This is a genomic window from Pseudomonas spirodelae (genome assembly GCF_034653255.1).
In the GTDB taxonomy this organism is placed as follows: domain Bacteria; phylum Pseudomonadota; class Gammaproteobacteria; order Pseudomonadales; family Pseudomonadaceae; genus Aquipseudomonas; species Aquipseudomonas spirodelae.
Map to the genome: position 1 here is coordinate 1 of NZ_JAYEET010000055.1, position 55,159 is coordinate 55,159.

A 55,159-nucleotide genomic window follows, 5' to 3' on the forward strand; every position below is an offset into this window, starting at 1 on the left:
TGACCCACTTGCGAATCGTGTTGCGCGCCAACCCGGTGCGCTTGGCTATCTCATGCAGCGACAGCTTGTCGCGGAAATACATCCGGCGAATTTTGCCCATCATTTCCATACTGATCACCCTGTGTTCTCCTGCTCAAAAATTGAGCAGAAGCAGTTGAACACCTGGGTCAGTTTTCAGTCGGCAGAACAGCCTCTACTGGGTCAGTTTTCGGTCAGCGGCAACAGTCGAAATCTGCAAACAGGCCTTTGATGTCCTGCTCGGAGGGGTAGCCGTTGGCGGAGTTTTCGATGGCGGCAAAGATGGCGGCCAGATCGGTGTTCAGGCTTTCGTTGCTGTTGGCGCTGGCAGCCACCTTGGCAAACAGTTGGCTGGGGTAGATGAAGTAGCCCTTGGTTTTGATGGCATCGTCTTTGATGTCTGCGGTGATGACGCTGTCGGGCAGTTCGGCATAGTTGACGCTGTCGTCACCGGCTTCGATGTAGTTGGCGAAGTTTTCGCTGATGAAGCGGTAGAACAGCGTGCCGAGCACATACTGCTTGAAGTCCCAGCCATCGACGGCACCTCGGACATCGTTGGCGATAGCCCAGATCTGTCGTTGCAGGGCGGCGCGTTGTTGGATGCTGGTCATGTTGTTGTACCTATTTATATTCGGTTTACTTGTTCTCCTGCTCAAAAATGAGCAAGGACAACACAGGGGGGCAGTTTTCAGTCGGCAGAACAGCCTATGCGGGGTCTGTTTTCATTCAGCGGCAACAGTCCTTGGCCTCAGTAACGGCAATGGGCAGGTTGGCATGGTGGTAAGAAATGAAGTCGACGCGACGGTGTTCGCCTCGGCTGTGCAGCGTGCCATGGACGATGATGCGGCACTTTGTAACGCTTACTTCGCGCACGTGTTTCCGGATATCCAAGCCAGGCTGCGGAATGGCTGGCACGATGGATTTTGTGTAGATATCCCGCTCGGTAAACGACTTCTTGTACATGTGCATCCATTCTCACTAACGAGCTGCCTAGCACCAGAGGGGCTTTAGTTGGAATGATCGCCAGTGCTTGGCTAACAAGCAAGAGTTTGCGGGCTTCAGCGAAACTAAGGTGATCCCGGCGTCCTCCTGCATTGGAGTCGCACGCCGTTTTCTATTCCAAATCCGGAACACCGCTTACGCATTTATGGGGGGGCGCGTAAGCGACCGGCGACCGGCGATGGGAGCGTGGGGTAGACTATATGGCGGGCACACAAATGTTGTCTGATGTCGGCTAATCGCTCAGCATGCTTATCTGGGTCCGAGTCGCGCCACTGCACTCCATTGGAGATGTAAAGTTTTTCAGTGAAATATGGTAAATTCTTTACGGTTTTCTTTACATGTATTTTTTTTAATCGGTGTCTGCGCATGAAAGCTATTGATTTTACTGGTTACTCACTTGCTCACTCGCTTGTAAGGATGCCTCTTTGGTATCCACAACCGTTCTGATTAGCTGAGTCAGCGCTCAATTATGCGTATGCGGCTGATGCTGCTAGGTGGCGGTAATGCGCTGGGGCAGGCGTTAATCCGTCTCGGCGCCGAAGAAGACATTAGTTTTCTCGCGCCCAAACCGCCTGAGTCAGGCTGGGATCCTGCCAGCCTGACTCAGTTGCTGGACGACACCCGGCCCGATGCCCTGATCAACCTTGCCTACTACTTCGACTGGTTCCAGGCCGAAGCCGTCAGCGAGGCGCAGTTTTCTGCCCAAGAGCGCTCCGTCGAGCGCCTTGCCGAGCTGTGTCAGCACCACCAGATCCGCTTGCTGCAACCGTCCAGTTACCGCGTTTTCGATGGTGTACGCGCGACTGCCTACAGCGAGAAGGAGGAGCCGCAGCCGCTTGGTGTGCGTGGGCAGGCGCTGTGGCGTTTCGAGCAGCACGTGCGCGCCATCTGTCCGCGCCATGTGTTGTTGCGTTTTGGCTGGCTGCTGGACGACAGCGCCAATGGTTTGCTGGGGCGCTTCTTGGTTCGTGCTGCCGAGGATTCGCCGCTGTTGTTGGCGGATGACCGGCGGGGCAATCCGACGCCGGTTGATGATGCCGCTCGCGTGATTATTGCCGTGCTCAAACAGTTGGATTGCCAAACGCCCTTGTGGGGGACTTACCACTACGGCGGGCATGAGGCGACGACATCGCTGGCGCTCGGGCAGGCGGTGCTCAGCGAGGCGCGTAACTTCCGTAGCAATCTCATCGAAGAGCTGAGCCCCCAGGCCCATAGCGCGCGTGTGGATGCGGCTGAAGAACCGCAACATGCGGTGCTGTCCTGCAAGAAAATCCTGCACACATTCGGTATTAAACCGCGCGCCTGGCGCTCGGGCTTGCCGAGCCTACTGGATCGTTATTATCGCCATGTCTGACTCTCGACCTATTTTGATTACAGGCGGGGCCGGCTTTATCGGTTCACACCTGGTTGATGCCTTGTTGGCGCAAGGACGCTGCGTGCGCGTGCTGGATAATCTGTCGATGGGCAGGCTGGCCAACCTGGCGCTGGATAATCCCCGGCTGCAGTTTATCCAGGGCGATGTAGCCGATGCGGCTACCGTGGCTCAGGCGGTGGCGGGTTGCGCGGCGGTGGCGCACTTAGCGGCAGTGGCTTCAGTGCAAGCCTCAGTGGACGACCCGGTGAGCACGCACCAGAGCAATTTTGTCGGCACCCTGAATGTCTGCGAGGCGATGCGCTTACATGGTGTTAAGCGCGTGTTGTTCGCCTCCAGTGCGGCGGTCTATGGCAATAATGGTGAAGGCCAGGCAATTGATGAAAATACGGCCAAGGCCCCGCTGACCCCCTATGCGGCGGATAAGTTAGCCAGTGAGCATTACTTGGATTTCTATCGTCGCCAGCACGGCTTTGAGCCGGCGATCTTTCGCTTCTTCAATATATTCGGGCCGCGCCAGGATCCGTCTTCGCCGTATTCTGGCGTTATCAGCATTTTCACTCAGCGTGCCCAGCAGGGATTGCCGATTAGTGTGTTTGGTGACGGCGAGCAGACCCGTGATTTCTTCTTTGTCGCCGATCTGGTGATGCTGCTGCTGCAGGCGCTGAATGCGCCGCAGGTGGTGGAGGGCGCGGTGAATGTCGGCTGGAACCAGGCGGTTAGCTTGAACCAGTTACTGGCCGAAATTGGTGAGCTGTGCGGTGGCTTGCCGGCCGTCAGTTATCAGGCATCGCGTGCGGGCGATATTCGCCATTCGCGGGCCGATAATCAGCGCCTGCAGGCGCATTATCAACTGCCGTCAGCGACTTCCATGCGCGAGGGTTTGCGTCGATTGCTGGCGCAGCCTTAACGCCTCGCTAAACGAAAAAACCGGCCATCAAGGCCGGTTTTTTTATGGTGCTCAGGCTTAGAACTTATAGCCCAGGCCGACCATATAGACGAGTGGATCTACATCTACGTCGACCTTGACCTTGGTGGTGCCAAGGTGAGTGGTGCCAGTAGTTTCGATATCGATATAGCGCACTTGGGCGTTAAACATGATGTTGTCGGTCAGCATATAGTCCATACCCACTTGTGCTGCCAGCCCCCAGGAATCTTTCATATCCAAGCCGTTGAAGCCGTTGTTTTTGGCTTGGCTGCTTAGTTCGGTATCAAAGAACCATGTGTAGTTGATGCCGGCACCGACATAGGGTTGGAATGCCGAGCTCTTGTCCAGAGGGTAATAAACAACACTCAGGGTCGGCGGCAGGTGCTTGAGCTGACCCAGCTTGCCGTCAATTGGCGCACCAAAGCCTTTCACGCCTACGTTGTGACTGAATGGAGTCGCAGCGAGCAATTCAATGCCGATATTGTCGGTTGTCATGTATAGAAAATTGAGGCCCAGCTGAGTGTCGCTGTCGAGAGTCGCTTTGGTGCCCGCAACATCTACGCCTGCCAGTGAAACATTGCTGCTGCTTTCCTGCGGATCAACGGTAATCGCGCCGGCACGCACGATGATATCGCCAGCCTGGTGCGCATGCGCCAGTGGGGCGGCAATAGCCAGGGCCAGCAGTGAGGCGGTAAAGAGTGAAGTGCGCATGGTGTGCTCCCATAAAGCGTCGGTTCGTATTCGCTGGGTGTGATTTTAAGGCGCGAGAAAAAGCGGCTGTTGATCCAGCTCAATAAAGTACTTAGCTACCTAAATTTTCTGACTGATATTCAGATGCGTCGCTTACGCTTCGTAGGCGAACGCACGATTGGTCTCCGCGCGGCTTGCCTGGAGATGGAGATGCAGTTGATAATGCTTCTCTTTATGTTAAGTCTCTTCACAAGGAATGCCTTCATGATCCCTCTGCCGAAGCGCCTGCTGGCAGCCGCTCTGGTTCTGGCCAGTGCGCCACTTGCGGCGACACCTCTGGATGCCGCCTTGGATGAAAGCCAGCAGTTAGCTGTCGACGCCAAGGCCTCGCAGGCGCGAGTTGAGCAGCTTGATGACGCCAGTCGGGAAATGCTGACCGAGTACCGCAATGCCTTGCAGCAGGCTGAAGCCCTGCAAGGCTATAACGCTCAACTGCGTGAGTTAGTGGCGGCGCAGCGTAAAGAATTGGCGGGTTATCAGCAGCAGTTGGATGGCATTGAGCGCACTCAGGAGGCGGTAACGCCGCAGATGCGCCGTATGGTCGAGGTGCTGGAGGAGTTTATCGCCGCCGATCTGCCGTTCTTGCCGGACGAGCGCAGTGATCGCTTGGCGCAGTTACAAGACCTGTTGCCGCGGGCGGATGTCAGCTTGGCCGAGAAATACCGCCGTATTCTTGAGGCCTACCAAGTGGAAAGCGATTACGGTCGCACCCTCGAAGCCTGGCGCGGTGAGCTGCCAAGCGATGGCACCTCGCGCAGCGTTGAGTTCCTTCGCCTGGGCCGGGTGATGCTGTATTTCCAAACCCTTGATGGCCATGAAAGTGGCTGGTGGAACCCACAAACGCGCAGCTGGCAGATCCTCGACGGCAGCGCTCGTCGTCCATTGCGCCAGGCCATAGCGATTGCCCGCCAGGAGCAGGCGCCTGCCTTGCTTGACCTGCCCGTGAAGACCCTGGCGCTGGAGGTCAAGCCATGAATCGTCGTGTTCTCGCTTTCACTTTGGCTCTTTTGCCCGCCCTGGCAGGTGCGGCCGAGCCGTTGGGCCCTGACCAATTGTTGCAGCGCATCCGCAGTGAGCGTGCCGCTGAAGTCAGTGCCATGCACAGCCGCGAACAGGCGTTTATTGCTGAGCGCAGCGAGCGTGCCCAGTTGCTGGCCAGCGCGCGCCGTGCCCTGGCCACACAGAAAGCCGAAGCCGAACAGCTGAAAGCCGAGTTTGACCGCCAGGAGAGCCAGTTGGCCGAGCAGGAAAAACTGCTGACTCAGCGCGTCGGTCATCTTGGCGAGCTATTTGGCGTGGTGCGTCAGAGTGCTGGTGATGTCGCCGGCCAGTGGCAGGACAGCCTGCTCAATGCCCAATACCCCGAGCGGCTGGCGCGTCTCAAGACACTGGCGGAGAGCCGCACGCTGCCGTCTGCCGCTGACCTCGATGGCTACTGGATGCTGTTGCTCGAAGACCTGGCCGCCAGTGGCCGTGTAGAGCAGCTGCAGCTACCTGTGGTGGCCGCCGACGGCACGCGCACGCCACAAAACGTGCTGCGTGTGGGGGCGTTCTCGGCCTATGGCGACGATGCCTTCCTGCGTTATGACGCTGACGCCGCTGAGCTGTTGGCGCCGCCGCGTCAGCCGTCCGGGCTTGGCCAGGTTGAGGATTATCTTGGCAGTGGCGATGCAGTGGCCAGCCTGCCGATCGACCCGAGCCGTGGCACCTTGCTGGCGCAGCTGCAGCGTCAGCCGGGGCTGTGGGATCGCGTACAGCAAGGTGGCCTGGTCGGCGGGGTGATTCTCGCCCTGGGTCTGTTTGGTCTGTTGCTGGCGATCTGGCGCATGGTTTATCTGACCCGTGTGGGCCGTGGCGTCAACGCGCAGATGCATGACCTCAGCGCGCCGCGGGCGGATAACCCACTGGGGCGGATTATCGGCGTGCTGGGGCCTAAGCCGCAGTTATCGGATCTGGAAACCCTGGAGCTGAAACTCGACGAGGCGATCCTGCAGGAAACCCCGCCGCTGGAAAAAGGCCAGGGCCTGCTCAAACTGCTGAGCGCCGTGGCACCGCTGCTCGGCCTGCTCGGAACCGTGACCGGGATGATCGTCACCTTCCAGGCCATCACCCAAGGCGGTGGCGGTGATTCGCGACTGATGGCCGATGGTATCTCGCAAGCGCTGGTGACCACGGTGTTGGGCCTGGTGGTGGCGATTCCGCTGCTGTTCCTGCACACCCTGCTGGCCAGCCGCAGCAAGGGCCTGATTCAGCTGCTGGAGCAGCAAAGCGCCGGGCTGATTGCCCTGCACCTGTCCGGGGCGCCGCGTCGTGACTGATTGGCTGGCGCTGTGGTTGCGCCTGGTGGATAGCGGCCACGCCTTGCTCGATTTCATGAGCGCCGGCGGCGTGGTGATGTGGGCGTTGGCCGGGCTGTGCGTGGTGTTCTGGACCCTGGTGTTTGAGCGCTTCTGGTACATGCGCCGGGTGTTTCCGGAGTGGGTGCGTGAACGCCGCCAAGCCTGGCAGCAGGTGATCGGTGATGACACCGGTAACTGGCAGCGCGCAGTGCGCAGTGCCTGGCTGGCGCAGGCGCAGCAGCATTTGCTCGGGCCACTGCGCCTGAGCAAGACCCTGGTGGCGATGTATCCGCTGCTGGGCTTGCTTGGTACGGTCAGCGGCATGGTCGCGGTGTTCGACGTGCTGGCCATCAATGGTACCGGCAACCCGCGCGGCATGGCGGCGGGCGTCTGGCAGGCGACCCTGCCGACCATGGCCGGCATGGTGCTGGCGATTACTGGATTGTTCAGCTTGGCGCGTCTCGAACGTGATGCGCGCCGGGCTTTAGAGCGGCTGGCTGACCAGCTGCGACACGACTGAGATTCAACACATGAGAATGCGCCGTCACCACCAGCAAGACGAAGACACTGGCATCGACCTGACGCCGATGCTCGACGTGGTTTTCATCATGCTGATCTTCTTTATCGTCACCAGCTCCTTTATCAAAGAGGCCGGCGTCGAAGTGCAGCGCCCGCAGGCGCAAACCGCCAGCCCACAGGACAAAGGCAATATCCTCATCGCTATCACCGCCGACGGGCAGGTGTGGATGGACAAAAAAGTGGTCGATGTACGCAGCGTGCGCGCCCATGTTGAGCGTATGCGCGTCGATCAGCCGGATGGCGCCGTGGTGGTGCAGGCCGATCAAGATGCACGTACCGGCCTGGTGGTGCAGGTGATGGACCAGGCGCGCCTGGCGGGCGTGCAGGATGTTGCCTTGGCCGCTACGGCGGGAGCGCGTTGATGCGTTTGCCACTGTCCTTTGCCGCCGCCTGTGTGATGGCGTTGGCGCTGTTCGGCCTGATGCTTTACATGGTCGCGCCGCCGGCGAGTAAGCCGAGTGACGAGCCGCTGACGGTGGCCAATTTTGTGCGTTTGGACGGTAAGGCGAGCGATGCAGCGACGCGCACCCGGCAACAGGCGCCGCAGCCCCCGCAAGCACAACCGCCGCAGCCGCCAACCCCCCCGGCGCCGATGACGGCCACCCCGAGTGCCAACCTGCCTGCCCTGGATTTGCCGGTGCCGAGCCTGAGCGCGGGGATTGCTGTGAACAGCGCGCCTACGCCGAGTTTGACTGGCCTGGCAGCAGGCGCGGCAGCGCCAAGCGTGGCGACACCCGGCGCGCCAGCCCCCAGCGATGCGGGCGGGCAGCCGGGCGGCCCGGAAAGTGAAGTCATGCCGCTTAACGACGTCAGCCCGAATTACCCGCGCTATGCCTTGCAGCGCGGCATCGAAGGCCACGTGAAACTGGCATTCACCATTAACCGTGCAGGCGCAGTGGAGAACCTGCGTGTTCTCGAAGCCAGTCCGCAGAATGTGTTCGAGCGTGAAGCGCGCCGCGCCGCGCTGCGCTGGCGTTTTGCGCCGCGCACCGAGGGTGGCCTAGCGGTGCCGCGCGAAGCGGTGAAAACCCTTTACTTCCGACTGGAAGGAGGTCGCTGATATGTATCGCTTACTGTTGCTGATCGCGCTGTGTGGTGCGGGTGTCGCGCAGGCGGCCGGGCAGAGCGTCGACCCAAGTGTGTTTCGCGCCCTGGATACGGCGCAGATGGCGCAGAAGAAAGGCGACTACGCCGCCGCGCGACGTGCTCTGGAGGCTGCCAGTGGTCAGGCGGGTAGTTTGGAGGAAGCACTGCTGTGGCGCAGTCGGGGTTACCTGGCTTGGGCCGAAGGCAATAATGCCCAGGCCATCGAGCTGCTCGATAAAGTGCTGAAAAGCGCCAAACTGGACACCGAGCTACAGGCCGCTGAAGTGCTCAATCTGGCCCGCCTCAATCTTGCGGAGCGGCGCTATGCCCAGGTTGTAAGCTTGCTTGCGCCAGGGCAGGCGAAGGCTGATGAAGAGGTGCTGCAGATGCTGGTGCAGGCCTATCAGGGGCTCGGCCAGCCGACTAAGGCGCTGCCCCTGGCCGAGCGTTACGTGCAGGCCAATCCGCAGGCGGCCGACAGCTGGTTGCAGTTTCTCGTGGCGATCAATGCCGACGTCAAACGTTACCCAGCCGCCGAGCGTTGGCAGCGTCAACTGCTGGCGCGCCAGCCGAATAATGCCCAGGGCTGGCGTCAGTTGGCGGCGTTGCAGCAGCTCAGCGGCAATCACGCTAAGTCCCTGGCGACCTTGCGCGCGGCCTACCAGAAGGGGCTGCGCTTCAATGAAAGTGAGTTGGATAACCTGGTGTTGCTGGCCGGCGCCGCCGAGCAACCCTGGCAAGGTGCCACGCTGCTGGCCGGCATGCTCGATCAAGGCTTACTGCCGCTTACCGCCGCCCGCGAAGAACGCCTGGCGCTGCTCTGGTGGCAGGCGCGCGAGCGCAGTCAGGCTGCGCAGATTTTTCGTGAGCTCGCCGAGCGTTCGGGCAGTGCCAAACACTGGATGAATCTGGCCCAGTTGGAGATGGAACAGGCACGCTGGCAGGCGGGGCTGGATGCCCTGGCCAAGGCCGAGCGAGCTGGCGCCGAGCGCAGCAAAGTGCGCAGCTGGCGGAACTGGGCGGAAAGTGAGTTGAGCTTCGAGCGGGAAAAGCGTGTGGCCAGCGCCGGCTAATCGACTGCCGGTTGTAGCAGCTAATAAAAAAGCCAGACCTAGGTCTGGCTTTTTTCTGGCTGGTCGCCGCGTAGAGCCTGGGTGCGTAGTGTGGGTTACGCGTCGCGCCATGATCGTGTTCGGTTGATCGGTCGGCGCACTGCGTAGCTAACCCACCCTTCGGGTCAGGCGCTTAGCTGTCCGGCAGCTCGTAGGCGTAAATCTTCTGGGCCTGCATCTGATAGCCCGCTTCGGCCAGCTCGCTGCTGGTCTGCTCGACTTTTAGCGGGCCTTCAATCCAGAACGGCTGGTACAGCGCATCGAGCAGCACGCCCAACTCACTGGTGACGTGAACGATCTGATTCGACGGCGGTGGCGGCACGTGGATGCACGCGCCGAAGTACGGCACTAAGAGAAACTCGGTTACCCGACCTTCTTCGGTGACATCCAGCGGCACGATATAGCCGGGCAGTTTTACCGCTTGGCCATCCAGCGCCTGCACTACTGGGGCTGCCGGCGATTGCTGCTGGCTGGCGGGGCCGGACTCGGCCAGGGCGTCTGCCAGCTGCGACAGGTCGTGGATCGGTGCCGGCTCAACGATTTGCGGCGGTGCATCGGCGGGGACCATTTCCGACCAGGTCAGCTCGCGCACCTCGGCAGCCGCCAGCGGCAGGGCCAGGGTGAGCAACAGAGTGGCGAGCAGGGAGCGGTGCATGCAAAGAAGCCTCATAAGCGGATCGATAAGCCATCGGCCAGGGATTGGCGGTACGCACGCCAGGCCGGTACACAGCCCATCAACAGGGCGGCGCTCAGGATAGCGCCGAGCAGCGTCCACTCATAGCGGGTTGGCAGATTCAGGGGCAGGTACAGGCCGTAATTCGCCTGCACATAGCCCTGCGCGCCGGCGATACCCAGGTACAGCAACAGCAAACCGAGCAGTACGCCAGCCAGAGCCAGGGCAAAGGCTTCAACAATCAGCAGGCTGGCGATATGCCAGGGCCGCGCTCCAACTGAGCGCAGAATCGCCATTTCCCGGCGGCGTTCGTTAAGGCTGGTCAGAATCGCCGTGAGCATGCCGATCAGCCCGGTCAGCACCACGAACAGTGAGACCACGAACAGCGCTTTCTCGGCGGTGCCCATCAGGCTCCACAGTTCCTGCAGCGCCACACCGGGCAAGATCGCCAGCAGTGGCTCGCCGCGAAACTCGTTGATCTCCCGTTGCAGGCTGAAGGTGGCGATCTTGCTGTTCAGGCCGAGCATAACGGCGGTGATCTGCTTGGGCTGTAGATTCATGGCCCGCGCTTGTTCCGCGCCGACCTTGGCCGCGCCGCGCGCCGGCATGCCGTTTTGCCAGTCGACATGCAGGGCTTCCATACCGGCCAGCGAAATGTGCAGGGTGCGGTCTACTGGCGTGCCGGTGCGGTTGAGTATGCCGACCACCTTGAACGGTTTGTCGTCATGTTTGACCAGGCTGATGGTGGCCACGCCGTGGGCCAGTACCAGCTCCTGATCGAGCTGGTAGTTGAGGGCCTGGGCCACTTCTGCGCCGAGCACCACTTCAAACGGGTCATCGGCAAAGGCGCGGCCGCTGCTCAGTTGCAGCGGCTGGCTACGGGCGTAACGGTAGTGCTCGAAATACGCAGGGCTGGTGCCCATCACCCGGTAGCCGCGGTGTGAGTCGCCGAGGGAGATCGGGATGGCCCACTTGACCTGACGATGGTCGGCGAAGTGCTCGAAGCTCTCCCAGCGGATGTTGTTGGTGGCGTTGCCGATGCGAAACACCGAGTACAGCAGCAGGTTCACGCTGCCCGAGCGTGCGCCGACAATCAGGTCGGTGCCGCTGATGGTATTGGCAAAGCTGGCGCGGGCTTCGGTGCGCACCCGCTCGACCGCGAGCAACAAACACACAGAAAGCGCGATGGCGAATACGGTGAGCAGTGCAGTAAAGCGGCGGTTGCCCAAGCTGGCCAGGGCGAGACGCAGTAGGTACATCGTTAAATCTCCGCCAGACGGGTGGCTTTGTTCAGTTCGGCCAACGACAAGCTGCGGTCGAACAATCGCGCCAGGCTTTGATCGTGACTGACAAACAGCAGGCTGGAACCGGCGGCACGGCACTCGGCGAACAGCAGTTCGAGGAAGGCTTCGCGGGCGTCGGCATCCAGTGCCGAGGTGGGCTCGTCGGCGATCACCAGCTCCGGCTGGCCGATCAGCGCGCGGGCGGCGGCGACGCGTTGTTGCTGGCCGATCGACAGGTCGCCGGCGCGGCGTTGCAGCAGTTCCGACTGGTGCAAACCGAGGTGGGCGAGCAGGGCGCTGGTGGCCTTGGTCACGCTGCCATGGCGCTGTACCGCGCGGCTGGCGCGCAGTTTGGAGAAGTGACAAGGCAGCTCGACGTTCTCGCGCACCGAGAGAAACGGCAGCAGGTTGAACTGCTGGAAGATATAGCCGGTGTGATCGACGCGGAAGCGGTCGCGGGCGCCGGCGGACAGTGTGCTCAAGTCCTGATCGAGCAGTTGGATGCTGCCGCGATTGGGCTTTTGCACACCGCCGAGCAGGCCCAGCAGGGTAGTCTTGCCGCTGCCGCTGGGGCCTTTGAGAAACAGGCTTTCGCCGCGTTGCAGGCTGAACGTCTCGATGTCCAGTAACTCAGGCTGGCCGGGCCATGCAAAGCCGAGGTTAGACAGTTGGATCAGGGCTGAACTCATGGGGGAACTCGTTTGGCGCGTAGGGTGGATCGGGGCGCGTAGCTGACACTCTTTTCATCCATCGCAAAATTGCAAGGGTGGATGGGTGAAGCGTCATCCACCCTACGTTAAATCGGCAAAAAATCAGAAACTCAGAGTCGGCTGCGCGGGGGTTAGTTCTAACCCTTGCTGACCATTTGGGCCGATCAGTTGTACCTGAATTTTCTCGGTGGCGGGGAAGCGCTTGAACAGCTCGGCCAGATCAAGTTGCTTGAGCTGGTCGGGTGCCTGGCAGTCGAGGGTGTAGTGCGCGTCGATGTCACTGTGAGCGCTCTCGTGTTCGTGGGATTCAGCATGTTCAGCAAACAGCGGGCTGTGTAATTCCGTCTGGCTGAGGCTGCAGTCGCCGGCATTCACGCCGAACAGCACTGTTGGCTGTTCCAGCTGGCTACGCGCTGCAGCGACCTTGGCTTTGTCCGCATCCGTCTCGGCGTTATGTTCGAAACCCACCAGGTTCATGGCTGGGCTCTCTAGTTGTAGCTCCAGCACATCTCCATCGAGCACCACGTTGAGTTGCGCGGCGCCGTGCGCGTGGGCATCCAGGCTGCCGTGCTCGGCATGCTGATGCTCATCGTGCTCATGGTTGTGTTCGGAAGCACTGGCGGCAAGCGGCAGTAGGGCAAAAGGCAGGGCAAGTAGCAGGCGGCGCATGGTGGTCTCCGGTTCGAAATAATTACTTGTTACGTTATAACAACTTTATGGGGCGCATGACCAGTCTTCCTTGGCGTCCTCGTTGTGGCGTGGGAGCATGGCGGCTGATCAGTAGAGGGACTGGGTGATGGTACGAATTCGTGGGCAGATCGGCGCCTGGCCGGTGGACCTGACGGTTGAGCTGGATGCGCAGGATTGGGCGCAACTGGCTCAACATGTGACCTTGGAAGTGCCTGCTGCGCCGGCAGCGGCTGCCGCACCCGTAGCCAACGATGCGCTGTGGCAGACCACGCTGGCGTTATTGCGTAAGGCCGGGCAGCTCGAAGGGCCGCACTTGCTTGGGCAACTGGCGGGGCTGGCAGGCGGGGAGGTGGCTGGCAAGCGCTTGTTGGTGCGCTTGCGTCATTGCGCGCAGGTACGAGTGGAGGTGGGCGCCGATGCGCCCATTTACCATTGGGTGGGTTGAAGGGCGACGCGCGAGCCTTGCTGCGCGCCGTCATCTTGCGATTAATTTGTCGCGGCTAAAGCCCCGGCTACGGAGTTCACTGTGCGCGTGGGAGGGGCTTTAGCCGTGAGATTCGCACCGAACGGCAGATAGGGTTTAGTAAATCGCTTGATACAGCTTGCGTCGGTAGGCCGTGACCAGTGGGTGGTCATTGCCGAGCAGGTCGAAGACTTGCAGCAGCGTCTTGTGCGGTAGGCCGTCGGCGTAGTTACGGTTGCGGATAAACAGCGCGAGCAGGGCGTCTAATGCGGGCTCGTAATGCTGGCGCGCCAACTGCTGCACCGCCAGTTGATAGCAGGCTTCATCATCTTCCGCGTTCTGCCCCAGGCGGGTTTTCAGGCTGGAAACGTCGGGCAATTCGCTGGCCTGGCGCAGAAAGGTCAGCTGCGCGCGGGCACCGGCCAGGGCTTGTTTGTGCTCATCGCCTTTGACGGCGCCTAACACGGCTTCGGCTTCGTCCAGTTCGCCGCGTTCGGCCAGGCAGCGCGCGTAGAGAATGAGCGCCGCAGCGTGTTCATTGTTCTCCGTCAGCAGCACGTTGAGTACGGCTTCGGCATCGGCAAAACGCCCTTCGCTGAACAGTGCTTGCGCGGCTTCCATCGGGTCGGATGCCGCGGGTGCAGGCTCGGCCACATGGGGCTTGAGCATCTCGCGGATCGCCGACTCAGGCTGCGCTCCGGTAAAACCATCGACCGGCTTACCCTCTTTGAACAACACCACGGTAGGCAGGCTGCGAATGCCAAAGCGGGCGACGATATCTTGCTCGATGTCGCAGTTGACCTTGGCCAGCAGCAACTCGCCCTGATACTCCTCGGTAATCTTCGCCAGCAGTGGCATCAATGCTTTGCAGGGCGCACACCATTCAGCCCAAAAATCCACCAGGACGGGTTGCTGGAAGGAGTTTTCGATGACCAGCTGTTCGAAGCTGGCGCTGCCTGCGATATCAAAAATATAAGGGGAGTCGCTCATGGTCGGTCTCGGCTGAAATGCAATGGGCTATAAATGCGGGCGCGGCGCGCTGGATGCAAGGGGCGATTTAATCGCGCTGCGCGTGGTACAGGCTGACGTGGCGAAACTCAGCCGGCTCGGCCAGGTCTGGCCAGGTGCACGCCTCAAGTATGCCAAGGCGCTGATACAGCGGGTGCTGGAAGTCGCGTACCCGTGAGTCGGCCACCAGCGCCTGGCGACCTCGACTGAGAAACTGGTCGAGCAGCGGCAGGTTGGCGCGGTCATACAACACGTCGGCGACGATGATCAGGTCGAAACGATCAGCCTCTTGAAAGAAATCCGCCGAGTAACTGAGCTCCACATCATTCAATGCCGCGTTGGCTCGGCAAGCGTCGATGGCCAATGGGTCGAGGTCGCAGGCCACCACTTCCAGTGCGCCAGCCTTGGCCGCGGCAATCGCCGCCACGCCGGAGCCCGTACCGAAATCCAGTACGCGCTTGCCGCGCACCCACTCGGGGTGTTCGGCCAGCCAGCGCGCCAGTACCAGGCCGCTGGCCCAGCAGAAGGACCAGTAGGGCGGTTCTTCGAGGATCAGGCGAGTCTCTTCCGGGCTAAAACAGCGGTCCATGTTCGCCGGGTTGATCAGCCATAGCTTGATCGTGGTGCCGGGCAGGGTTTGCGCGCTGAGCTGGGCGTCACCCAGTCGTTCGCTGAGCGCGGCTTGCAGGGCTGCTGGTGGAGTCATGGTGCGGGCGCCAGGCGGAGTTGGCCGAGGGTTTGGGTTTCGGCTTGGGTAATCGCCTGCGCGGGCAGGCGCAGAATCAGTCGGCCGGCCTGATTGGCGCGGCCGTGCAACTCGATGCGCGAGTGCTTGCTGAAGGTGTCTGGGTTGAACGGCAGGTGAAATGCCAACGGCTTACCGGTGCCGCGTAGCTGGATATTGCCCAGCAGCGCCTGCGGACGGCCGCGTTGATCGACGGCCAGCAGGGCGAGCTCGACATCTGCACCGCTTGGCACATTCAGCAGGCTGCCACTTAGCTCGCGCTGATAGGCGGGTAGCGGCGCTGTTGTTATCTGGGCTTGAGGCAGCGTGGTCGTCGCTGCGGGTGGGCCATCGTGGGTGCAGGCCGCCAGGAGCGCGATCAGGCTCAATAAGATCAGCGATTGCAGCGGCGTAGGGTTTTTCATCGAGGGCATCAACTCCGCTGGTATGGGTGGGCGCCTATATACCGCAAAGCCCTCGGTTTGTCTTGCCAGAGGGATGCGCTACCATGGTGCTTTCGTTCTAAGGCTGCTTTATTTATGCACTGCCCTTTTTGCGCTGCCAATGACACCAAGGTGATCGACTCACGGCTGGTTGCCGAGGGCGGGCAGGTACGTCGTCGGCGTGAATGCGTGGCCTGTGAAGAGCGCTTTACCACCTTTGAAACCGCCGAACTGGTGATGCCGCGCCTGATCAAACAGGACGGCAGTCGTCAGCCATTCGATGAGGACAAGCTGCGGGCTGGCATGCAGCGTGCGCTGGAAAAGCGTCCGGTGAGCATCGAGCGTTTGGAAGCGGCCATCGCCCACATCAAACACAAGCTGCGTGCTACCGGTGAGCGTGAGATCAAGTCGCTGGTGCTCGGTGAGTTGGTCATGGGCGAGCTGCAGAAGCTCGATGAAGTGGCCTACATCCGCTTCGCCTCGGTGTACAAACGCTTTCAAGACCTCAACGAGTTCCGCGAGGAAATCGACCGCCTATCCCGCGAGCCCATCAAAGGTTGATGATGAATTCCGATCACGCCTTTATGGCCCGTGCACTGGAGCTGGCCCGTAAAGGCCTGTACTCCACCCACCCCAATCCCCGTGTTGGCTGTGTAATCGTCCAGGATGGGCGCATCGTCGGTGAAGGTTGGCATGCCCGTGCGGGCGAGCCTCACGCTGAAGTGCATGCGCTGCGCCAGGCCGGTGACAAGGCCCGTGGTGCAACGGCCTACGTCACGCTGGAACCCTGCAGCCATCACGGGCGCACGCCGCCCTGTGCTGATGCGCTGGTCAGTGCCGGTATCGCTCGTGTAGTGACGGCCATGCAAGACCCCAATCCACAAGTCGGCGGCAATGGCCTGTTACGGCTGATGCATGCGGGTATCGCGGTGCAGAGCGGCGTGCTGGAGGTTGAGGCGCGCGCCCTGAATGCCGGCTTTATCAAGCGTATGGAGGCGGGCCTGCCGTTTGTGCGGGTCAAGCTGGCAATGAGCCTGGATGGGCGTACGGCCATGGCTAGCGGTGAGAGCCAGTGGATTACCGGCCCTGCGGCGCGGGCGGCAGTACAGCGATTGCGCGCCCGCTCCAGCGTGGTGCTGACGGGTGCCGACACGGTGGTGGCTGATGAGGCCCGCTTGACCGTACGCCCCGATGAGTTGGGCCTCGGCGCTGAGCTAAGCGCTTTGGCGCAGGCGCGGCCGCCGTTGCGCGTGCTGGTTGATGGCCGTTTGCGGGTTCCGCTGAGTGTGCCGTTCTTCCAGGCAGGCGCGGCCATGGTGGCGACCTGTGCGGCGGCGTCTGCGCGAGATCGCTATCTCGACGATGGACACGAACTATTGGCCGTGCCGGGCAGCAACGGGCATGTTGACCTGCGCAAGCTACTTGTTGAATTGGCTGCGCGTGGTGCTAACGAGGTGTTGGTTGAAGCCGGTCCGCGTTTGGCCGGGGCGTTTGCCCGCTTGGGGCTGGTGGATGAGTATCAACTGTTCGTCGCGCCCAAACTGCTCGGCTCCAGCGCGCGGCCGCTACTTGACCTGCCGTTAGCGCGGATGGCCGATGCGGCTGCGCTGAAAATTGTCGAGATGCGTGCCGTCGGTGATGACTGGCGAATTATCGCGGTGCCGCAGCCGGCAGCGTGATGAGTGGCCCTTGATGATGGCCCGTGATTAGCCATGGCACGCCATTCAGGCTGTCGCTTAGCCATGCAGGGTGGCGGCAATTGTGGTAAAACGCGTCTCGGCTACGCAGGTGGTCGTAACGTTCTCAGGGCGGGGTGTAATTCCCCACCGGCGGTAATGACGCGCAAAGTGTCTAGCCCGCGAGCGCTTGTCCAAGGCGGTATAAGCCCCGGGACAAGGTCAGCAGACCCGGTGTGATTCCGGGGCCGACGGTTAAAGTCCGGATAAAGAGAGAGCGGGATTGCCTCAATAAGGCGCATTTAGGTGCGCCTTGAAATCCCTATCGATCAAACACGCCCTGTTTTTTATAAAACAGGAGTTGGTCTAGATGTCTGATTTATTTTCCGTGCCACGCGCATCTGGCGTTTTCCGCCAGTGCTGTGCCGTGGGCGCTAAACAGGGGGTGGCATGTTTACCGGTATAATCGAAGCCATTGGTAGCATCCGTGCGTTGACGCCCAAGGGCGGCGATGTGCGGGTGTATGTGGAAACCGGCAAGCTGGACCTCGGCGACGTCAAGCTGGGCGACAGCATTGCGGTTAACGGCGTATGCCTGACCGCTGTTGAGTTGCCAGGCGATGGTTTCTGGGCTGATGTCAGCCGCGAAACCCTGGCGCGTACTGCATTTATCGACTTCAAGGCTGGCAGTAAGGTCAACCTGGAAAAGGCCCTGACACCCACCAGCCGCCTGGGTGGCCACCTGGTCAGCGGGCATATTGACGGCGTCGGCGAGATCGTCTCGATGGCGGAAAATGCCCGTGCTTGGCAGTTCACCATCCGCGCCCCGCGTGAGTTGGCCAAGTACATCGCCCACAAAGGCTCGATCACTGTTGATGGCACCAGCCTGACCGTTAACTCGGTTAACGGTGCTGAATTCGAGCTGACCATCGTGCCGCACACCCTGGCCGAAACCATCATGGTCGATTACCGCCCCGGCAAGCAGGTCAACCTTGAGGTGGATCTGCTGGCCCGTTACCTGGAGCGCTTACTGCTCGGTGACAAGGCTGCCGAGCCGAAAGCCTCCGGCATGACAGAAAGTTTTCTCGCCGAACACGGCTACCTGAACAAATAAGGAATCGCCCGCATGGCTCTTAACAGTATCGAAGAACTGGTCGAAGACATCCGCGCCGGCAAGATGGTCATTCTGATGGATGACGAGGACCGCGAGAACGAAGGCGACCTGATCATCGCCTCCGAGTGTGTCACCGCCGAGCACATCAACTTTATGGCGCGTTTCGCGCGTGGCCTGATCTGCATGCCGATGACCCGTGAGCGCTGCGAAACGCTCAAGTTGCCGCTGATGGCGCCGCGTAACGGTTCCGGTTTTGGCACCAAGTTCACCGTCTCCATCGAAGCCGCCGAGGGCGTCACGACCGGTATCTCCGCCGCCGACCGTGCGCGCACCGTGCAAGCGGCCGCCGCGAAGAACGCCCAGGCCGACGATATCGTCAGCCCAGGCCATATCTTCCCGCTGATGGCGCAAGCCGGCGGCGTGCTGGCACGTGCTGGCCATACCGAAGCCGCTTGCGACCTGGCGCGTATGGGCGGCTTCGAGCCGAGCGGGGTGATCTGCGAGATCATGAATGACGACGGCACCATGTCGCGTCGTCCGGAGCTGGAAGTGTTCGCCGCCGAGCACGGCATCAAGATCGGCACCATCGCTGACCTGATTCACTACCGTTTGATGCACGAGCGCACGGTTGAACGTGCCAGCGAGCAGGTGCTCGACACCGAACTGGGTCAGTTCAACCTGGTGACCTACCGTGATGGCGTGGAAGACACCGCGCACATGGCCCTGACACTGGGCACGGTGTGTGCTGAAGAACCGACCTTGGTGCGCGTGCACAACATGGACCCGCTGCGCGACCTGTTTCTGGTCAACCAGCCGGGCCGTTGGAGCCTGCGTGCGGCCATGGCCGAGGTGGCTAAGGCCGGTAGCGGCGTGGTGCTGCTGCTGGGCAATCCGCTGACTGGGCCAGAACTGCTGGCGCTGCTGGATCGTCAGCAACCGGCCAGCCCGGCCACGTACAGCACGGTCGGTGCAGGCTCGCAGATTTTGCGTGACCTCGGCGTGCGTAAGATGCGCCTGATGAGCTCACCAATGAAGTTCAATGCGATATCCGGCTTTGACCTAGAAGTTGTAGAATACCTGCCCGCTGAATAACGACTGCCGCGCTATGCGCTGTTTCGTTGGGCTATTCATTTTTTGCCCCTGGCTCTTTAACGCTATATGAGAATTGTTCCATGACCCTGAAGACCATCGAAGGTACTTTCATCGCCCCGCAAGGCAAATTCGCCCTGGTCGTCGGCCGCTTTAACAGCTTTGTTGTCGAAAGCCTGGTAAGTGGCGCCGTTGACGCCCTGGTTCGCCATGGCGTGAAGGAAGACGACATCACCATCATCCGTGCGCCGGGTGCCTTCGAGATCCCGCTGGTGGCACAGAAAGTCGCCCAGCGTGGTGACTTTGACGCGATCATCGCCCTCGGTGCAGTCATCCGTGGCGGCACCCCGCACTTCGAATACGTGGCGGGCGAATGCACCAAGGGCTTGGCCCAGGTGTCCATGGAGTTCGGTGTGCCGGTCGCCTTTGGCGTACTGACTGTCGATTCCATCGAGCAAGCCATTGAGCGCTCCGGCACCAAGGCCGGTAACAAAGGTGCAGAAGCTGCATTGTCTGCCCTGGAAATGGTTAGCCTGCTGGCGCAGTTGGAGGCCAAGTGAGCCAGACCGACGGTAACGGGCAGCCACCGCAAGCGCCGAAAAAAGGCCCTAGCACCAAGACCCTGGCACGCCGTCAGGCGCGCACGCTGGCCATGCAAGCACTGTATTCCTGGCACATGGCTGGGCAGCAGTTGAACGAAATCGAAGCGCAGTTCCGCGTCGATAACGACTTCACGGCAGTCGACGGTGCTTACTTTCACGAGATTCTGCACGGCGTGCCGCGGCAGAAGAGTGAGATCGACGGGGCTTTTGCGTCGTTGCTGGATCGCCCGCTGGATGAAATCGATCCGGTTGAGCTTTCGATCTTGCGTCTGTCGACCTTCGAGCTGAAAAACCGCATCGATATCCCTTATCGCGTGGTGATCAACGAAGGCATCGAGTTGGCCAAGGTGTTTGGTGCAACCGACGGGCACAAGTTCGTTAACGGCGTGCTGGACAAGCTGGCGCCGCGTTTGCGGGCCGATGAAGTTCGCGCCCACAAGCGCTGATCTGGCTTGAGTGCCTTGGGTGAGTTTGAGCTGATCCGTCACTACTTCGCCGCTGCGTCCTGTGCGCAGGCTGGCGAAGGCGTGGCTTTAGGTATTGGCGACGACTGTGCCCTGCTGGAGTTGCCAGCTGGCGAACAGCTGGCCATCTCCACTGACACCCTGGTTAGTGGGGTGCATTTTCCCCTATCACCTGACCCTTATCTGCTCGGCCAACGCGCGCTGGGTGTCTCGGTCAGTGATTTAGCAGCGATGGGCGCGACGCCTGTCGGCTTTACCCTCGCCTTAACCTTGCCTGGCGCCGAGCCCGATTGGTTGCAAGCCTTTGCTCGCGGTTTGGACCACATGGCGCAACGCTGTGCGATTCGACTGATTGGCGGCGACACGACTCGCGGTCCGCTGAGCCTCACCCTGACGGTTTTCGGCCGTGTGCCTACCAGTATGGCTCTGACGCGAAAGGGCGCCCAGGTTGGCGATCTACTCTGCGTGGGCGGCGAACTGGGCGATGCTGCGGGTGCGTTGCCGCTGGTGCTGGGGCAGCAGCAGGCTGAGCCAGCAGTGGCCGCTGCGCTGTTGGCGCGTTACTGGTCGCCCATGCCGCAGCTTGAATTGGGCCTGGCCCTGCGCGGCAAGGCCAGCGCCGCGCTGGATATCTCCGATGGTTTACTCGCTGATTGCGGGCATATTGCCGCCGCGTCTGGCGTGGGGCTGATTATCGAGCAGGCGCAGGTGCCGCTTTCCGCCGCCTTGCGGGCCTTTGCCGGAGAGTCGGTGGCGCGTCAGTGCGGTTTAAGCGGCGGCGATGATTATCGGCTGGCCTTTACCTTGCCGGCGCACTATCTCCCTGAGTTACAGCAGACCGGCTTGCCGGTGCAGGCGATTGGCCGGGTCGTGGCCGGCCAGGGCGTTACCCTGCTGGATCCACACGGTCAGCCCGTTCAGCTGCCCCGTAGCGGCTATCAACATTTTGGAAGTGTCCGTGACTGATCATCCCAAGCAAGTTCCTGCCGAGTTCGTACCGCCTTCGGTGTGGCGCAATCCCTGGCATTTCCTAGCCTTTGGTTTTGGCTCCGGCACCTTGCCGAAAGCGCCGGGTACCTGGGGTTCGCTGGTGGCGTTGCCGTTTATCCCGCTGTTTCAGTTGCTGCCGGATTGGGGCTATTGGCTGATGCTCGGCCTTACCATGCTGTTTGGCTTCTGGCTGTGCGGCAAGGTGGCCGATGACCTGCGGGTGCATGACCATGAAGGCATCGTCTGGGACGAAATGGTCGGCATGTGGATTACCCTTTGGCTGGTGCCGGACGGCTGGGGCTGGCTGCTGCTAGGCTTCCTATTGTTTCGCCTGTTCGACATTCTCAAACCATGGCCGATTCGCTGGATCGATCGGCATGTGCATGGTGGTGTTGGCATCATGCTCGATGACGTACTCGCGGGCGTATTCGCCTGGTTGGCGCTGCAACTGATTGTTTGGGGGTGGGCCAACGGGTTGGCTGCTGCGCTGGGTTGGTGACGCGTAAGAGGTAGGCAATGGAGCGCTGCATTTATTGGATGCTGTGGGCTGTAATGAGCGTTGCCAGTACCTTGGCCAGTGCTGTCGAGCTGGGTCAGGTACGCATCGCTGCCGAATCTTGGCCGCAGCACACTGATGCCGATGGTGGCGGGCTGGCTTGGGATATCCTCCGTGCGGTCTATGAGCCGGCAGGCGTAGAGCTGCAGATACACAGCGTGCCCTATACCCGCTCGATTGGTCTGGTGCAGCGTGGCGTAGCCGATGCCTGGGTAGGCGCCTACCTTAATGAAATCGCTGACCGTGTGATTTACCCGCGTTGGCACTATGACGCCGACAAGATTGTGGCGCTGGGGCTGGCCAGTACACCCGCACCGACCCTTGAAAGCATCGGCTCGTTTCGCCTGGCGTGGGTGCACGGCTATGAATACCAACGTTATCTGCCAAATTTGCACCAGTACCGCGAAGTGCTGCGCCGCAGCGGTATCCTCGGCATGCTGGATCAGGGGCGCACGGATTTCTATCTCGATGCTCAAGATGAAATTACATTTATTTTGCGTGATGCCCGCGTGCCGTCGCGTTACCGCGTTTCCCCGTTGATTGATCTGCCGCTGTATTTGGGCTTTGGCGATAACCCGCGTGGCCGTGCCCTGGCCGAGCTGTTCGATAAGCGCATGGACGAGTTGGTCGCAGATGGCCGTTTGCGGCCGATATTCATGCGCTGGAAGCAGCCTTACCCGTTTGATTAACCTGTGCGAGGCCGTCCATGTACGCCCTGAAATTAATCCTATTGAGCGCGCCGTTGCTATTGAGCAGCTGGGTAATGGCGGCCACTCAGGTGCGCGTCGTCGGCCTGTTCCCCGGCGCTGCAGTCTTGAATGTCGAAGGGCAGCGCAAGCTGGTCAAAGTCGGCCAGGTTGGCCCGCGTGGTGTCCAGGTGGTCAGCGCTGACAGTCGGGGCGCGGTGTTGCGTGTCGACGGTATTGAACGCAGCTACAGCCTCAGTCGCGAGTACAGCAATGGCTTTGCTGAAGCGCAGAAGAAGCAACTCAGCGTGGCCAAAGGTATCGGCGGGCATTACTGGGTCGCCGGCTCGGTGAACAGTCAGTCCATCCAGTTTCTGGTCGATACCGGCGCCACCTCGGTGGCACTTAATGATGAGCATGCCCGCCGGTTAGGTATCGACTACCGGGTTACCGGCTCGCCTTTGCAAGTGAGCACCGCCAGTGGCACGGCACGCGGCTGGCGGGTGACGCTGGATCGGGTCAAGGTCGGTGAGCTGGAAGTATTGGGCGTTGATGCCGTGGTGCTCGAAGGCAGTTCGCCTCGCGAAGCCTTGCTCGGCATGAGTTTTCTCAGCCGGGTTGGCTGGAAAGTGGAGCAGGATATGCTGGTGCTCGAGTCCAAGTACTAAGCGCTTGCTGGCAGCCTGCTACGCGTCGGCCCTACGACGTTAAAAACAGGACCCCAGCTTGTAAGAACAGAAACAAATGCTAGGCGGCTCGATCCTTATCATCAGTAATTCAGGCTGACCGGCTGCTGGGGCCTGCTGTTACAATGCCGGCTTGATTATTCCCTGCCCATTTCCTTTAGGAGTATCCGGTGTCCGTCGTGTTTGTCGCCGCCTCCCAGTTGCCTACGCCTTTTGGCCTCTTCACCATGCATGGCTTCCTCGAAGAGGCCACCGGCAAGGAACACGTTGCCCTGACCTTTGGCGATGTCGCCGATGGCGCCCCGGTTTTGGGCCGCTTGCACTCCGAGTGCCTGACCGGCGATGCGCTGTTCAGTCTGCGCTGCGACTGCGGCTTCCAGCTGGAAGCGGCGCTGCGCGCAATTGCGGATGAAGGCCGCGGTGTTTTGCTTTATCTGCGTCAGGAAGGCCGTGGTATTGGCCTGCTGAACAAAATTCGCGCCTATGAGCTGCAAGATGGTGGTGCTGATACGGTCGAGGCCAATGAGCGCCTGGGCTTCGGCGCCGATCAGCGTGACTACGCAATCTGCCTGCCGATGCTCGACCACCTGGGCATCAGCCAGCTCAAGCTGATGACCAACAACCCGCGCAAGGTTAAGGCGCTGGGCGATATGGGCATCAATGTGGCAACCCGTGTGCCGCTGCAGATCGGCCACAACCCGCACAACAAAAAGTACCTGGCGACCAAGGCTGGCAAACTCGGGCATATGCTCGGCAGCCTGCACCAGGGCGAGGTTGAGGAAAGCCTGTGACACGCAGCGAAGTGCGCCGGCGGCTGGCGCTGGAGTGGTGGCGACAGCTGGCCGTGACCCTGTTGCCGTTGTTCGTGCTCAACCTGCTATTTGGGGCTGAGCAGCAGACCGGCTTGCTGACTATGCCGCTGTTTATCGCCGGCCTGGCGTCAATGTTTGCCAGCTTGCCCCTGTTCAGTCGCTATAAACGCGCCTTGGTGGCCACTGAAAAAGCCCTCGATACAGCTGCCGAACACGATGCCTGGCTTGAGTTGGCGCGCGTCCGCCGTCTTGGGTTTCTGGGGGCGGCCGCGCCGGCCTGGATTGCCGCCGTTGCGGTGTTCGCCGGGCTGGAAGCGATTCCGCTGATCCTCCTGGCGATTTCCAGCGTCGTGATGCTCTACCTCTACCGCATCCCCCGCCAACTCGGCTAATGCGCGCGCTTGTTGTGGCCCTGCTGGCCCTGCTGGCCTGGCCGGCAGTGGGCGCCGAGCGGCTGATTAGTCTGGGCCCCTCTGTAACTGAAATCGTGCTTGAGCTCGGAGCTGTCGACCTGCTGGTTGGCGTGCTGGATGCGGGCCCGCGTCCGCCTGCGGCCGCGCATGTGCCTTCCGTCGGACGCTACGGGCAGCTGGAGATGGAGCGCGTTATCAGTCTGCAGCCTGACTTGGTGTTGCTCTTGCCTGAAAGCATTAGCCGGGCGCAGCGCCAGCAGTTGCAGGCCTTTGGCATCCCGATGTTGGTCGTTAAACCGCGCAAGCTAGCCGACCTGGCGCAGCAGTTTGTCGAGATCGGTACGCGTATCGGTCGTGCCGAACAAGGTTTGCGCCTGCAGCAGCAATTTCTGCAAGGGATGGCTGGTTTAGCTCAGCGCTATCAACGTCCACAGCCACTGCGGGTGTTTTATCAGGTTTGGGATGTACCGCTGTATACCCTTGGCGGCCAGCAGATTATTAGCGATGCCCTGCGTGTCTGTGGCGCCGAAAATATCTTTGCCGACCTGAGCCTGCCGGCTCCGCAAGTGAGTGTCGAGGCCGTCTTGCAGCGCAACCCCGAGGTGATTCTGGCCGGCACTCAGACGCAACTGGAGGCCTGGCGTAAGTGGCCAGTGGTGCGCGCTGTCGAGTTAAAGCAACTCTGGTTAGTGCCCGACGAGGGCATGGAGCGACCAAGCTTCCAGATGTTGGGGGCGATGGAGAAACTCTGTGAGCAGTTGGCAGCGGCCGAGTGAGTCGTGAAAGCAAGAAGGCCGCCCAATAGGCGGCCTTCTTGTAGGTGCTGCGTGGCTAGAAACGGTAGCCGACGCTTAGCTGTACCTGTTCTTCTGGAGCCGGGTAGCGGCTGTTGATAAAGCCAAAGGCATCATATTGCTTACCGGTGAGGTTATTAACCCGCAGCTTGCTATTGAATTGCCTGTAGTCGTAGCTGAGCGCGGCGTTGAGAAGGGTGTAACCACCGGCTTTTTGCTGGCTGTTGGCATCATCGCCTGAGTAGTAGCGATTCCCGGTGTATACCGCTTCCACATAGCTTTTCAGCCCTGGCAGGATTTCATAGCTCAGGTGAGCGCTAGCGCTATGCGGCGCAACCCAGGGCACGTCGTTACCTTTGAAACTGCCCGCGCGGTACTGCGCATCGGTAAAGCTGTATTGGCCGCCAATGCTCAAGCGCTTAGTTAGTTGGCGCTCTGATTCCAATAGCAGTCCGTCGCGGCGAGTCTTATCCAGATTAATGTTGGCACCCTTACCTTGGAAACCAAGCGGGTTAACGATCTCGGAGTCGTACATCAGCTCATCTTGTAGATCCATTCGATATAGCGTCGCTTGGTAGCGCTGGACGCCGTCTTGCCACTCGATGCCGCTTTCCCACGAGACGCCGGTTTGTGGTTTAAGAAAGACGACGTCAGGCAAGGTAAAGGCATTGTCGTTAACGTTGGCCCAGCGCAGTACATCCTCGCGCTTGATAAACACGCGGGTCTGTTGATTAGCTTGCCAGCTCAAGCCAATGCTGGTGCTGTCTTCGTTATCGCGATGTTTGAGTTGTTCCGATTTATTGTTGTCGTCGGCTTCGCTATTGCGATAGCCCAGGGTCAACGTCACGTCATTACCGAGGCTCTGGCTGAACTGCGTATACCAGTCACGCAGTGTTTGCTGAAATGCGGTGGCGTTGTACTCGTAATCGCTGCTGATGTGGTCGTGGCCCAGCAGCCATTCTGCATTGCCAAGGCTGTTGTCGAAGCGTGCGGTGATACGCGGGCTAAACGTTTCTATACGGGTGCCTTGGATGAACGGCGAAACGAATGACCCGTAGTTGAAGCTTCCGATACCGTCTTGATCGCTCTGGCTGTAATCGAAATGGGTGGTCCAAACATTGTCTAGCTGTTGTTCAAGCGCAAAGCGGTGAACTTGGGTTTTGCTGTTGTTGTAGCCATTGCTGTTTGCGTCATAGCTGGCTTTGCGGTCAGCCCTGCGTTCGGCAAGGCTCAAGCTTCCTGGATACAACAGCTCATCATTCACCGTCTGGTATTCGTATAACGCATGGCCGCTGTCATGGTCATAACGTAGGCGGGCAAAGGCGTTGCTGTAGTTGGCGTTGTTGTGGTCGCGGTAGTTATCGGTGTTGCGGGTTTCGCCGCTCGCATACAACGAGAAGCCGGCGCCCAGCTGTTGGCTGATATGGCCGCGGTAGGCTTCGAGGTCGTGACTGCCGATGCTGCTCTCGATATAGGCTTCATTGCTAGAGGGCGTGCGGGTAATGATGTTGATCACCCCGCCGACGGCTTGGTCACCATAAAGCACCGTCCCCGCCCCGCGAATGATCTCGATGCGCTCAATGTTGGCCAGTGGCACGCTGTTAAAGTCTGGCCCTGCCTGTGAGGGCTGGTTGAGGCGACGCCCATCAACCAGCACCAATGTGTTGTTCGCCGCGTTCTCGCCAAAGCCGCGCAAACTTAGAGCGGCTCGGTTGCCGTCGCCCATGGTGTCGCGTATCTGCAAGCCGGCTTGAGCCCGTAGCACATCAATAAGTGATGAAGCCGCAGTTTCTTCAATCTGCTTGCGATCAATGACCTTAACACTGGCCGGTGCCGGCGCTTTTAGCGCAGTGGCGCGGGTGATCACCAGCGGCGGTAATTCATAGCTGCTGGTATCGGTAGCAGCCAGGGCGAGATTCGGCGCTAGCACCACTGCCAGGGCAAGGCGGGACATTTTCATTTAGAGAATCCTCAAAAGGTCGAAAGACTTTTGAGGAGGGCAGGGGCAAGAACGGGCGCGCGGGCGCAGCCTGAGCTTGACGGTGATGCCCTCCGCAACACCCGTCACATCCAGCAAGGCCGGTCTCCGGACTCTCGACGTGCGTGGCCTCGTCCTTCCCAGATTGCTCCAGTGGCACGTGTGAGGCGACGTGCAGATTCGCTCTGCGGTCGATTACCGTTGCGGGGGCAGCGCCGGAATAGCTCTTTATGAGCGCACCGGCTTCCCGTTTAACGCCGCTTTACGGATAAAGGGCGCACCTTGGCGGAAGTAAAACGCCGCGCACCTTAATGCGCGGTTAAATCTATTACAAGCGAGCTAGGTTCAGCGCGGGATGAGCGGTACTCATACAGCCTGAAATGCGAGCCGGGCGCGTATGGCCGCTTCGATACCGGCGGCATCCAGCCCGCACTCGGCGAGCATCTGCGTGGGCTTGGCGTGCTCGACGTAGTAGTCAGGCAGGCCGAGGTGCAGCAGCGGTTTGAGGATGTTCTCGCGGGCAAGGAATTCGCTGGCCGCACTGCCGGCGCCGCCCATCACGCTGTTCTCTTCAATCGTCACCAGCAGTTCATGGCTGGCGGCCAGTTCACGTACCAGGGCTTCGTCCAGCGGTTTGACAAAGCGCATGTCGACCACAGTGGCATCCAGCGCTTCACCGACCTTGAACGCCTCACTCAGCTGTACGCCGAACACCAGCAGGGCGGTTTGCTTGCCCTGGCGGCGGATAATGCCTTTGCCGATTTCAAGGGGCTCAAGGCCTGGTTCGATGGTCGCATTAGGGCCTGTGCCGCGCGGGTAGCGCACGGCTGCCGGGCCATCGAACAGGTGGCCGGTGGTGAGCATGCGGCGCAGTTCGTTTTCATCACTCGGCGTCATCACCAGCATACCGGGGATGCAGCGCAGGTAGGAAATATCGAAGCTGCCGGCGTGGGTCGGGCCGTCTTCGCCAACCAGCCCGGCACGGTCGATGGCGAACAGCACGTCGAGGTGCTGTACGGCGACATCGTGAATCAGCTGGTCATAGGCACGCTGGAGGAAGGTCGAGTAAATCGCCACCACCGGCTTAACCCCGTCGCAGGCCATGCCGGCGGCCAGGGTGACCGCATGTTGTTCGGCGATGGCGACGTCGAAATAGCGCTCGGGGTAACGTTCGCTGAACGCCACCAAATCCGAGCCTTCTTTCATCGCCGGGGTGATGCCGACCAGGCGTGGGTCTTGCGCGGCCATGTCGCACAGCCACTGACCGAATACGCTGGAATATTTAGGGCCTGTGGGCTGCTTGGCCACGGGCGGGGCGTTGATGGGCTCCAGCTTGGTGATCGCGTGATAGCCAATCGGGTCGACTTCAGCGGGCGCAAAGCCCTTACCTTTCTTGGTCACCACATGCAGGAACTGCGGGCCGTCGAGGTCACGCATATTGCGCAGGGTGGCGAGCAGGCTTGGCAAGTCGTGGCCGTCGATCGGGCCGATGTAGTTCCAGCCGAGTTCTTCAAACAGGGTGCCGGAGACCAGCATGCCCTTGGCATGCTCTTCAGTTTTACGGGCAATCTCCCAGGCACCGGGCAGTTTGGACAGAACTTTTTTGCTGCCTTCACGCATATTGGCGTAGGTGCGGCTGGAGAGGATCTTGGCCAGGTAGGTGGACAGGCCGCCGACATTTTTCGAGATCGACATGTCGTTGTCGTTGAGCACCACCAGCATATTGGCTTTGACGTCGCTGGCGTGATTTAGCGCCTCGAAGGCCATGCCGGCGGTCAGCGCGCCATCACCGATCACCGCGACTGATTTGCGCTTGCTGCCCTGCATGCGCGCCGCAATGGCCATGCCGAGCGCCGCGCTGATGCTGGTGCTGGAGTGGCCGACGCCGAAGGTGTCGTATTCACTTTCCGAGCGGCGTGGGAAGGCGGCGATGCCGTCCTTCTGGCGCAGGCTGCCCATCTGCTCGCGACGGCCGGTGAGAATCTTGTGTGGGTAGGCCTGGTGGCCCACATCCCACACCAGGCGGTCGTCCGGGGTGTCGAAGACATAATGCAGCGCCACGGTCAGCTCGATCACACCGAGGCCCGCGCCGAAATGTCCACCGGTCTGCCCGACTGTATACAGCAGGTACTGGCGCAACTCGTCGGCCAGGGTTTCCAGCTCGGCTTCACCCAGGCGGCGCAGCTCGTCCGGCGTATTGGCGCGGTCTAGAAGGGGCGTCAGCGGGCGCTCACGGGGAATCTCGTGGAAGGTCGTCGGCATCGGGCAGATCGTTATAGGAGCAAAAGATGCGGCAGTTTACCCGAAGCGCCGGAAACTGCCCAAACATGCTTCGGTTCAACGCAGCCGTTGCCCGGAATGCATCCGGGCAACGGTCAGTGGCTACCAGGTATCGACTGTGCGCTTCTTGCCGGTGCGCGACGTGGGCTTTGGCGCTGCATTCAGGCCGCGCAGCAGCCAGGCGCGAGTTTCCACGGGGTCGATCACCGCATCGATCTCCAGGAAGCTGGCCATATTGATGCCCTTGCCGTTTTGGTAAGCCTTGGCCACCAGCTTGTCGAATAATTGCTGGCGCGCGGCGGACTCTTCGATAGCTGCCAGCTCCTTGGCAAAACCCAGACGCACCGCACCTTCCAGGCCCATTGCGCCAAACTCGGCGCTGGGCCAGGCGATGGTAAACAGCGGCGAATGGAAGCTGCCGGCGGCCATGGCTTGCGCGCCGAGGCCGTAACCCTTGCGTAGCACCACGGTGAAAAACGGCACCGTCAGGCTGGCGGCCGCCACGAACATGCGCGACACATGGCGCACCGTGGCCTGTTTTTCTGCCTCTGGGCCGACCATAAAACCGGGTGTATCGCACAGCGACAGCAGCGGGATATCGAAGGCATCGCACAGCTGCATAAAACGCGCGGCTTTGTCGCCGGCCACGGCGTCGATGGCGCCGCCCAAGTGCGCGGGATTATTGGCCATCAAACCGAACGGTTTACCTTCAATGCGGATAAATGCGGTGATCAGCCCCGGGGCAAACTGGCGGCGCAGTTCCAGCACCGAGTCGCGGTCGGCCAGGATGGCGATGACCTGGCGGATGTCATACACGCGCAGGCGGTTCTCCGGGATGACATGCCGCAGCTCGCGCTGATCGGCGCATTGCCAGTCGCTGAGCGTGCCCTGGAAGTAGCTCAAGTATTGCTTGGCGACCTGCACGGCCTCAGTTTCATCTGCCACCAACACATCGATAACGCCATTGGGCCCCTGCACGCTGACCGGGCCGACTTCTTCCGGTTTGAAGCTGCCGAGGCCGCCGCCTTCGATCATCGCCGGGCCGGCCATGCCGATGGTGGCGTTGTCGGTGGCGATAATCACATCACAGCAACCGAGCAGGGCGGCGTTGCCGGCAAAACAGCGCCCGGATACCACGCCGACCAGCGGCACCAGCCCGGAGAGTTTGGCCATGCCAACAAAGGTGTGGCAGTCCAGCCCGGCGACGCCGACAAAATCAGTGTCCCCCGGACGGCCGCCACCGCCTTCGGCAAACAGCACCAGCGGCAAGCGCCACTGTGCGGCGAGGCCGAGCATGCGGTCGGTTTTCTTGTGGTTCATCACGCCCTGGGTGCCGGCGAACACCGTGTAGTCGTAGGCGATGGCCATGCAGCGCGCGGCTTCGCTACCGAATGTCTCAGCGTTAACGGTGCCAATACCGGCGACCAGGCCATCAGCCGGGCTTTGTTCGATTAGTTCTTCCAGCGAGCGTCGGCGGCGTTGCGCGGCAATCGCCAGCGCGCCGTATTCGCTGAAACTGCCGTCATCCAGCAGCTCGGCGAGGTTCTCGCGCACCGTGCGCTGGCCGGTTTTGCGCCGCTTGGCCACGGCCTGCGGGCGGCGTTCGTCAAGTGTGATGGAATGGCGTTCGAGCACTTCGGCCAGGTCCGCACGAATGTGCTCCAAATCCAGGCTTTGCTCGTGTTGGTGGGTGGCGGCATCGACCTCGGCGGGTTCGATAAACAGCAATGCTTGGCCTTCATTCATCGCGCTGCCGACCTGCACCGCCAGTTGGCGGACGATACCGCTGTGGCGGGCGCTGACCACGAACTCCATCTTCATCGCCTCCAGTACGGCGATGGTTTGGCCGACGGCAACCGCATCGCCTTCGGCCACCTCCAGGCTGACCACCACGCCGCTGCTATGGGTGTGCAGCGCAAGGCAGCCCGGCGGGGCGTCCTGTACGTGATGGGTGGTTTGGCGGGTTGCCTGGATATCGGCAAAGAAGTGATGCGGGTGGGGCTGGGGTTGTGCCGCCAGCAGCTCGCCCAAGTGTTTTTCGACAAAGCGCGTGGTCAGTCGATAGCTCGCCACTTGCGGTAGGCGCAGCAGGTTTTGCAGCAGGTGCAGGTTGCTTGCCACGCCTTCCAGGCGGAACTCGCATAGCGCGCGGTAGGCGCGGCGCAGGGCTCTGGGGTAATCCGCCGCGTGGGCGATTAGTTTGGCCAGCAGCGAATCGTAACTGGGGCTGACCGGATAGCCGGCGTAGCCGTAACCATCCACACGCAGGCCGGGGCCGCTGGGTGGTTGGTAGGCACTCAGGGTGCCGGCGGCCGGGCGCGTGCTGCCATCGGCGTTCATGCTTTCCAGGTTGATGCGCAGCTGCACGGCGCAGCCATTGACGGGCGGCGGTTGCAGCAGGCCGAGGTCGGCGAGTGACTGGCCGGCAGCGAGCTTGAGCTGGGTGTGCAGCAGGTCGACGCCGGTGATCTGTTCGGTGACGGTGTGTTCGACCTGAATGCGCGGGTTGGCCTCCATAAAGTAGAAGCGCTCGGGCTGCTCGGCATCCAGCAGAAACTCGAAGGTGCCCAGGCCCTGGTACTTTGTCGCTCCGGCCAGCTTTAGCGCGCAGGCGATCATGCGCTCGCGGGTGGCGGCGGGCAGGTCCGGGCTGGGGGCGATTTCCACCAGCTTCTGCTGACGGCGTTGCAGGCTGCAGTCGCGCTCCCATAGGTGGCTGACCGCGCCCGTGCTGTCGCCCAGCACCTGAATTTCGATATGCCGGGCCTGGCTGACCAACTGCTCGATATACAGCGCGTCGTTGCCAAAGGCGGCGCGGGCTTCCGATTGGCAGCGGGCAAAGGCCGCGTCCAGTTCGCTGGCGGCAAATACCGGGCGCATACCACGGCCACCACCGCCGGCCAGGGCTTTGAGCATGACTGCGCCATGTTCGGCGAAGAACCCGTGGGCTTCGGCAAGGCTGATCGGCCGATTGATCCCCGCCACCAAAGGTACCGCGCAGCGTTCGGCTAATTCCCGCGCAGCGGCTTTGTCGCCAAACAGTTGCAGCACTTCGCTGCTGGGGCCAACAAAACACAAACCGGCGGCCTGGCAGCGGCGGGCGAATTCGGCGTTTTCCGCAAGAAAGCCATAGCCCGGGTGCACGGCATCGCAGCCTTGAGCTTGAGCGATGGTGATCAGTTGATCCATGTCCAGATACGCCGCTACGCCACGGCCGCTGAGGGCGACGGCGCTATCGGCCTGGCGCACATGCAAGGAGGCGGCGTCATCTTCGGCGTACACGGCCACGGAGCGGATGCCCAGTTCGCTGGCGGCGCGGGCGATACGGATGGCGATTTCGCCACGGTTGGCGATCAGCAGGGCGGTAAAAGGCGCGCTCACAGTAGGCTCTCCAGTTCGTTCTTTTTCACCTTGCCGGTGGCCGTCATGGGCAGTGCCGCGACCACGCGCAGTTCCGGGACCTTGTAGCTGGCCATGGCCGCCTTGCACCAGGCGTGCAGGCTGTCGGCGTTCTCCTGGCTACCGGCCTTGAGCACAACAAAGGCCACCGGACGTTGGCCACTGCTGGTATCTGCGCGCCCGATCACTGCGCTGGCGAGCAAGGCAGGGTGCTGGCCGAGCATGGCTTCCAGCTCGCTGGGGAATACGCTCATGCCGTTGACCTTGAGCATCTCCTTACGCCGGCCTAGGTAGCGGATAAAGCCCTGCTCGGTGATCTGACCAAGGTCGCCAGTGTGCAGCCAGCCGTCCTTGAGCACTGCCGCAGATTCTTCCGGGCGTTGCCAGTAACCGTGCAGCAGCGAAGGGCTGCGCACGCACAGCTCGCCTTCGCTGCCCAGCGGCAGTAGCTCGCCGGTGTTGAAGTCGCAGACCTTGAATGCGGTGCCGGGCACCGGCAGGCCGACGAAGGTCGGGGCGCTGTTCAGGTCAAAGTCGTCATCTTGCAGGCCGTAGGTAAAGGTGTCGCAGGTATGGGTTTCGGTCATACCAAAGCTGAATTCGAACAGTGTGCAGCTGGTCAGTGCGCGCCAGCGCTGGCGGTAGTCGCGGGTCAGCTTCTTGATAAAAGAAATGCTGCCAGTGCGTTGCAAGGAGTCCAGGCGGTAGGTGCCGGCTTCGGGGTGTTCGAGCACCTCGACGGCGCTGTCGACCAGCAGGCCGCAATGGCTGACCCGGTAATGCTCGACGGCGGCCATAAACGCCAGCGCGTCCCAGCGCGCCAGGAGTACCAGGCGACAACCGCTGAATACCGGAAACAACAGCCCGGCGTTTTCTCCGGCAATCCAGAACTCCGGCAAGAAGTTGAGCATCACGCTGTCAGTGTGTAGCCCCAGCGCGACGGGCACAAAGCTGGCACAGGTGTAGAGCATGTCGCCGTGGGTGTGCACGCAGCCTTTCGGCAGGCCGGTGGTGCCACCGGTGTAATTGAGCGCGGCGATATCCTCCAGCTGCGGGCGGTGGCTGGGCGTGGCGTGCTGGCAGTGCTCTAGCGCCGGGAGAAAGTCGATGGCGTCATCGGCCTGAACCTTGGGCGCGAGCAGCAGGTCGGCCACCGGGATGCTGGGCACGCTGGGGCGCAGTTCCGACAGGCTGGTGCTCAGTACCTGGCTGAGCGCGCATTCTTCGCGCACCGCCCGAACCACGGGTAGCAATTGGTCAAAGCAGAGGATGACGTGCGCGCCGCTGTCCTTGAGTTGGTAGGCCAGCTCCATCGGCTTGCTCAGCGGGCTGACCGGCGCATACACAGCGCCACATTTGAGAATGCCGTAGAAAGCAATGTGCAGTTGCGGGCAGTTGGGCATAAATACCGCTACCCGATCCCCCACCTTGACCCCTAGCTCGACCAACAGGGCGGCGCAGCGGTCGGACAAACGGTCCAGTTCAGCCCAGGTGATGCTATGGCCGTAAAAATCCAGTGCCGGGCGGTCGGGCTGCTGCTTCGCCCAGGCGCGCAGGTACTCGCTGAGCGGTTGTTGGCCGTGTGGGTACTGCGCTTCGCGTGGGGCATTGGCAGGCCAGGCGGCGGCTTGCAGGCGGGACAGTTGGTCGAGGTAAGCGTTTTCAAGCATGGCAGAAGAGGCCTCGGTGTTCTTGTTTGCGGGCATCTTAGGCAGCCTTGCTGGGGCGGTAGAACTGATGCTTATGCATCGTTATCCATGAGCCGCATTCATGGTTTGTTCTGTGTGCATGGCTGTTAGGCTGCAGCGATGTGCTCTTGCAGGGAATAACCATGAATCAGCAGCATGAATGGTCGAAGATGGATCGCATCGACCTGAATCTGTTTCGAGTGTTTGAGGTGATTTACCGTGAGCGCAACCTGACCCGCGCGGCGGTTTTGTTGCACCTCAGTCAGTCCGCGGTCAGCCATGCGCTTAATCGTCTGCGCGAGCAGCTGGGTGATCCACTGTTTGTCCGCGAGGGGCGTGGCGTCGCGCCGACACTGTTGGCCACGCAACTGGCCCCGGGTATTCAGGCGGCGCTGGCCGGCTTGCTGCGCAGCGTGACGCGCGAGCAAGACTTTGACCCGTTGCGTGACCGGCGCACCTTTACCTTGAACATGCCTGAGCAGATGGAACCGGTGGTGCTGCCGAGCATTGTCGCTCACCTGCGTGAGGTGGCCCCGCAACTGGAGGTGCGTTGCAGCAGCGTGCATTGGGCTGAGTTGCAGCGTGAATTAAGCGCGGGGCGGGTCGATCTGGCCATTGAAATTGCCCGCTCAACGGACCCAGAGCTGCGACAGCAACTGCTCTTGAGTGATCCGTTGTGCGTAGTCGCGGGGCCGGCGTTTAGTGGGGAGTTGAGTGCGGCGCGTTATTTGGCCGCCGAGCATATTGCGGTGACGTCACGGCGGCGCGGGATCTGCGTGGAAGACCTGGCGTTAGCGCGGCAGGGGTTGGTAAGGCAAGTGCGGCAGCGTTGCCAGCATTACCTGTCGGCGGCTCTATTGGTGGCGCAGAGTGAGTGGTTGCTGACTATGCCGAGGCGTTACGCCGAGTTGATTAATGCCGGGTTGCCCAATCGGTTGCTCGATTTGCCGTTGGCACTGGTGCCGGTGAACCTCAATCTTTATTGGTCCATGCAGGTGGAGAACCAGGCGGGACATCGTTGGTTGCGTGAGCAGATGCTGACACTGGCAGGCAGCCGCTCGGGGATGGATCAGCTACGCCGTTCGACGATATAACGGGCCAGCTCTCGCAGTGGCTCGGCGGCTTGGTCGAAGGGGCGCAGAGCATGCAGCGCCTGTTCGCACAGCTCTTGGGCATAAGCTTTGGCGGCGTCGAGACCGAGCAGGGCGGGGTAGGTGGGTTTGTCGTGGGCCTGATCCTTGCCTTGGGTCTTGCCCAGGGTTGCGGTGTCGCTTTCCACGTCAAGGATGTCGTCTTGCACCTGAAACGCCAGGCCAATCGCGCGGGCATAGCTGTGCAAGGCTTTCAGGGCATGTTCGTCAGCCAGGCCGCTGGCTAGCGCGCCGAGCTGCACGCTGGCCTCGATCAGCGCGCCGGTCTTGTGCCGGTGCATGGTTTCCAGGGCGTTTTGGTCGAGTGCTTGGCCGACCGAGCCGAGGTCGATCGCCTGGCCGCCCACCATGCCCGCGGGGCCGGCTGCACGCGCCAGCGCGCTGAGCATGGCCAGGCGCAACTGCGCGTCGTGCGGGTTGTGCGTGGCGTCGGCGAGCACTTCAAAGGCCAGGCTCTGCAGACCGTCACCGGCAAGAATTGCGCAGGCTTCGTCGAAGGCTTTGTGGGTGGTTGGTTGACCGCGGCGCAGGTCGTCATCGTCCATCGCCGGCAGGTCGTCATGCACCAGGGAATAGGCGTGGATCAGTTCTACGGCGCAGGCGGCCGCATTGGCGCGTTCCGGCTCGCCGCCAAGGGCTTCGCAGGCGGCGTAGGCGAGTAGCGGACGTACGCGTTTGCCGCCATTGAACAGGCTGTAGCGCATGGCGGCATACAGGCGTTCCAGCTCCGGGCGTGGGCTGCTCAGGAGGGTTTCCAGGGCGCTATCGACGCGCCGTTGGCAGTGGCTCTGGTAGGTCGCGATCATGCCTGCTGATCCGCGTCGAAAGGGGCTTCCTCCAGCGCGCCGTCACGTTCCATGAGGATTTGCACTTTCTGTTCGGCCTGAGCCAATGCCGTTTGGCAATCGCGGGTCAGGCGTACGCCTTGTTCAAAGGCAGTCAGCGAGTCTTCTAGCGACAGCTCGCCGTTTTCCAGACGTTCGACCAGGTTCTGCAGATCGGTCAGGGATTGCTCGAAGTCGAGCGCGGCTTTTTTACGGGCGGCCATGGCGAATTTCTCGGGGGCGGATCGGCGGAATCGGGGGATATGCAACCGCGCGACACTAGCAGAGCGGGGCCGTACGGGCAAATCAGCGGGCGGTATCTGGACGTGTAGGAGGCGCTTTAGCGGAGAGCGACTATCGCGGCTAAAGTCCCTCCCGCAAAACGGTTGCTTAATTAGCCAGCAGTCAGCTGCTTACGCCATAGCCGCGGGCCATCAGCACCGCCAGTAATGGGATCACCAGTAGCAACAACAGTTCCAGGCGAATCACCCCAATCACCAGGCGAGCCTGGCGACTGCTGACCTGTGGCACTTCGCCGGCCTTGAGGCTGTTGCGCCAGTTGAGGAAAACAAAGGTCGGCAGCACGGAAATCAGCCCGATGAGAATAAACAGGCCGACTTTGGCGTGAAACAGGCTGTTGCCCAGGTAGTAGTCCAGGCCCTTGCCATGCCAGAGCACCCGCGCCAGGCCGCTGAATAACACCAGCCCGGCACTCACGCCGTAGGCGATGTCGGTGATGATCAGGCCACGTGCCCGGCGCAGATCCAGCGGCAATTTAAATTGCACATGTTCGATGCTGAGCAGGGCGAACAGCAGGAAGATCGACAGGTAATGCAGGTAGGCAACAAGTGCTTGGCCCATGCTGGCGTCCTTTCACAGAGGGGATTCAGTTAGCGAATTCGACCCGGTTACGGCCATTGCCTTTGGCCTGATACAGCGCCTGGTCGGCGCGCTTCAGGGCATCGTTCGGCGCATCTTGAGCGGTACGCAGGGTGGCGCCGATGCTGATGGTCAGCTTGATGTGCAGGCCATCGATATCCAGCGGCGTATTGCTCATGGCACTGCGAATGCGTTCGGCAATCTGTAGTAGTTCTTGCTGGTCGTGCACCTGCAGCAGCACCACGAATTCTTCGCCGCCGCTGCGTGTGACTACGTCCTGCGGGCGCACGGCGGCGCTGATGCGTCGCGCGGTTTCCCATAGCACCTGGTCGCCAGCGGCGTGACCATGGCTGTCGTTGATCTTCTTGAAGTAATCCAGGTCGCAAAACAGCACGCCCAGTTGCAGGTCAAGGTCGTCGGCCTGTTGCTGGTGCCTAGGCAGAAAGTGGTTAAGGCCGGCACGGTTCCACAGCTGGGTCAGGGGGTCGAGCATGGCCTTGCGTTGTTCACGGCTTAGCGCCGCGCGTAACTGTACGGTTTGCTCACTGTCGTTACGCAGTTTCAGGTAGCCCTCGACCAGTGCGGCCATGTCGATAAACAGGCTTTGTTGTTTGGCCGTGAGTTTCTGTGGCTGCGGGTCGATCAGGCACAGGGTACCCAGTGCCTGGTTTTCCGCGGAGAATAGGGGGTGCCCGGCGTAAAAGCGGATATTGGGGTTGTTGAGCACCAGCGGGTTGTCGTTAAAGCGCGGGTCGTTATGGGTGTCTTCGACAATAAGTGCCTGGGTACCCAAAATTGCGTGACCGCAGAAGGAGATGGCGCGTGGTGTCGCGTCTGCTTCCAGGCCGATGCGCGCTTTAAACCATTGCCGATCATGGTCGATCAGGCTGACCAATACGGTCTTGACCGCAAATACCTCGCGCACCACCCGCACCAAGGTGTCCAGGTAAGGGTCGGCCGGCGTGTCGAGTAACTCGTTATCGTCCAAGGCCTGCTGGCGCAGCGCTTCATCACTGGGTATTTCAGGGCTGAGCATGGGGAGCTCCTGATGGGCTGGGGGCGAACCATTGATCGGCCTTGGTCAGACGGTAAGCATAGCCCCCAAGGCACAGGCTGCGCAGCGCCATAAAACTGAGAAAGGCCAACCACAAGCCCTGGTTGCCCAGCGGTTGCAGGGCCCAGGCCAGCGGCAGACTGAGCAGCAGCGCCAGGAGCATGGCGTCGCGCATTTCGCGGGCGCGGGTGGCGCCGATAAACAGGCCATCGAGCAGGTAGCTCCAGACCGCGATCAAGGGGAGCAGGGCGAGGTACGGCAGGTAGATGAATGCCGCTTCGCGCACCGCGTCGATATTGGTTTGCAGTTGAATAAACCACTGCCCGCCGAGCAGAAAGAACAGCGCGAAACCGCTGCTGGCGAGTAGCGACCAACCACCGGCCACAATCAGCGTGCGCCTCAACGCACTGCGATCACGCGCGCCCAGTGCATGCCCGCACAGGGCTTCCAGGGCATGCGCCAGGCCATCAAGGGCGTGGGCGGTCAGTAGCAGGCCGTTGAGCAGCAGGGCGTTGGCCGCCACGGTGGCATCGCCCAGGCGCGCACCCTGCACGGTAATCAGGAAGAACACCGCCTGCAGCGCCAGGGTGCGGATAAAGATGTCGCGATTGACGGTCAGCAACGGTCGCCAGTTCAGCCAGCGGCGCAGCGCGGCCCAGTCCAGCGTGCCGGCATAGGCCCGCAGGGCGCGCCGCGCCAGGAACAGACCGAGCAGCGCGCCGCTCCATTCGGCAATCACCGAGGCCCAGGCGGCGCCCGCCACGCCCCAGTGCAGGCCGAGCACAAACAGCAGGTCGAGGGCGACGTTGAGCAGGTTAGTGGTCAGCAGAATGGCCAGCGGGCCACGGGCGTTCTGCGTACCGAGCAACCAACCGACCAGGGCGTAGGTGGTCAGCGCGGCGGGCAGGCCGAATAGGCGGATATGCAGGTAGTTGCGCGCCAGCTCATCGAGTTGCGCCGAAGGGTTCATCAGGCTCAGTGCGGCGCTGCTCAGGGGGATGGCCAGGCTGATCAGCAGGGCGGCCAGCAGCACACCAAGTAGCAAACCCTGCACCAATACCTGGCGCAGCGCACCGCCATCCTTGCGCCCGGCCGCCTGAGCACTGAAGCCGGTGGTGCCCATGCGCAGAAAGCCCACCGCCCAGGTCAGCAGGGTATACAGGCTGCCGCCCACGGCCACTGCGGCCAGTTGGTGAGCATGCGGCAAATGGCCAATCACCGCACTGTCGACCAGCGCCACCAAGGGCACGGAGAGGTTGCACAGGATCATCGGTGCAGCCAGCGCCCAGACTCGATGATGGGTGGGGGCGTGCTGCCAGGCATCGCGTACGGCGTTTATCAATGCGCTTCTCGGTCTGAAAATTAAAATGCCTGCAACTCAATGCGCGAGCGTGTGTCACAGACGGGCTATTAAACACGTATCGGCCGGCGCGCGCTGCTGAGCCGTTTTGCGTGCGCAGGCTTAGTTGTGGGTGAGTGCCTCGACTATAGTGTCAGGCCTGTGCATCTACCCCTGTTGGAGCCCGCAATGCCGAAGAATGGACTGCTTCTGGCACTTGTTCTGAGCCTGCTCAGTGCCTGTGATTCATCCACCCCTGGGCCGGCCGAAGTGACGGCCAGCCAAACCCCGCCGGTGATTAGTCAGGCGGCCAAGCCTGAGGTTGACCGCGCGGCGCTGGCCGAGCGTTACGCCGGTCGCGAGCTGAGCGTGGTGGATGTCTCGGAAGTGCAGCTGGACGGGGCGAGTACCTTGTCGATCAGCTTTTCGGTGCCGCTCGACCCCGAGCAGAAGCTCGCCGAGCGTTTGCATCTGGTCGATAGCAAGAGCGGCAAGGTCGATGGCGCCTGGGAGCTCAGCGACAACCTGATGGAAGTGCGCCTGCGCCACCTGGAGCCGCAGCGCAAGCTGGTGCTGACGGTGGATGCCGGGTTGCTCGGGCTGAATGGCAAGAAGCTCGCCGCCGAGCAGGTCACGCGTTTGGAAACTCGCGACCTGCAGGCCAGTGTCGGCTTCGCCAGCCGTGGTTCCTTGCTGCCCACGCGCCTCGCCGAAGGCCTGCCGGTGATTGCGCTGAACGTCGACAAGGTGAATGTCGAGTTCTTCCGCATCAAGCCCGAATCGCTGCCGGCTTTTCTCAATCGTTGGGGCCGTTCGAGCAACCTGGATACCTGGGAGGCGCGCAGCCTGTTGCCGATGGCTGATCTGGTCTACGGTGGGCGTTTCGACCTCAACCCCGCGCGCAATACCCGTGAAACCCTGTTGCTGCCGATTGCCGGCCTAGAGCCGTTCAAGCAACCCGGCGTTTACCTGGCGGTGATGCGTGAAGCGGGCAGTTACGCCTATTCGCAGCCGGCCACGCTGTTCACCCTGAGCGATATCGGCTTGTCTGCACGGCGCTACCAGAACCGTATCGATGTCTTCACTCAGGCCCTGGCCGGCGGCGATGCCCTGGGCGATGTACGCCTAGAAATCCTCAATGGTGAAGGCCAGGTGCTGGCCGAAGGCAAGACCGACGGCGCCGGCCACGCGCAGTTGCCGCTGCCGCCCAAGGCCGAGGTGTTACTGGCCCATCAGGCGCAGCAGACCAGCCTGCTGCGCTTAAACGGTTCGGCGCTGGACCTGGCCGAGTTTGATATTGCCGGCCCCGCCGCCCATCCCCTGCAGTTCTTTGTATTTGGCCCGCGTGACCTTTATCGTCCGGGCGAAACCGTGCTGCTCAACGGCCTGCTGCGCGATGCCGATGGCCGCGCGGTGAACGCCCAGCCGGTGAATGTTGAAGTGCGCCGCCCGGACGAGCAGGTCAGCCGCAAGTTCGTTTGGCAGGCCGATGACGCTGGCCTGTATCAGTACCAGCTGCAACTGGCTGACGAAGCCCCGACTGGGCGCTGGCAGCTGCTGTTTGAGCTGGGTGATGGCAAGCCGCAATTGTATGAATTCTCTGTGGAAGACTTCCTGCCAGAACGTATGGCGCTGGAAATAAAAGGCAGCGAAGAACCCTACACCCCGGTGGAAAATGCCCAGTTCGAGGTCACCGGTCGCTACCTGTACGGCGCGCCGGCGGCGGGTAATCGCCTCAGCGGTCAGCTCTATGTGCGGCCGCTGCGTGAGGCGGTGGCCAGCCTGCCGGGCTACCAGTTCGGTTCGGTCACCGAAGAAGAACTAAGTGAAGACATCGAACTGGATGAAACCAGCCTGGACGAGCAGGGCAAGGCCAGCCTGGATATCGAAAGCCGCTGGGCCGATGCCAAATCGCCGCTGCGTCTGATTCTGCAAGCCAGCCTGCAGGAATCCGGCGGCCGGGCGATTACCCGGCGAGTGATTCAACCCGTATGGCCGGCCGAGCGTCTGCCTGGCGTGCGTGGGCTGTTTGATGGCGAGGAAGTGGATGCCGACAGCCTGGCTGAGTTCGATGTGCTGGTGGCTGATGCGGCCGGTAACAAGCTGGCGGCTGATCAACTTAGCGTGCGCCTGATTCGTGAGCGCCGTGACTACTTCTGGAACTTCTCCGAGAGCGATGGCTGGAGCCATAACTACACCGAGAAATTCCTCACCCTCAACGAGGAAACCCTCAAGGTCGCAGCCGGCGGCACCGCCAAGATCAGCTTCCCGGTGGAGTGGGGCCCGTACCGCGTTGAAGTGATTGATGCGCAGACTGGCCTGCTCAGCAGCCTGCGCTTCTGGGCCGGCTACCGCTGGCAGGACAACGCCGACGGCGGCGCGGTACGGCCGGATCAGGTCAAGCTGGCGCTGGATAAACCGGCGTACGCCGATGGCGACACCGCCCAGGTAACCGTTACCCCTCCGTCTGCGGGCAAGGGCTACCTGATGGTGGAGTCCAGCGAAGGGCCGCTGTGGTGGCAAGAGATCGAGGTGCCGTCTGAGGGTAAGACCTTCGACATTCCGATTGCCAGGGAGTGGGCGCGGCATGACCTGTATGTCAGCGCGCTGGTGATTCGTCCCGGCGAGCGCAAGAGCAACGCCACGCCTAAACGCGCGGTCGGCCTGCTGCATCTGCCGCTGGAACGTGCTCCGCGCAAGTTGGCGCTGACCCTAACCGCTGCGGAGAAGATGCGCCCCAATCAGCCGCTCAACGTCAAGGTGCAGGCGCGCAACGCCGATGGCAGTATCCCGAAACAGGCGCAGGTGCTGGTAGCCGCCGTGGATGTCGGCATCCTCAATATCACCGAGTACGCCACGCCTGATCCATTCGCCAACTTCTTCGGCCGCAAGGCCTATGGCGCGGATCAGCTGGATATCTACGGGCAGCTGATCGAAGCCGGCCAAGGCCGAGTGGCCAAACTGGCCTTTGGTGGTGACGCCGCGCTGGCCGCTGGCGGTAAGCGTCCGGATACCAGCGTGCTGATCGTTGCACTGCAAAGCCAGCCGCTGATGCTGAACGAGCAGGGCGAAGGCGAAGTCAGCCTGGCTATCCCTGACTTCAACGGCGAGCTGCGCCTGATGGCGCAAGCCTGGACTGACGAGCATTACGGCATGGGCGAAGGCAAGACGGTGGTCGCCGCGCCGCTGATTGCCGAGCTGTCGGCGCCGCGCTTCCTCGCCGGTGGCGATGAAACCACTCTAGCCCTGGACCTGAGCAACCTGTCCGGACGTGAGCAGAAGCTGGATGTGCAACTGAGCGCCGAAGGCCAGTTGCGTCTGGCGCAGAACCCCGGCACGGCGGTGGCGCCGATCACCTTGGCCGATGGTCAGCGCAGCATTCTGCGTATTCCTGTGGTGGCGATGGGCGGCTACGGTCAAGGGCGCTTTACGGTCAAGGTCAATGGCCTGGTTCTGCCCGGTGAAGACCTGCCGCCGTTCAGTCGTGAATGGCAGCTAGGTATCCGCCCGGCCTATCCGGCGCAGTTGCAGCACTTCCGTGCGGTGCTCAAAGACGAGCCCTGGTTGCTGCCGGCCGATGCCCTGAGCGCCTTTGAAACAGCCGGCCTGGAAGCACGTCTGGCGATTTCCAGCCGTCCACCGCTCAACCTGGGCGAGCAGATCCGCGCACTCAAGGCTTATCCCTACGGCTGTCTGGAGCAGACCACCAGCGGCCTGTATCCATCGTTGTACGCCGATGCGGCAACCCTGAAACGCCTGGGTGTGGAAGCCGAGCCGGATGAGCAGCGCAAGCGCGCCATCGAGCTGGGCATCGAGCGCCTGCTGAGCATGCAGCGCTACAACGGCAGCTTCGGCCTGTGGGGCGCGGACAGTGATGAGGAATACTGGCTGACTGCGTATGTCAGCGACTTCCTCTTGCGTGCTCGCGAGCAAGGCTTCGGCGTGCCGGAAGAGGCGCTGAAAAAGGTCAACGAACGTCTGCTGCGCTATTTGCAGGAGCGCCAGCTGATCGAGGTCAACTACAGCGACAACGCCAACCACAGCCGCTTTGCCGTGCAGGCTTACGCCGGTTACGTGTTGGCGCGCAGCCAACAGGCGCCGCTGGGTGCCTTGCGTAGCTTGTATGAGCGACGCAGTGATGCACTGTCCGGTTTGCCGTTGGTGCACCTGGCCGTGGCCCTGCAGAAAATGGGTGATCAGCCGCGAGCGGATGAGCTGCTGACTGCCGGCCTGGCCCGTGGGCGCGAGCGCAATACCTGGCTGGCGGATTACGGCAGCCCGTTGCGCGACCAGGCGCTGATTCTGGCGCTGCTGGAAGAGCACGATCTGGCGAAAAATCGCCGCGAAGAGCGCCTGTTCAGTCTCGCCGATGAAGTGGCCAGCCAGCAGTGGCTGTCGACCCAGGAGCGTAATTCGCTGTACCTGGCCGGTCGCAACCTGCTGAGCAAGCCTGAGCCGAACTGGAGCGCGGACCTGCAAAGTGGCAGCCTGGCCTTCGAGCTGAGCAATGCTCAGTCAGGTCTCAAACTGGATAGCGGTGATCTGGCGGCGCCGCTGAGCATCAGCAACTCGACGGACAAACCGGGGGATACGCCGCTGTATCAGCAGTTGACCCTGTCTGGCTATCCAAGTCAGGCGCCGGCGGCTGGCGGTGAAAACCTCAGCATCTACCGCGAATACTTAGGCATGGACGGTGAGACGCTGGACCTGAGTAACCTGCAAAGCGGCGAACTGGTGCTGGTGCACCTGGCCGTATCCGCCAAGCAGCGGGTGCCGGATGCTCTGGTGGTTGATCTGCTACCGGCGGGCCTGGAGCTGGAAAACCAGAACCTGGCGCAAAGCTCGGCCAGCCTGGACGATGCCAGCAGTGCAGTGAAAGAGTGGCGTGAGTCGATGCAGAACGCGGCGATCAAACACCAGGAGTTCCGTGGTGATCGTTACGTCGCGGCGCTGGATGTAAACGGCTACGGCACCACCCACCTGCTGTACCTGGCCCGCGCGGTTACCCCCGGTAGCTACCGCGTACCGCCACCACAAGTGGAGTCGATGTACCGGCCGAACTGGCAAGCACTGGGCGAAAGCCCCGGCCGTCTGGTGGTTAAAGAACGCTAGAACGCACAAGGCCCGCCAAGTTGGCGGGCCTTGTTGTTTAGCCAGTGTGCTTAGAACCTGTTTGCGATCTCGCGAGCTAGAGTCATGCAAGGCAAAAGCAGGCGAGGAAGCGGAGTGTACGACCTGTACATGAGCATTCCGAGCCTACTTTTAACGCAGCAGGGCCGAAGCGCAGCAGATCGTAGACGGGTTCTTAGCTGATCAGACCGCTCAGCAACCACAACCCCAAAACCAGCCAAATCATGCCGGCAATGATCGAGCGGCGGATAAAGGCGCGTACTGCGATGTACAGCAGCCAGAGGCCTGCTATCAGAACCACAATGCTGAGCAATGACGGCGTTACCCCTAAGGCCTTGGACATGCCCGCGATAAAGCTGCTGACCGCACCGCCGAGCATGCCGAAAAAGCCGCCCAGGCCCTCGACGATAAAGCGAATCACCGAGCCAACTGCCTCGCCCAGGGATTCAAAAAAACCTTCTACACCCATAATTCCCGTTCCACTCGACTCGGCTTTGATTGCTGCTGCGCGCCAGTGTGCCAGTCATTTGGCAGAATGGCAGCGCTGTTGGTTAGGCACGTCGCTAATTAGCAGAACACGTTCGCGATGCAAGGAATGGATCAGCGCATGACCCGCGTTAAGCCGCTCTACCTTTTGGTTCTGTCTGTTTGGCATAACCGCGTGTGGCCTTTGCTGCGCCGCCCTTGGCTGTGGCTGCCGCTGTGTCTGCTGTTAGTGCTGATGCTGGCTGATCGACTATTGCCGCTGCCTTTGCCGGTCGATGACCTGGCCCGCGTGGTGCTGGCCGAGGATGGTACGCCGCTGTGGCGCTTCGCCGACCATGACGGTGTATGGCGCTATCCGGTGCGCCCGGATCAGGTGTCGCCTTATTACCTGGAAGCGCTGCTGACCTATGAAGACCGCTGGTTTTATCAGCATCCCGGGGTCAACCCGCTGGCGCTGGGCCGTGCGGCTTGGCAAAACCTGCAAGGCGGGCGGGTGCTCTCGGGTGGCAGCACACTGTCTATGCAGGTGGCGCGCCTGCTGGATCCGCATGCGCGCAGTTACAGAGGCAAGCTCAAGCAGCTGTGGCGCACGCTGCAGCTGGAGTGGCACCTGTCCAAGGACGAAATTCTCACCCTCTACCTCAACCGCGCGCCCTTTGGCGGCACCTTGCAGGGCGTGGCAGCCGCCAGCTGGGCTTATCTGGGCAAATCACCGAGCCAACTGACCCGCGCCGAAGCCGCGTTGCTCGCGGTGCTGCCGCAAGCCCCCAGCCGCTTGCGTCCGGATCGTCATCCCGAGCGCGCGCAGGCGGCGCGTGACAAAGTGCTGAAACGGTTGGCCGACTTTAATGTGTGGCCGCAGTCGGCGATCAGCGATGCGCTGGAGGAACCGGTGCTGCTGGCGCCGCGCCAGGAGCCGCGTCTGGCCCCGCTACTTGCACGGCGGCTGAATACGCGCAGCAGTCCGCCGCTGATTCACACCACGCTGGATGCCGCCTTGCAGCGCCGCCTGGAAGACCTGCTGCTCGGCTGGCGTGCGCGCCTGCCGGAGCGCACCTCGGCGGCGATTTTGGTGGTTGAGCAGCCGAGCATGGCGGTGCGGGCCTACCTGGGCTCGGTGGATATCAGTGATGCCAAGCGGTTTGGCCATGTTGATATGGTTCGCGCGGTGCGCTCGCCGGGCTCGACGCTGAAACCCTTTCTCTATGGTATGGCCCTGGACGAGGGGCTGATTCACTCCGAGTCCTTGCTGCAGGATGTGCCCCGGCGCTATGGCGATTACCGGCCAGGGAATTTTGCCAGTGGGTTCAGCGGCGCGGTGTCGGCCAGCCAGGCGTTGGCCACCTCGCTCAACCTGCCCGCTGTGCAGCTGTTGGAAGCCTACGGGCCGAAACGCTTTGCCGGTGAGTTGCGTAGCGCCGGGGTGCCGTTGTTGTTGCCGCCCTTGGCCGAGCCCAACCTGGCGTTGATTCTCGGCGGTGCCGGCAGTCGCTTGGAAGAGCTGGTCAGCGGTTACAGCGCTTTTGCCCGCGGCGGCATGGCTGCGCGTCTGCGTTTTCAGCCGCAGGATGGGTTGCATGAGCGGCGTTTGTTGTCGCCCGGCTCGGCGTGGATAGTGCGGCGGATTCTCAGCGGTCAGGCGCGCCCGGACCGTGACCCGCGTGCGCAGCTGGTGCAGCGCCCGACCCTCGCCTGGAAGACCGGCACCAGCTACGGCTTTCGTGACGCCTGGGCGATTGGTGTGGCGCCGCGCTACCTGATCGGTATCTGGATTGGCCGGCCGGACGGTACGCCGGTGCCGGGGCAGTTCGGGTTGGCCTCGGCCGCGCCCTTGCTGCTGCAGGTGCATGATCTGCTGGTCAACCGTGACAGCCAACGCGGGATTGCCCAGCCGCTTGATCCGCAACCGGCTGAGGTGGGCGTTGCGGCGATCTGCTGGCCACTGGGGCAACCGATGGACCCACAGGACCCCAACTGCCGCCGCCAGCGCTTTGCCTGGACCCTGGCGGGCACCACGCCACCGACCTTACCAGCGCCGGATCAGCCGTTGGGCTTGGGGCTGCAGGAGCGTATCTGGACCAATGCCGCCGGCTTGCGCGTGGATGCCAGTTGCCCCGGCGCCACGCAGCAGAACCTGGCCTTGTGGCCGGCCCCGCTGGAGCCCTGGTTGCCCCGGCGTGAGCGGCGCAGTGCGCGCATGCCGGCGGTTGATCCGCAGTGCCCGCCGCAGCATGTACCGGCCAGCGCACCGCTGTCGATTGTCGGCGTGCGTGAGGGCGATCGTTTGCGTCGCCCAGCCGGCAGCGCTGAGCCGCTGCGCTTACGTCTATCGGCTCTGGGCGGCAGTGGCCGACGCTGGTGGTTTGTTGACGGTCAGCCGGTTGCCGAAACCAATGCCGACGCGCTGATTAGCCAAAGTTTTGCGCGGGCGGGGCGTTACCAGCTCAGCGTGCTCGATGAAAGCGGGCAGACCGCCCAGCTGAGCTTCAGCCTGCAGAACTAACGGCGAGCCCTTATGGCGCAGGTCATGCTGCTCTAAGCCTGTTCAGCCTGGCCTGCGCCGTCTTTGCGGCGGCGATTAAAGCCGGCACGCCGGCTGGCCGATAGCGGTTATATGTCGGGAGGAAATTGAATTTGTATACAAAATTGTATTCAATTGTTTTCTTCCAATAATAACTAAAAGGTAACCTCCATGGGCTTGTGGAAACGCAGCATCCAGTGGCAGCTGATTCTCAGCATGGGCGCCGCCCTGCTGGTCAGTATTCTGATCGTAGTAGGCGTCTACTCCGCGGTGGTTAATCGCCTGAGTGAGCGCTTTTTGGTTGAAGAGGCCTTGCCTGCCAAGGTACTGGCGATTCGCAACGATCTGGAGCGCGTGCTAACGGCCCCGATCACGGCCAATGCCGGGATTGCCGCCAACGTATTTATTCAGGACTGGCTGGGCGCGGGCGAAGACCCTGGGCTGCGTGATGTGGTGGCGCGTTACCTGGAGGGGGTGCGTCAGCAGCAAGACGCCATGACCACCTCGGTAGCCGTACTGGCCAGCGGCAACTACTTCACTGGCGATGGTTTGAGCCGGGTGATCAATCGTAATCAGCCCGAGAATCAGTGGTTCTACCGGCTGGTCGATGGCAGCCGCGATCAGGTGATGGAGGTGGATCTCGATAAGGCCACGCGCTTGCCGACTCTGTTTATCAACCAGCGCATCAAGCAGGACGGCAAAGTGCTTGGCGTGGCTGGCCTGGGCTTTAGCCTGAAGGCTATGTCTGAAATGATTCGTGACTTTCGCTTTGGCGAGCGCGGTCAGGTATTTCTGACCGACGCCAAGGGTGCGATCAAGGTGCACCCGCAGGCTGAACTGAGTGGCAGTGGCAGCCTTGCTGCGTTATTCGGCCAAGAGCCGGCCGAGCAACTGTTGAGTGCTGAGGGCAAGGCGGTGCGCTTCGAGCGTGACGGTGAGGTCTACCTGGCGCTGACGCAGAAGCTTGGCAGTATCGACTGGCTGCTGGTGAGTGAAGTGCCGGAGGCGGAAATCTATGCCGAAGCGCGCCAGGCGCTGTTTATGACCAGCGCCATCGGCGCGGCGGTGGCGTTATTTTGCCTGGGCCTGGTGGTGCTGCTGGCGCGGGGTTTGGTGCGGCCGATCCGCCAAGTGACCACCGCCTTGGTGGAAATTGGCGGCGGCGGCGGTGACCTGACTCGGCGTCTGGATGAGTCGCGTGAGGATGAACTGGGTGACCTGGCGCGTGGCTTCAACCGCTTTATTGGCGGCCAGCGCAACTTGATCAGTGCTGTGCTGGCCACCAGTGAGCGCCTGCGTGCTTCGGTCGGTCAGGTGGCGCAGGTGGTCGATAACACGGCCGCGCGCTCCAGTCAGCAGCAGGAAATGACCGACATGGTGGCCACCGCGGTTCACGAAATGGGCCTCACCGTGCAAGAGATCGCACGTAATGCCAGCAGTGCCGCCCAGGCCTCGCAAACCGCACGTAGTGAGGCGCAGGGCGCGCGTAAGGAAGTCGGCCAGTCGATTGGCCATATCGAGAGCATGTCCACCGATATTGGCGAGGCGGCGGCTGCCGTGAGCGAGTTGGCCGAGCAGGTGGCATCGATTGATCAGGTGTTGGCGGTGATTCGTGGCATTTCCGAGCAAACCAATCTGCTGGCCCTCAACGCCGCTATCGAAGCCGCGCGTGCTGGAGAAATGGGTCGTGGCTTTGCCGTGGTGGCCGACGAGGTGCGCACCCTGGCTAGCCGTACACAAAGCTCCACCGATGAAATTCAGCAGATGATTCAGCGCCTCAAACAGGGCGCGGAAACTGCCGTGAGTTCCATGCATGCCGGGCAGCATGCAACCGGTACTGGCGTTGCGGCGAGCCAGCGCACTGGGCAATCACTCAGTGCCATTACCGAGCAGATTGAACGCATCAGTGACATGAACACCCAGGTGGCCACCGCGACGGAAGAGCAGTCCTCGGTAACCGAAGAGATCAACCGTAACGTGCAGGGCATTGCCGACTTGGCGCATGCCACCGCCGGTGAGGTTGGGGTGTGTAAAGAGGACTGCAAAACGCTGCGCGGCCTGGCAGATGACCTGGCTCAACAGATGGGCAGCTTTCGCCTTTAAGCAGGGGCGCGAATCGAGGCCGATAGGCGCATCGCGGCAAGGCTCGGTGGCTCATCAGTAAGGGCGGGCCCGGGAGAGGTTGCCTTAAGCAACATCCTCCGGCCTGCCTATGCTGTCGGGTTTAGGCCAGGTTCAGGCGGTTGCGACCTGCCGCCTTGGCTTGATAGAGCGCATCATCGACCCGCTTGAAAAACCCCTCCGCGCTGTCGTCGCGGTGTGTGTCGTAACAGCCCACGCCCAAGCTGGCGGTCAGCGGCAGGGTGGCGCCTGGAACATCAAAATCTTCCCGCTCCAGCGCCTGACGGAACTGCTCGGCCAGCACGCGCGCCTGCTCCAGCGGGGTGTTGGGCATCAGGATGCCGAATTCTTCGCCGCCCAGGCGCAGCAACGTATCGCTGTCGCGGCGGAAATTCTGCCGCATGCGTTCGGCAAACACGCTCAGGCAGCTATCGCCACAGGCGTGGCCGTACATGTCATTGATCCGTTTGAAGAAGTCGATATCCAGCAGTACCAGGGATAGCGGTTGGCTCTGCCGTTGGGCGTTGGCCACCATCACCGGAAACAGGCTGTTGAATTGGTAGCGATTGCCCAGTTGGGTCAGGCTGTCGGTGCGGCTGAGCTGGTCGAGGCGTTCCTGCTGGTCGAGCAGTTGCAGCTCCAAGGCCAGGGTTGTGTGGTACTCGCGGTGGCTGCGGTTGAGGGCCAGCAGCAGATAGCTCAGGTAGATCGCCAGGGTAATCACCATGGCGTGATGGGTCTGCCAGTCCAAGGCCAGGCCAATTAACCCGGGCAGATAAAGCAGCAGCAGGGCCAGGGTCGCATGGCGTTTACGCATCGAGAAGGTGAACACCAGCGCGGTGCTGAAGGCAATGGTGCTGAGGGTGGCGATGATCGTCGAACTGCTGAACGCCAGATGCGTTTGTGCCAGCGCATGGGCCAAGCCCCAGAGCAGCGCGGTGCTGAGAATCAGCAGCCAGTGGTGGTTGAGCCAGCGCCTTAGCGCCGCGGGCGTTTGCTCGTCGGGTAGGCGGTGGAGCAGGCGCAGCGCCAGCAGTAGGGCGAAAATGGCGATGCCAATCAACCCGATAGGCAGCTGCTGCAGCGGGTTGTTGCTGAATCCCCACGTGAGCAGCCAGGCCAGCAGGTAGTAAATGCCCCCCAGCGGTGTACGGGTGCGGGTATCTTGGGCTTCACGCCAGAGTGAGAAAGCCTGCGGCTGGTGGGGAACGTGGGACTCAGTCATAGGGTGTGATCACAAAAACAACGTCACTGCAGCATAGCGCGTTAATCGTGAAAAAACTGTCAGAGTGCCACTATGCCGGGCAGGGCGCGACGAGGGGCGTTAACGCAGAAGCAGCAGGGCGCTGGTGGTGCCTGTGCGGCCGAGGCTGTTATAGAACCAGGTGTTTTCAGGCCTTGGAGCATCGTCGGTTGCAAGGGCTGGAGCCCACAGGCAAGGGCCGGGCGGAGCGGCGAATAAAAACTGGGTGCGTCGAACTTAACGCAGCCTACCGGCCAGTTCGCATAAGCGCGGGCCTGCGCGGGGGTATGGCCTAGCCGCGCCTGATCAGCCAGATACCGGCGATGATCAGCAGTAGGCCGCCAAGCTTGCCGGCGGTAATGGGCGCTTCGCGAAAACCCGCCCAGCCGAAGTGGTCCAGGGTCAGGGCCATGCTCAGTTGCCCCGCGATCACCAGGGCCATAAACAGCACCGCGCCGACCTTGGGGCCAGCAAAGGCGGCGGTGGCGATAAACATCACCCCCAACAAGCCGCCGCTCCAGTGCCACCAGGTCAGGCCTTTCAATGCGCCGAGGCTGGGGAATTCGCGCTGAGCCAGTACCAAAATCAGCAGGGCCAGGGTGCCGATGGCAAAGGAAATCAATGAGGCAGCCAATACACTGGACACCTGTTTGGCCAATTGACCGTTGATCCCGGCCTGCAGCGGCAGGCATGCGCCGGCAACAAAGGGCAGGGCCAGTAACCACCAGATTGGGGCAGGCATGGGGTGTCTCCAGGCAGGTACAGGGCGAGCGATTATGCCGTAAAAGCAGCTTGCCCCGTTTGTTGTGGGCGGCTGCGCCAGCGTTGAAACGCCGCGACGTTAACGCGGCGGGTATTGGCTTAAGACGTTGGCCACGGTGCTTCGGATCGACGCTTCGCGCTCGCTGGGGCTGGGCTGAGAGCTGCGCAGTACCTGTTCGGCGCTGCCGCGCCAGACCAGCTTGCCATCCTTGCCGTCGAGCAAGTCAATCTGCAGGGTGCCGACCTGGTAGTCCACGGTGCGGGTTTCCACGTAGCTCGGGCCTCCCCAAAAGCCGCCACCCCAGGGGTTGCCCCAGGCGCCGCCCATTTGCGTGCTGACCTGCTGTTGGCGGTTGTCGACGATCACCCAGACCTGCACCTTAAGGTCGCCAGTAGTGGCTGCAGTTGCAGCGCGGAGGCCGCGTTGTTCGAGTTGTTCGCTTACCGCTGCGCGAATGCGCTGGCTGGTCAGGTCGCTGTTGATGCGCGGATCATTGGGCTTGAACTGCACGGCGGGTTCCTGCCAGCTCCAGCTGCGGTAGGCCGCAAAGTCTCGGCTGGGGTCGAAGTCGCGCTGCAGCCGTGGTGTTTGGCAGGCGCTCAACAGCAGTAGCAGGGGCAGTAACAACAGTGATGCACGCATGAGTGTTCTCCTTGGGGCCGCAGTCAGTTCGGTGGGTAGGCAGCCAGTGCTTGCTGTAGCGCATTGCGTAGGGCAGCCGCGCGTTCACTCTGGCTGCCGCTGCTGAGGGCTTCGGCACTGGCGCTCCAGATCGGCTGGCCGTCCTTGCCATCGAGCAGCTCAATGCGCACCACCATCACTTCTTCGGTATAGCTGCGCACCAGCGGCGCGCTGCCCCATAACCCGTATTGATTGCCATAAGGGTTGTGGCCGTAATAGCTGCCGTAGCGCTCTGTCACTTGGCGAATGCGTTGCTCCAGGCGTAGCTCGGCGCTGACCTGTAGATCAGCCGTTGCGCCGCTACGATGCGGGCGCAGGCCGCGCTGGTCGAGAGCATTGCTCAGCGCTTCCTGAACCTGCTCGGAGCTGGCCCAAGCGGTGCCGGCGGGCAGGCGTTGCCAGCGCCAGGTACGGTATTGGCCGTAGTCGCGCGGTTTTGCCGGGTAGGCGCTGAGGTCCAGTTGCTGGGCCGCCTGCACGGGCGCTGGCGGCAGTGGTTGGCTGTCGGCGACATAAGGGTTCTGGCTCTGGCAGGCGGCGAGCGTGGCCAGCAACGGTAAAGCGCTGAGTTTGTGCATGCGCGGCCTCCTGAGTCGTGAGCGTTAAATCAATGGGGTCGACAGATCCAGTGTAGATAACGGCCCAAACCGGCAAAGCTGGGGTGGCGGCGGTAGGCCAGTTCCATTTCCAGCAGATCAAGCAGCTCGGCCTTGGCCTGAAACGGCTGCGGCATGTAGTCGTGGAACACCCGCACACCACTGCGGCTTTCGACCTGCCAGTGGGCCTCAAGTTGCGCCGCCAGCTCGCGTGGATCAAGCGGCATCTGCGGCGTCAGGCTTTGTTTTTCACCGGCGAACTCGGCTTTGCGCAGTTTGCGGAAATGGCCCTTGAGCAGGTTGCGGTAGATCAGTGCGTCTTTGTTGTAGAACGCCAGCGACAGCCAGCCGCCGGGCGCGCAGAGCTTGTGCAGCACTGGCAGGATGCTGTGCGGCTCGGCCAGCCACTCCAGCACCGCATGGCAGATCACCAGGTCATAGGGCTGTTCAAGTTGGCCGAGCAGCTCCTGCCAGGGCACCTGAATAAAGGTGGCCTGTTGCCCGGCGGCAGCAAAGCGCTCGCGTGCACCGGCGAGCATGGGCGCGGCGGGTTCTGCCAGTGTTACCTGATGGCCGCGCTCGGCCAGCCACAGTGACATATGACCAAGCCCCGCGCCGATATCCAGCACGCGCAACGGGCGTTCGGGCAGGGCTTCGGCCAGGTCGGCCTGGAGTACGGCGAGGCGAATGGCGCCCTTGGCACCGCCATAGATCTTCTCGGCGAAGCGGGTGGCCAGTTCATCGAAGTGCCGATCAGTCATGGTGAGGGGTTCCTAGAAAGCGTTTTTCGTTGTCGGCCAGCTTGGCGCGCACCACCTGCTCCATATCCAGCCCCAGCTCACTGCACAGCAGGATCAGATAAAGAATGACATCGCCGACTTCCTGGCCTGCATGAGCGAGTTGCTCGGCCGGCAGTTGGCGCGACTGCGCCTCTGTCAGCCACTGGAAGATTTCCACCAGCTCGGCCATTTCCACGCTGGCGGCCATGGCCAGGTTCTTTGGGCTGTGGAATTGCCGCCAGTCGTTATGATCACGAATAGCGTGCATGCGGGTGGTCAGTTCGGCGAGGTTCATCAGGCGCTCCAATCAACAGGCGCCTAGCTTCGGGGGTTCGCCCCCGCTGTGCAAGCGGCGCTGGAGCGGCGGCCCAGTATCCGCTGTGACGTGCACTGGGGATTGGTGAATGTGACGCTGTAATGGCGCCGAAAACGCACGGTCATGCGCTCAGGCGCCGGGTTGGCACCGCCCTGATTAAGCGGCGAAATAGGTGACCCAGAAGTAATAAGCGGTCATGCCGCTGCCCACTGCGATCACCAGTGCGCGCAGCAGGTTGGCGGGTAAACGCTGGCCCAGTGCGCCACCGACATAGCCGCCGATGGTGGCGCCGACCAGCAGAATCACCAGCTCATACCAGCTGACTCGGCCGGCGATGATAAAAGTCGCCGTGGCTACGCTGTAGATCACCGCCGAGATCAGGTTTTTCAGGGCGTTGGAGCGAGCCAGCGGGTGGCCTTCGATGGAAAACGCCGCCAGTTGCAGGATGCCCATGCCTGCGCCGAAGTAGCCGCCGTAAATCGACACGCCGACGTGGGCCACCAGCGACAGTGGCGAGTGCGGTGGCTGCGCCGCCTCGCCGCGGCGCGCGGCCAACCAGCGGCTGAGCCAGGGGCTGGCGGCAAATAGCGCGGTGGCGAGCAGCAGCAGCCAGGGAATCAGCTTGGCAAATACCGCATCACCGCCCACCAGCAGGAGCAAACCGCCGAGCAGGCCGCCCGCCAGTCCGGCTATCAGCAAGGGTACTAAATAACTGCCCAAGGGCCGCAGTGAGGCCCGTGCCGCCCAGGCTCCGGCCAGGCTGGCAGGCCACAGTGCCACGGCATTGGTGGCGTTGGCCGTGACCGGCGGCAGGCCGGCGGCGAGCAAGGCCGGGAAGGAGAAAAACGTGCCGCCGCCGGCCAGGGCATT

General features: G+C 61.8%; 52 protein-coding genes, 2 pseudogenes and 2 riboswitches (1 of these 56 cut by a window edge). Of the genes and pseudogenes, 27 read left to right on the forward strand and 27 right to left on the reverse strand.

Annotation, left to right across the window (positions count from 1 at the left end):
- Window positions 1-212: 212 nt before the first annotated feature.
- Both SOP97_RS18010 and SOP97_RS18015 read right to left on the reverse strand, forming a co-directional pair.
- On the reverse strand, window positions 213-629 hold the full coding sequence (locus SOP97_RS18010; RefSeq protein ID WP_322950374.1) for a type I restriction-modification system subunit M N-terminal domain-containing protein: 417 nt from the start codon (window positions 627-629) through the stop codon (window positions 213-215).
- Between the two features lie 127 nt (window positions 630-756).
- Window positions 757-981: pseudogene (locus SOP97_RS18015) on the reverse strand (hypothetical protein); the annotation flags it as partial.
- A gap of 508 nt (window positions 982-1,489) precedes the next feature.
- Here SOP97_RS18015 and SOP97_RS18020 point away from each other — a divergent pair.
- Window positions 1,490-2,374, forward strand: coding sequence for a sugar nucleotide-binding protein (locus SOP97_RS18020; protein WP_322950375.1), 885 nt, complete (start codon window positions 1,490-1,492; stop codon window positions 2,372-2,374).
- Window positions 2,367-3,302 carry an NAD-dependent epimerase/dehydratase family protein gene (locus SOP97_RS18025; protein WP_322950376.1) on the forward strand — a complete coding sequence of 312 codons (936 nt, stop codon included), beginning with the start codon at window positions 2,367-2,369 and terminating at the stop codon, window positions 3,300-3,302. The genes SOP97_RS18020 and SOP97_RS18025 overlap by 8 nt, the downstream gene beginning before the upstream one ends.
- A gap of 57 nt (window positions 3,303-3,359) precedes the next feature.
- Here the strand turns inward: SOP97_RS18025 and SOP97_RS18030 are convergent, their stop codons facing one another.
- A complete protein-coding gene (locus SOP97_RS18030) occupies window positions 3,360-4,031 on the reverse strand; it encodes an OmpW/AlkL family protein (RefSeq protein ID WP_322950377.1) in 672 nt (223 codons plus the stop codon).
- A 243-nt stretch (window positions 4,032-4,274) separates the two neighbouring features.
- On the opposite strand from SOP97_RS18030, the gene SOP97_RS18035 reads away from it, so the two are divergent.
- The 6 genes from SOP97_RS18035 to SOP97_RS18060 are packed head-to-tail and all read left to right on the forward strand — an operon-like array spanning window position 4,275 to window position 9,147.
- Window positions 4,275-5,045, forward strand: coding sequence for a DUF3450 domain-containing protein (locus tag SOP97_RS18035; protein WP_322950378.1), 771 nt, complete (start codon window positions 4,275-4,277; stop codon window positions 5,043-5,045).
- Entirely contained in the window at window positions 5,042-6,388 is a 1,347-nt protein-coding gene (locus tag SOP97_RS18040) for a MotA/TolQ/ExbB proton channel family protein (RefSeq protein WP_322950379.1), read from the forward strand. Before SOP97_RS18035 ends, SOP97_RS18040 begins: the two co-directional genes overlap by 4 nt.
- Window positions 6,381-6,929 (forward strand): MotA/TolQ/ExbB proton channel family protein, encoded by a 549-nt coding sequence (locus SOP97_RS18045; RefSeq protein WP_274087722.1) that lies wholly within the window; start codon window positions 6,381-6,383, stop codon window positions 6,927-6,929. Before SOP97_RS18040 ends, SOP97_RS18045 begins: the two co-directional genes overlap by 8 nt.
- Window positions 6,930-6,939: 10 nt before the next feature.
- Entirely contained in the window at window positions 6,940-7,350 is a 411-nt protein-coding gene (locus SOP97_RS18050; protein ID WP_274087723.1) for an ExbD/TolR family protein, read from the forward strand.
- On the forward strand, window positions 7,350-8,048 hold the full coding sequence (locus SOP97_RS18055; RefSeq protein ID WP_322950380.1) for an energy transducer TonB: 699 nt from the start codon (window positions 7,350-7,352) through the stop codon (window positions 8,046-8,048). Before SOP97_RS18050 ends, SOP97_RS18055 begins: the two co-directional genes overlap by 1 nt.
- A 1-nt stretch (window position 8,049) precedes the next feature.
- A complete protein-coding gene (locus tag SOP97_RS18060; protein WP_322950381.1) occupies window positions 8,050-9,147 on the forward strand; it encodes a tetratricopeptide repeat protein in 1,098 nt (365 codons plus the stop codon).
- Window positions 9,148-9,319: 172 nt separating this feature from the next.
- On the opposite strand, the gene SOP97_RS18065 is transcribed toward SOP97_RS18060, so the two are convergent.
- From SOP97_RS18065 to SOP97_RS18080, 4 genes are all read right to left on the reverse strand, one after another.
- Entirely contained in the window at window positions 9,320-9,841 is a 522-nt protein-coding gene (locus SOP97_RS18065; RefSeq protein WP_322950382.1) for a DUF3299 domain-containing protein, read from the reverse strand.
- 11 nt (window positions 9,842-9,852) lie between these two features.
- On the reverse strand, window positions 9,853-11,118 hold the full coding sequence (locus SOP97_RS18070) for an ABC transporter permease (protein WP_322950383.1): 1,266 nt from the start codon (window positions 11,116-11,118) through the stop codon (window positions 9,853-9,855).
- A 2-nt stretch (window positions 11,119-11,120) separates the two neighbouring features.
- Entirely contained in the window at window positions 11,121-11,831 is a 711-nt protein-coding gene (locus SOP97_RS18075) for an ABC transporter ATP-binding protein (protein WP_322950384.1), read from the reverse strand.
- A 123-nt stretch (window positions 11,832-11,954) separates the two neighbouring features.
- A complete protein-coding gene (locus tag SOP97_RS18080; protein ID WP_322950385.1) occupies window positions 11,955-12,521 on the reverse strand; it encodes a DUF2796 domain-containing protein in 567 nt (188 codons plus the stop codon).
- 127 nt (window positions 12,522-12,648) lie between these two features.
- Between SOP97_RS18080 and SOP97_RS18085 the strand changes: the two genes are divergently transcribed.
- Entirely contained in the window at window positions 12,649-12,987 is a 339-nt protein-coding gene (locus SOP97_RS18085) for a hypothetical protein (protein WP_322950386.1), read from the forward strand.
- 135 nt (window positions 12,988-13,122) lie between these two features.
- Here the strand turns inward: SOP97_RS18085 and trxA are convergent, their stop codons facing one another.
- The 3 genes from trxA to SOP97_RS18100 form a co-directional block, all read right to left on the reverse strand.
- Window positions 13,123-13,995, reverse strand: a complete 873-nt coding sequence (gene trxA, locus SOP97_RS18090; RefSeq protein WP_322950387.1) for a thioredoxin — start codon at window positions 13,993-13,995, stop codon at window positions 13,123-13,125.
- Between the two features lie 67 nt (window positions 13,996-14,062).
- A complete protein-coding gene (locus tag SOP97_RS18095) occupies window positions 14,063-14,719 on the reverse strand; it encodes a class I SAM-dependent methyltransferase (RefSeq protein WP_322950388.1) in 657 nt (218 codons plus the stop codon).
- Window positions 14,716-15,162, reverse strand: a complete 447-nt coding sequence (locus tag SOP97_RS18100) for a YbaY family lipoprotein (protein ID WP_322950390.1) — start codon at window positions 15,160-15,162, stop codon at window positions 14,716-14,718. The genes SOP97_RS18095 and SOP97_RS18100 overlap by 4 nt, the downstream gene beginning before the upstream one ends.
- A 114-nt stretch (window positions 15,163-15,276) precedes the next feature.
- Between SOP97_RS18100 and nrdR the strand changes: the two genes are divergently transcribed.
- The 13 genes from nrdR to SOP97_RS18165 all read left to right on the forward strand — a co-directional run bounded on the left by nrdR (window position 15,277) and on the right by SOP97_RS18165 (window position 25,043).
- Window positions 15,277-15,741, forward strand: a complete 465-nt coding sequence (gene nrdR, locus SOP97_RS18105; protein ID WP_167376767.1) for a transcriptional regulator NrdR — start codon at window positions 15,277-15,279, stop codon at window positions 15,739-15,741.
- Window positions 15,741-16,859, forward strand: coding sequence for a bifunctional diaminohydroxyphosphoribosylaminopyrimidine deaminase/5-amino-6-(5-phosphoribosylamino)uracil reductase RibD (gene ribD, locus SOP97_RS18110; protein WP_322950391.1), 1,119 nt, complete (start codon window positions 15,741-15,743; stop codon window positions 16,857-16,859). Before nrdR ends, ribD begins: the two co-directional genes overlap by 1 nt.
- 116 nt (window positions 16,860-16,975) lie before the next feature.
- Window positions 16,976-17,139: riboswitch (FMN riboswitch) on the forward strand.
- 167 nt (window positions 17,140-17,306) lie between these two features.
- Entirely contained in the window at window positions 17,307-17,969 is a 663-nt protein-coding gene (locus SOP97_RS18115) for a riboflavin synthase (RefSeq protein WP_322950393.1), read from the forward strand.
- A 12-nt stretch (window positions 17,970-17,981) separates the two neighbouring features.
- Window positions 17,982-19,061, forward strand: coding sequence for a bifunctional 3,4-dihydroxy-2-butanone-4-phosphate synthase/GTP cyclohydrolase II (ribBA, locus tag SOP97_RS18120; RefSeq protein WP_274087736.1), 1,080 nt, complete (start codon window positions 17,982-17,984; stop codon window positions 19,059-19,061).
- An 80-nt stretch (window positions 19,062-19,141) separates the two neighbouring features.
- Window positions 19,142-19,618 (forward strand): 6,7-dimethyl-8-ribityllumazine synthase, encoded by a 477-nt coding sequence (ribH, locus tag SOP97_RS18125; protein ID WP_090243179.1) that lies wholly within the window; start codon window positions 19,142-19,144, stop codon window positions 19,616-19,618.
- Window positions 19,615-20,106, forward strand: coding sequence for a transcription antitermination factor NusB (gene nusB / locus SOP97_RS18130; protein WP_274087737.1), 492 nt, complete (start codon window positions 19,615-19,617; stop codon window positions 20,104-20,106). Before ribH ends, nusB begins: the two co-directional genes overlap by 4 nt.
- Window positions 20,107-20,121: 15 nt before the next feature.
- Complete coding sequence (gene thiL / locus SOP97_RS18135) at window positions 20,122-21,090, forward strand: thiamine-phosphate kinase (protein WP_274087779.1); 969 nt, start codon at window positions 20,122-20,124, stop codon at window positions 21,088-21,090.
- Window positions 21,083-21,613 (forward strand): phosphatidylglycerophosphatase A family protein, encoded by a 531-nt coding sequence (locus tag SOP97_RS18140; protein WP_322950394.1) that lies wholly within the window; start codon window positions 21,083-21,085, stop codon window positions 21,611-21,613. Before thiL ends, SOP97_RS18140 begins: the two co-directional genes overlap by 8 nt.
- A 53-nt stretch (window positions 21,614-21,666) precedes the next feature.
- On the forward strand, window positions 21,667-22,359 hold the full coding sequence (locus tag SOP97_RS18145) for a substrate-binding periplasmic protein (RefSeq protein ID WP_322950395.1): 693 nt from the start codon (window positions 21,667-21,669) through the stop codon (window positions 22,357-22,359).
- 17 nt (window positions 22,360-22,376) lie between these two features.
- Window positions 22,377-23,024 (forward strand): retropepsin-like aspartic protease family protein, encoded by a 648-nt coding sequence (locus tag SOP97_RS18150; RefSeq protein ID WP_322950396.1) that lies wholly within the window; start codon window positions 22,377-22,379, stop codon window positions 23,022-23,024.
- A 188-nt stretch (window positions 23,025-23,212) separates the two neighbouring features.
- A complete protein-coding gene (ribA, locus tag SOP97_RS18155) occupies window positions 23,213-23,833 on the forward strand; it encodes a GTP cyclohydrolase II (RefSeq protein ID WP_274087740.1) in 621 nt (206 codons plus the stop codon).
- Window positions 23,830-24,246, forward strand: coding sequence for an MFS transporter (locus SOP97_RS18160; protein WP_322950397.1), 417 nt, complete (start codon window positions 23,830-23,832; stop codon window positions 24,244-24,246). The genes ribA and SOP97_RS18160 overlap by 4 nt, the downstream gene beginning before the upstream one ends.
- Window positions 24,246-25,043 carry a cobalamin-binding protein gene (locus SOP97_RS18165; RefSeq protein ID WP_322950398.1) on the forward strand — a complete coding sequence of 266 codons (798 nt, stop codon included), beginning with the start codon at window positions 24,246-24,248 and terminating at the stop codon, window positions 25,041-25,043. The genes SOP97_RS18160 and SOP97_RS18165 overlap by 1 nt, the downstream gene beginning before the upstream one ends.
- Window positions 25,044-25,098: 55 nt before the next feature.
- Here the strand turns inward: SOP97_RS18165 and SOP97_RS18170 are convergent, their stop codons facing one another.
- The 4 genes from SOP97_RS18170 to SOP97_RS18185 all read right to left on the reverse strand — a co-directional run bounded on the left by SOP97_RS18170 (window position 25,099) and on the right by SOP97_RS18185 (window position 34,424).
- Window positions 25,099-27,021 (reverse strand): TonB-dependent receptor family protein, encoded by a 1,923-nt coding sequence (locus SOP97_RS18170; RefSeq protein WP_322950399.1) that lies wholly within the window; start codon window positions 27,019-27,021, stop codon window positions 25,099-25,101.
- A 100-nt stretch (window positions 27,022-27,121) separates the two neighbouring features.
- A riboswitch (cobalamin riboswitch) is annotated at window positions 27,122-27,339 on the reverse strand.
- 66 nt (window positions 27,340-27,405) lie between these two features.
- The gene (dxs, locus tag SOP97_RS18175; RefSeq protein ID WP_322950400.1) at window positions 27,406-29,301 is read right to left on the reverse strand and encodes a 1-deoxy-D-xylulose-5-phosphate synthase; all 1,896 of its coding nucleotides are present in this window, start codon (window positions 29,299-29,301) and stop codon (window positions 27,406-27,408) included.
- Between the two features lie 120 nt (window positions 29,302-29,421).
- Window positions 29,422-32,700, reverse strand: coding sequence for a carboxyl transferase domain-containing protein (locus SOP97_RS18180; RefSeq protein ID WP_274087745.1), 3,279 nt, complete (start codon window positions 32,698-32,700; stop codon window positions 29,422-29,424).
- Window positions 32,697-34,424: an AMP-binding protein gene (locus SOP97_RS18185; protein WP_322950401.1), complete on the reverse strand. Its 1,728-nt coding sequence runs from the start codon at window positions 34,422-34,424 to the stop codon at window positions 32,697-32,699. The genes SOP97_RS18180 and SOP97_RS18185 overlap by 4 nt, the downstream gene beginning before the upstream one ends.
- Before the next feature lie 125 nt (window positions 34,425-34,549).
- Here SOP97_RS18185 and SOP97_RS18190 point away from each other — a divergent pair, with 125 nt between their 5' ends.
- Entirely contained in the window at window positions 34,550-35,500 is a 951-nt protein-coding gene (locus SOP97_RS18190) for a LysR family transcriptional regulator (RefSeq protein ID WP_274087747.1), read from the forward strand.
- On the opposite strand, the gene ispA is transcribed toward SOP97_RS18190, so the two are convergent.
- The 5 genes from ispA to SOP97_RS18215 all read right to left on the reverse strand — a co-directional run bounded on the left by ispA (window position 35,476) and on the right by SOP97_RS18215 (window position 39,653).
- A complete protein-coding gene (gene ispA, locus SOP97_RS18195) occupies window positions 35,476-36,363 on the reverse strand; it encodes a (2E,6E)-farnesyl diphosphate synthase (protein ID WP_274087748.1) in 888 nt (295 codons plus the stop codon). The two genes, SOP97_RS18190 and ispA, sit on opposite strands and share 25 nt — an antisense overlap.
- The gene (locus tag SOP97_RS18200; RefSeq protein ID WP_274087749.1) at window positions 36,360-36,605 is read right to left on the reverse strand and encodes an exodeoxyribonuclease VII small subunit; all 246 of its coding nucleotides are present in this window, start codon (window positions 36,603-36,605) and stop codon (window positions 36,360-36,362) included. The genes ispA and SOP97_RS18200 overlap by 4 nt, the downstream gene beginning before the upstream one ends.
- A gap of 181 nt (window positions 36,606-36,786) precedes the next feature.
- A complete protein-coding gene (locus SOP97_RS18205) occupies window positions 36,787-37,242 on the reverse strand; it encodes a DUF2214 family protein (protein ID WP_274087750.1) in 456 nt (151 codons plus the stop codon).
- A 25-nt stretch (window positions 37,243-37,267) separates the two neighbouring features.
- A complete protein-coding gene (locus SOP97_RS18210; protein WP_274087751.1) occupies window positions 37,268-38,296 on the reverse strand; it encodes a sensor domain-containing diguanylate cyclase in 1,029 nt (342 codons plus the stop codon).
- A complete protein-coding gene (locus SOP97_RS18215) occupies window positions 38,283-39,653 on the reverse strand; it encodes an MATE family efflux transporter (protein WP_274087781.1) in 1,371 nt (456 codons plus the stop codon). Before SOP97_RS18215 ends, SOP97_RS18210 begins: the two co-directional genes overlap by 14 nt.
- 189 nt (window positions 39,654-39,842) lie before the next feature.
- Here SOP97_RS18215 and SOP97_RS18220 point away from each other — a divergent pair, with 189 nt between their 5' ends.
- The gene (locus SOP97_RS18220) at window positions 39,843-44,765 is read left to right on the forward strand and encodes an alpha-2-macroglobulin family protein (RefSeq protein ID WP_322950402.1); all 4,923 of its coding nucleotides are present in this window, start codon (window positions 39,843-39,845) and stop codon (window positions 44,763-44,765) included.
- Window positions 44,766-44,958: 193 nt separating this feature from the next.
- Here the strand turns inward: SOP97_RS18220 and SOP97_RS18225 are convergent, their stop codons facing one another.
- Window positions 44,959-45,252 (reverse strand): hypothetical protein, encoded by a 294-nt coding sequence (locus tag SOP97_RS18225; RefSeq protein ID WP_322950403.1) that lies wholly within the window; start codon window positions 45,250-45,252, stop codon window positions 44,959-44,961.
- Window positions 45,253-45,390: 138 nt separating this feature from the next.
- On the opposite strand from SOP97_RS18225, the gene pbpC reads away from it, so the two are divergent.
- The 3 genes and pseudogenes from pbpC to SOP97_RS20475 all read left to right on the forward strand — a co-directional run bounded on the left by pbpC (window position 45,391) and on the right by SOP97_RS20475 (window position 49,893).
- A complete protein-coding gene (gene pbpC, locus SOP97_RS18230; protein ID WP_322950404.1) occupies window positions 45,391-47,772 on the forward strand; it encodes a peptidoglycan glycosyltransferase PbpC in 2,382 nt (793 codons plus the stop codon).
- A gap of 234 nt (window positions 47,773-48,006) precedes the next feature.
- Window positions 48,007-49,023 (forward strand): annotated as a pseudogene (locus SOP97_RS20470) (cache domain-containing protein); the annotation flags it as partial.
- A 141-nt stretch (window positions 49,024-49,164) separates the two neighbouring features.
- Complete coding sequence (locus SOP97_RS20475; protein WP_411912089.1) at window positions 49,165-49,893, forward strand: methyl-accepting chemotaxis protein; 729 nt, start codon at window positions 49,165-49,167, stop codon at window positions 49,891-49,893.
- Between the two features lie 121 nt (window positions 49,894-50,014).
- On the opposite strand, the gene SOP97_RS18240 is transcribed toward SOP97_RS20475, so the two are convergent.
- From SOP97_RS18240 to SOP97_RS18270, 7 genes are all read right to left on the reverse strand, one after another.
- Window positions 50,015-51,136, reverse strand: coding sequence for a GGDEF domain-containing protein (locus tag SOP97_RS18240; RefSeq protein WP_322950406.1), 1,122 nt, complete (start codon window positions 51,134-51,136; stop codon window positions 50,015-50,017).
- Window positions 51,137-51,446: 310 nt separating this feature from the next.
- Complete coding sequence (locus tag SOP97_RS18245) at window positions 51,447-51,896, reverse strand: DMT family transporter (protein WP_274087757.1); 450 nt, start codon at window positions 51,894-51,896, stop codon at window positions 51,447-51,449.
- Window positions 51,897-51,995: 99 nt separating this feature from the next.
- Complete coding sequence (locus SOP97_RS18250; protein ID WP_322950407.1) at window positions 51,996-52,559, reverse strand: DUF4136 domain-containing protein; 564 nt, start codon at window positions 52,557-52,559, stop codon at window positions 51,996-51,998.
- A 23-nt stretch (window positions 52,560-52,582) separates the two neighbouring features.
- Window positions 52,583-53,176, reverse strand: coding sequence for a DUF4136 domain-containing protein (locus SOP97_RS18255; RefSeq protein ID WP_322950408.1), 594 nt, complete (start codon window positions 53,174-53,176; stop codon window positions 52,583-52,585).
- Window positions 53,177-53,205: 29 nt separating this feature from the next.
- Entirely contained in the window at window positions 53,206-53,955 is a 750-nt protein-coding gene (locus tag SOP97_RS18260; RefSeq protein ID WP_322950409.1) for a methyltransferase, read from the reverse strand.
- On the reverse strand, window positions 53,948-54,268 hold the full coding sequence (locus SOP97_RS18265) for a nucleotide pyrophosphohydrolase (protein ID WP_322950410.1): 321 nt from the start codon (window positions 54,266-54,268) through the stop codon (window positions 53,948-53,950). Before SOP97_RS18265 ends, SOP97_RS18260 begins: the two co-directional genes overlap by 8 nt.
- 177 nt (window positions 54,269-54,445) lie before the next feature.
- Window positions 54,446-55,159 carry the 3' portion of a sulfite exporter TauE/SafE family protein gene (locus tag SOP97_RS18270; RefSeq protein ID WP_274087762.1) on the reverse strand. The gene runs 57 nt beyond the window's last position, so 714 of the gene's 771 nt are visible here — the last part of the coding sequence; its start codon lies off the right edge, out of view — the gene reads right to left on this strand; the stop codon is at window positions 54,446-54,448.

Coding starts and splice junctions, on each gene's coding strand:
- SOP97_RS18010 (WP_322950374.1), bottom strand. CDS start 629: ATGACCAGCATCCAACAACGCGCCGCCCTGCAACGACAGATCTGGGCT.
- SOP97_RS18020 (WP_322950375.1), top strand. CDS start 1,490: ATGCGTATGCGGCTGATGCTGCTAGGTGGCGGTAATGCGCTGGGGCAG.
- SOP97_RS18025 (WP_322950376.1), top strand. CDS start 2,367: ATGTCTGACTCTCGACCTATTTTGATTACAGGCGGGGCCGGCTTTATC.
- SOP97_RS18030 (WP_322950377.1), bottom strand. CDS start 4,031: ATGCGCACTTCACTCTTTACCGCCTCACTGCTGGCCCTGGCTATTGCC.
- SOP97_RS18035 (WP_322950378.1), top strand. CDS start 4,275: ATGATCCCTCTGCCGAAGCGCCTGCTGGCAGCCGCTCTGGTTCTGGCC.
- SOP97_RS18040 (WP_322950379.1), top strand. CDS start 5,042: ATGAATCGTCGTGTTCTCGCTTTCACTTTGGCTCTTTTGCCCGCCCTG.
- SOP97_RS18050 (WP_274087723.1), top strand. CDS start 6,940: ATGAGAATGCGCCGTCACCACCAGCAAGACGAAGACACTGGCATCGAC.
- SOP97_RS18055 (WP_322950380.1), top strand. CDS start 7,350: ATGCGTTTGCCACTGTCCTTTGCCGCCGCCTGTGTGATGGCGTTGGCG.
- SOP97_RS18060 (WP_322950381.1), top strand. CDS start 8,050: ATGTATCGCTTACTGTTGCTGATCGCGCTGTGTGGTGCGGGTGTCGCG.
- SOP97_RS18065 (WP_322950382.1), bottom strand. CDS start 9,841: ATGCACCGCTCCCTGCTCGCCACTCTGTTGCTCACCCTGGCCCTGCCG.
- SOP97_RS18070 (WP_322950383.1), bottom strand. CDS start 11,118: ATGTACCTACTGCGTCTCGCCCTGGCCAGCTTGGGCAACCGCCGCTTT.
- SOP97_RS18075 (WP_322950384.1), bottom strand. CDS start 11,831: ATGAGTTCAGCCCTGATCCAACTGTCTAACCTCGGCTTTGCATGGCCC.
- SOP97_RS18080 (WP_322950385.1), bottom strand. CDS start 12,521: ATGCGCCGCCTGCTACTTGCCCTGCCTTTTGCCCTACTGCCGCTTGCC.
- SOP97_RS18085 (WP_322950386.1), top strand. CDS start 12,649: ATGGTACGAATTCGTGGGCAGATCGGCGCCTGGCCGGTGGACCTGACG.
- trxA (WP_322950387.1), bottom strand. CDS start 13,995: ATGAGCGACTCCCCTTATATTTTTGATATCGCAGGCAGCGCCAGCTTC.
- SOP97_RS18095 (WP_322950388.1), bottom strand. CDS start 14,719: ATGACTCCACCAGCAGCCCTGCAAGCCGCGCTCAGCGAACGACTGGGT.
- SOP97_RS18100 (WP_322950390.1), bottom strand. CDS start 15,162: ATGAAAAACCCTACGCCGCTGCAATCGCTGATCTTATTGAGCCTGATC.
- nrdR (WP_167376767.1), top strand. CDS start 15,277: ATGCACTGCCCTTTTTGCGCTGCCAATGACACCAAGGTGATCGACTCA.
- ribD (WP_322950391.1), top strand. CDS start 15,741: ATGATGAATTCCGATCACGCCTTTATGGCCCGTGCACTGGAGCTGGCC.
- SOP97_RS18115 (WP_322950393.1), top strand. CDS start 17,307: ATGTTTACCGGTATAATCGAAGCCATTGGTAGCATCCGTGCGTTGACG.
- ribBA (WP_274087736.1), top strand. CDS start 17,982: ATGGCTCTTAACAGTATCGAAGAACTGGTCGAAGACATCCGCGCCGGC.
- ribH (WP_090243179.1), top strand. CDS start 19,142: ATGACCCTGAAGACCATCGAAGGTACTTTCATCGCCCCGCAAGGCAAA.
- SOP97_RS18145 (WP_322950395.1), top strand. CDS start 21,667: ATGAGCGTTGCCAGTACCTTGGCCAGTGCTGTCGAGCTGGGTCAGGTA.
- SOP97_RS18150 (WP_322950396.1), top strand. CDS start 22,377: ATGTACGCCCTGAAATTAATCCTATTGAGCGCGCCGTTGCTATTGAGC.
- SOP97_RS18165 (WP_322950398.1), top strand. CDS start 24,246: ATGCGCGCGCTTGTTGTGGCCCTGCTGGCCCTGCTGGCCTGGCCGGCA.
- SOP97_RS18170 (WP_322950399.1), bottom strand. CDS start 27,021: ATGAAAATGTCCCGCCTTGCCCTGGCAGTGGTGCTAGCGCCGAATCTC.
- dxs (WP_322950400.1), bottom strand. CDS start 29,301: ATGCCGACGACCTTCCACGAGATTCCCCGTGAGCGCCCGCTGACGCCC.
- SOP97_RS18185 (WP_322950401.1), bottom strand. CDS start 34,424: ATGCCCGCAAACAAGAACACCGAGGCCTCTTCTGCCATGCTTGAAAAC.
- SOP97_RS18190 (WP_274087747.1), top strand. CDS start 34,550: ATGAATCAGCAGCATGAATGGTCGAAGATGGATCGCATCGACCTGAAT.
- ispA (WP_274087748.1), bottom strand. CDS start 36,363: ATGATCGCGACCTACCAGAGCCACTGCCAACGGCGCGTCGATAGCGCC.
- SOP97_RS18200 (WP_274087749.1), bottom strand. CDS start 36,605: ATGGCCGCCCGTAAAAAAGCCGCGCTCGACTTCGAGCAATCCCTGACC.
- SOP97_RS18205 (WP_274087750.1), bottom strand. CDS start 37,242: ATGGGCCAAGCACTTGTTGCCTACCTGCATTACCTGTCGATCTTCCTG.
- SOP97_RS18210 (WP_274087751.1), bottom strand. CDS start 38,296: ATGCTCAGCCCTGAAATACCCAGTGATGAAGCGCTGCGCCAGCAGGCC.
- SOP97_RS18220 (WP_322950402.1), top strand. CDS start 39,843: ATGCCGAAGAATGGACTGCTTCTGGCACTTGTTCTGAGCCTGCTCAGT.
- SOP97_RS18225 (WP_322950403.1), bottom strand. CDS start 45,252: ATGGGTGTAGAAGGTTTTTTTGAATCCCTGGGCGAGGCAGTTGGCTCG.
- pbpC (WP_322950404.1), top strand. CDS start 45,391: ATGACCCGCGTTAAGCCGCTCTACCTTTTGGTTCTGTCTGTTTGGCAT.
- SOP97_RS20475 (WP_411912089.1), top strand. CDS start 49,165: ATGGTGGCCACCGCGGTTCACGAAATGGGCCTCACCGTGCAAGAGATC.
- SOP97_RS18240 (WP_322950406.1), bottom strand. CDS start 51,136: ATGACTGAGTCCCACGTTCCCCACCAGCCGCAGGCTTTCTCACTCTGG.
- SOP97_RS18245 (WP_274087757.1), bottom strand. CDS start 51,896: ATGCCTGCCCCAATCTGGTGGTTACTGGCCCTGCCCTTTGTTGCCGGC.
- SOP97_RS18250 (WP_322950407.1), bottom strand. CDS start 52,559: ATGCGTGCATCACTGTTGTTACTGCCCCTGCTACTGCTGTTGAGCGCC.
- SOP97_RS18255 (WP_322950408.1), bottom strand. CDS start 53,176: ATGCACAAACTCAGCGCTTTACCGTTGCTGGCCACGCTCGCCGCCTGC.
- SOP97_RS18260 (WP_322950409.1), bottom strand. CDS start 53,955: ATGACTGATCGGCACTTCGATGAACTGGCCACCCGCTTCGCCGAGAAG.
- SOP97_RS18265 (WP_322950410.1), bottom strand. CDS start 54,268: ATGAACCTCGCCGAACTGACCACCCGCATGCACGCTATTCGTGATCAT.